The organism is Rahnella sp. ATs2, assembly GCF_051851855.1.
In the GTDB taxonomy this organism is placed as follows: Bacteria; Pseudomonadota; Gammaproteobacteria; order Enterobacterales; family Enterobacteriaceae; genus Rahnella; species Rahnella variigena.
Genome location: NZ_JBLYPL010000020.1, coordinates 1 through 57,671, shown reverse-complemented (window position 1 = coordinate 57,671; position 57,671 = coordinate 1). Strand labels below are relative to the sequence as shown.

General features: G+C 52.3%; 44 protein-coding genes (1 of these 44 running past the window's edge). 21 read left to right on the top strand and 23 right to left on the bottom strand.

All coding sequences use genetic code 11. From position 1 onward, the window contains the following. Window positions 1-299: the 3' portion of an RrF2 family transcriptional regulator gene (locus tag ACJY2G_RS19865; protein WP_113878276.1), read on the top strand. 187 nt of this gene lie to the left of the window's left edge; the window shows 299 of its 486 coding nt (coding positions 188-486); the start codon falls outside the window, past its left edge; it ends in the stop codon at window positions 297-299. An 88-nt stretch (window positions 300-387) separates the two neighbouring features. Here ACJY2G_RS19865 and oqxB read toward each other — a convergent pair whose 3' ends face one another. Then, complete coding sequence (gene oqxB, locus ACJY2G_RS19860) at window positions 388-3,540, bottom strand: multidrug efflux RND transporter permease subunit OqxB (protein ID WP_120163574.1); 3,153 nt, start codon at window positions 3,538-3,540, stop codon at window positions 388-390. A 16-nt stretch (window positions 3,541-3,556) separates the two neighbouring features. After that, window positions 3,557-4,693 carry an efflux RND transporter periplasmic adaptor subunit gene (locus ACJY2G_RS19855; protein ID WP_244220306.1) on the bottom strand — a complete coding sequence of 379 codons (1,137 nt, stop codon included), beginning with the start codon at window positions 4,691-4,693 and terminating at the stop codon, window positions 3,557-3,559. Window positions 4,694-5,137: 444 nt separating this feature from the next. On the opposite strand from ACJY2G_RS19855, the gene ACJY2G_RS19850 reads away from it, so the two are divergent. The 3 genes from ACJY2G_RS19850 to ACJY2G_RS19840 all read left to right on the top strand — a co-directional run bounded on the left by ACJY2G_RS19850 (window position 5,138) and on the right by ACJY2G_RS19840 (window position 7,339). Continuing rightward, window positions 5,138-5,494: a helix-turn-helix domain-containing protein gene (locus tag ACJY2G_RS19850; protein ID WP_112286681.1), complete on the top strand. Its 357-nt coding sequence runs from the start codon at window positions 5,138-5,140 to the stop codon at window positions 5,492-5,494. 376 nt (window positions 5,495-5,870) lie between these two features. Then, complete coding sequence (gene kduD, locus ACJY2G_RS19845) at window positions 5,871-6,632, top strand: 2-dehydro-3-deoxy-D-gluconate 5-dehydrogenase KduD (protein WP_120163575.1); 762 nt, start codon at window positions 5,871-5,873, stop codon at window positions 6,630-6,632. 68 nt (window positions 6,633-6,700) lie between these two features. After that, window positions 6,701-7,339 carry an RpiB/LacA/LacB family sugar-phosphate isomerase gene (locus ACJY2G_RS19840; protein WP_112286679.1) on the top strand — a complete coding sequence of 213 codons (639 nt, stop codon included), beginning with the start codon at window positions 6,701-6,703 and terminating at the stop codon, window positions 7,337-7,339. Between the two features lie 193 nt (window positions 7,340-7,532). On the opposite strand, the gene ACJY2G_RS19835 is transcribed toward ACJY2G_RS19840, so the two are convergent. Together ACJY2G_RS19835 and ACJY2G_RS19830 are read right to left on the bottom strand one after the other, a co-directional pair. Next, the gene (locus ACJY2G_RS19835; protein ID WP_426784803.1) at window positions 7,533-7,853 is read right to left on the bottom strand and encodes a cupin domain-containing protein; all 321 of its coding nucleotides are present in this window, start codon (window positions 7,851-7,853) and stop codon (window positions 7,533-7,535) included. A 3-nt stretch (window positions 7,854-7,856) separates the two neighbouring features. Continuing rightward, window positions 7,857-9,038: an oligogalacturonate lyase family protein gene (locus ACJY2G_RS19830; RefSeq protein WP_439292023.1), complete on the bottom strand. Its 1,182-nt coding sequence runs from the start codon at window positions 9,036-9,038 to the stop codon at window positions 7,857-7,859. A gap of 283 nt (window positions 9,039-9,321) precedes the next feature. On the opposite strand from ACJY2G_RS19830, the gene proP reads away from it, so the two are divergent. Then, entirely contained in the window at window positions 9,322-10,824 is a 1,503-nt protein-coding gene (gene proP / locus ACJY2G_RS19825) for a glycine betaine/L-proline transporter ProP (protein WP_112286704.1), read from the top strand. A gap of 122 nt (window positions 10,825-10,946) precedes the next feature. Further along, the gene (amyA, locus tag ACJY2G_RS19820) at window positions 10,947-12,428 is read left to right on the top strand and encodes an alpha-amylase (protein ID WP_439292022.1); all 1,482 of its coding nucleotides are present in this window, start codon (window positions 10,947-10,949) and stop codon (window positions 12,426-12,428) included. A 45-nt stretch (window positions 12,429-12,473) separates the two neighbouring features. Here amyA and ACJY2G_RS19815 read toward each other — a convergent pair whose 3' ends face one another. Genes ACJY2G_RS19815 through ACJY2G_RS19805 form a run of 3 tightly spaced genes read right to left on the bottom strand, consistent with a single transcriptional unit; the run spans window position 12,474 to window position 16,745 of the window. Then, window positions 12,474-13,796 carry a hypothetical protein gene (locus ACJY2G_RS19815; protein ID WP_439292021.1) on the bottom strand — a complete coding sequence of 441 codons (1,323 nt, stop codon included), beginning with the start codon at window positions 13,794-13,796 and terminating at the stop codon, window positions 12,474-12,476. After that, complete coding sequence (locus tag ACJY2G_RS19810) at window positions 13,793-15,055, bottom strand: hypothetical protein (RefSeq protein WP_439292020.1); 1,263 nt, start codon at window positions 15,053-15,055, stop codon at window positions 13,793-13,795. Before ACJY2G_RS19810 ends, ACJY2G_RS19815 begins: the two co-directional genes overlap by 4 nt. Window positions 15,056-15,059: 4 nt before the next feature. Further along, the gene (locus ACJY2G_RS19805) at window positions 15,060-16,745 is read right to left on the bottom strand and encodes an Hsp70 family protein (protein ID WP_430320678.1); all 1,686 of its coding nucleotides are present in this window, start codon (window positions 16,743-16,745) and stop codon (window positions 15,060-15,062) included. A gap of 383 nt (window positions 16,746-17,128) precedes the next feature. On the opposite strand from ACJY2G_RS19805, the gene ACJY2G_RS19800 reads away from it, so the two are divergent. Further along, a complete protein-coding gene (locus tag ACJY2G_RS19800; RefSeq protein ID WP_113878166.1) occupies window positions 17,129-17,734 on the top strand; it encodes a helix-turn-helix domain-containing protein in 606 nt (201 codons plus the stop codon). A gap of 91 nt (window positions 17,735-17,825) precedes the next feature. Here the strand turns inward: ACJY2G_RS19800 and fbaB are convergent, their stop codons facing one another. The 10 genes from fbaB to ACJY2G_RS19750 form a co-directional block, all read right to left on the bottom strand. After that, window positions 17,826-18,875, bottom strand: coding sequence for a class I fructose-bisphosphate aldolase (fbaB, locus tag ACJY2G_RS19795; protein WP_439292019.1), 1,050 nt, complete (start codon window positions 18,873-18,875; stop codon window positions 17,826-17,828). Between the two features lie 252 nt (window positions 18,876-19,127). Then, window positions 19,128-21,521, bottom strand: coding sequence for a virulence factor SrfC family protein (locus ACJY2G_RS19790; protein WP_439292018.1), 2,394 nt, complete (start codon window positions 21,519-21,521; stop codon window positions 19,128-19,130). After that, on the bottom strand, window positions 21,518-24,490 hold the full coding sequence (locus ACJY2G_RS19785) for a virulence factor SrfB (RefSeq protein ID WP_439292017.1): 2,973 nt from the start codon (window positions 24,488-24,490) through the stop codon (window positions 21,518-21,520). Before ACJY2G_RS19785 ends, ACJY2G_RS19790 begins: the two co-directional genes overlap by 4 nt. 4 nt (window positions 24,491-24,494) lie before the next feature. Then, the gene (locus tag ACJY2G_RS19780; protein WP_120163584.1) at window positions 24,495-25,877 is read right to left on the bottom strand and encodes an SrfA family protein; all 1,383 of its coding nucleotides are present in this window, start codon (window positions 25,875-25,877) and stop codon (window positions 24,495-24,497) included. Window positions 25,878-26,075: 198 nt separating this feature from the next. Further along, window positions 26,076-27,131, bottom strand: a complete 1,056-nt coding sequence (locus ACJY2G_RS19775; RefSeq protein ID WP_439292016.1) for a hypothetical protein — start codon at window positions 27,129-27,131, stop codon at window positions 26,076-26,078. Between the two features lie 345 nt (window positions 27,132-27,476). Further along, complete coding sequence (locus ACJY2G_RS19770; RefSeq protein WP_439292015.1) at window positions 27,477-28,532, bottom strand: hypothetical protein; 1,056 nt, start codon at window positions 28,530-28,532, stop codon at window positions 27,477-27,479. 221 nt (window positions 28,533-28,753) lie between these two features. Beyond that, the gene (locus ACJY2G_RS19765; RefSeq protein WP_439292014.1) at window positions 28,754-29,647 is read right to left on the bottom strand and encodes a dihydrodipicolinate synthase family protein; all 894 of its coding nucleotides are present in this window, start codon (window positions 29,645-29,647) and stop codon (window positions 28,754-28,756) included. Between the two features lie 50 nt (window positions 29,648-29,697). Continuing rightward, window positions 29,698-31,143 carry an MFS transporter gene (locus tag ACJY2G_RS19760; protein ID WP_439292013.1) on the bottom strand — a complete coding sequence of 482 codons (1,446 nt, stop codon included), beginning with the start codon at window positions 31,141-31,143 and terminating at the stop codon, window positions 29,698-29,700. A 266-nt stretch (window positions 31,144-31,409) separates the two neighbouring features. After that, entirely contained in the window at window positions 31,410-32,657 is a 1,248-nt protein-coding gene (locus ACJY2G_RS19755; RefSeq protein ID WP_439292012.1) for an LVIVD repeat-containing protein, read from the bottom strand. Window positions 32,658-32,666: 9 nt separating this feature from the next. Continuing rightward, entirely contained in the window at window positions 32,667-33,734 is a 1,068-nt protein-coding gene (locus ACJY2G_RS19750) for a sugar ABC transporter substrate-binding protein (protein WP_439292011.1), read from the bottom strand. Between the two features lie 221 nt (window positions 33,735-33,955). Here ACJY2G_RS19750 and ACJY2G_RS19745 point away from each other — a divergent pair, with 221 nt between their 5' ends. The 9 genes from ACJY2G_RS19745 (at window position 33,956) to ACJY2G_RS19705 (ending at window position 48,203) form a co-directional block, all read left to right on the top strand. Continuing rightward, window positions 33,956-35,038 carry an oxidoreductase gene (locus ACJY2G_RS19745; protein WP_439292010.1) on the top strand — a complete coding sequence of 361 codons (1,083 nt, stop codon included), beginning with the start codon at window positions 33,956-33,958 and terminating at the stop codon, window positions 35,036-35,038. 338 nt (window positions 35,039-35,376) lie between these two features. After that, window positions 35,377-36,372 (top strand): VirK/YbjX family protein, encoded by a 996-nt coding sequence (locus ACJY2G_RS19740; protein WP_439292009.1) that lies wholly within the window; start codon window positions 35,377-35,379, stop codon window positions 36,370-36,372. Window positions 36,373-36,785: 413 nt separating this feature from the next. Beyond that, complete coding sequence (locus ACJY2G_RS19735; protein WP_112286657.1) at window positions 36,786-38,351, top strand: MFS transporter; 1,566 nt, start codon at window positions 36,786-36,788, stop codon at window positions 38,349-38,351. 88 nt (window positions 38,352-38,439) lie between these two features. Then, the gene (locus ACJY2G_RS19730) at window positions 38,440-40,608 is read left to right on the top strand and encodes a right-handed parallel beta-helix repeat-containing protein (RefSeq protein ID WP_430320690.1); all 2,169 of its coding nucleotides are present in this window, start codon (window positions 38,440-38,442) and stop codon (window positions 40,606-40,608) included. Window positions 40,609-40,681: 73 nt separating this feature from the next. Beyond that, on the top strand, window positions 40,682-41,362 hold the full coding sequence (locus ACJY2G_RS19725) for an oligogalacturonate-specific porin KdgM family protein (protein WP_430320691.1): 681 nt from the start codon (window positions 40,682-40,684) through the stop codon (window positions 41,360-41,362). 966 nt (window positions 41,363-42,328) lie between these two features. Beyond that, window positions 42,329-43,996 carry a Na/Pi cotransporter family protein gene (locus ACJY2G_RS19720; protein ID WP_430320692.1) on the top strand — a complete coding sequence of 556 codons (1,668 nt, stop codon included), beginning with the start codon at window positions 42,329-42,331 and terminating at the stop codon, window positions 43,994-43,996. A 287-nt stretch (window positions 43,997-44,283) separates the two neighbouring features. Continuing rightward, on the top strand, window positions 44,284-45,102 hold the full coding sequence (gene otsB, locus ACJY2G_RS19715) for a trehalose-phosphatase (RefSeq protein WP_430320693.1): 819 nt from the start codon (window positions 44,284-44,286) through the stop codon (window positions 45,100-45,102). Next, on the top strand, window positions 45,099-46,493 hold the full coding sequence (gene otsA, locus ACJY2G_RS19710; protein WP_120163601.1) for an alpha,alpha-trehalose-phosphate synthase: 1,395 nt from the start codon (window positions 45,099-45,101) through the stop codon (window positions 46,491-46,493). The genes otsB and otsA overlap by 4 nt, the downstream gene beginning before the upstream one ends. A 54-nt stretch (window positions 46,494-46,547) precedes the next feature. Next, window positions 46,548-48,203 (top strand): alpha,alpha-trehalase, encoded by a 1,656-nt coding sequence (locus ACJY2G_RS19705; RefSeq protein WP_430320694.1) that lies wholly within the window; start codon window positions 46,548-46,550, stop codon window positions 48,201-48,203. A 163-nt stretch (window positions 48,204-48,366) separates the two neighbouring features. Here ACJY2G_RS19705 and ACJY2G_RS19700 read toward each other — a convergent pair whose 3' ends face one another. Continuing rightward, the gene (locus ACJY2G_RS19700) at window positions 48,367-48,819 is read right to left on the bottom strand and encodes a hypothetical protein (RefSeq protein ID WP_430320695.1); all 453 of its coding nucleotides are present in this window, start codon (window positions 48,817-48,819) and stop codon (window positions 48,367-48,369) included. 166 nt (window positions 48,820-48,985) lie between these two features. Continuing rightward, window positions 48,986-49,975: a nitrilase family protein gene (locus ACJY2G_RS19695; RefSeq protein ID WP_430320696.1), complete on the bottom strand. Its 990-nt coding sequence runs from the start codon at window positions 49,973-49,975 to the stop codon at window positions 48,986-48,988. Window positions 49,976-50,081: 106 nt separating this feature from the next. Here ACJY2G_RS19695 and ACJY2G_RS19690 point away from each other — a divergent pair, with 106 nt between their 5' ends. Next, window positions 50,082-50,948, top strand: coding sequence for a LysR family transcriptional regulator (locus ACJY2G_RS19690; protein WP_430320697.1), 867 nt, complete (start codon window positions 50,082-50,084; stop codon window positions 50,946-50,948). Window positions 50,949-50,975: 27 nt separating this feature from the next. Here ACJY2G_RS19690 and ACJY2G_RS19685 read toward each other — a convergent pair whose 3' ends face one another. Further along, entirely contained in the window at window positions 50,976-51,437 is a 462-nt protein-coding gene (locus tag ACJY2G_RS19685) for a GNAT family N-acetyltransferase (protein ID WP_113878191.1), read from the bottom strand. Between the two features lie 159 nt (window positions 51,438-51,596). On the opposite strand from ACJY2G_RS19685, the gene ACJY2G_RS19680 reads away from it, so the two are divergent. Next, on the top strand, window positions 51,597-51,977 hold the full coding sequence (locus ACJY2G_RS19680) for a YebG family protein (RefSeq protein ID WP_430320698.1): 381 nt from the start codon (window positions 51,597-51,599) through the stop codon (window positions 51,975-51,977). A 96-nt stretch (window positions 51,978-52,073) separates the two neighbouring features. Here ACJY2G_RS19680 and phoC read toward each other — a convergent pair whose 3' ends face one another. Continuing rightward, window positions 52,074-52,811 (bottom strand): acid phosphatase PhoC, encoded by a 738-nt coding sequence (phoC, locus tag ACJY2G_RS19675; RefSeq protein WP_112286645.1) that lies wholly within the window; start codon window positions 52,809-52,811, stop codon window positions 52,074-52,076. A 253-nt stretch (window positions 52,812-53,064) separates the two neighbouring features. Between phoC and ACJY2G_RS19670 the strand changes: the two genes are divergently transcribed. Both ACJY2G_RS19670 and ACJY2G_RS19665 read left to right on the top strand, forming a co-directional pair. Next, window positions 53,065-53,487 (top strand): GFA family protein, encoded by a 423-nt coding sequence (locus tag ACJY2G_RS19670; protein ID WP_430320699.1) that lies wholly within the window; start codon window positions 53,065-53,067, stop codon window positions 53,485-53,487. 29 nt (window positions 53,488-53,516) lie between these two features. Then, window positions 53,517-54,911 carry a M24 family metallopeptidase gene (locus ACJY2G_RS19665; protein ID WP_430320700.1) on the top strand — a complete coding sequence of 465 codons (1,395 nt, stop codon included), beginning with the start codon at window positions 53,517-53,519 and terminating at the stop codon, window positions 54,909-54,911. Window positions 54,912-54,984: 73 nt separating this feature from the next. Here the strand turns inward: ACJY2G_RS19665 and ACJY2G_RS19660 are convergent, their stop codons facing one another. Next, entirely contained in the window at window positions 54,985-55,569 is a 585-nt protein-coding gene (locus ACJY2G_RS19660; RefSeq protein WP_430320701.1) for a nuclear transport factor 2 family protein, read from the bottom strand. Window positions 55,570-55,676: 107 nt separating this feature from the next. On the opposite strand from ACJY2G_RS19660, the gene ACJY2G_RS19655 reads away from it, so the two are divergent. Continuing rightward, window positions 55,677-56,558: a LysR substrate-binding domain-containing protein gene (locus ACJY2G_RS19655; protein ID WP_430320702.1), complete on the top strand. Its 882-nt coding sequence runs from the start codon at window positions 55,677-55,679 to the stop codon at window positions 56,556-56,558. Between the two features lie 150 nt (window positions 56,559-56,708). Here ACJY2G_RS19655 and ACJY2G_RS19650 read toward each other — a convergent pair whose 3' ends face one another. Next, window positions 56,709-57,512, bottom strand: a complete 804-nt coding sequence (locus ACJY2G_RS19650; protein ID WP_132964204.1) for a DUF4239 domain-containing protein — start codon at window positions 57,510-57,512, stop codon at window positions 56,709-56,711. Window positions 57,513-57,671 lie beyond the last annotated feature (159 nt).

Sequence of the window (57,671 nt, the reverse complement as noted above, 5' to 3'; positions counted from 1 at the left end):
GCTCGATCACACTGGGTCGTCCCGCGGAAGAAATCACACTTCGTGATATTTATTGCGCGGTGATAGAAGACAAGCGCCTGTGGGCCGCCCGTCCTGACGTTCCTGCCCGTTGTGTTGTCAGCGCTAATGCTTGTACGTATTTCAAAAATATCGTTAACGAAGCAGAAGAAGCTTCCTTCCAGGTTCTGGCTCGCCACACGGTCGCAGATGCTCTGGCGGAATTCGAGCGTGGTGGCAAATACAAATGCACCAAGGACTTAGCTGCTGAATACTCAGAAGGTTCGGTCTGCTCTAAATAGCGTTCAACGTTTCCTTCCGGGAAACCTTAAAAAAGCACATAAAAAAAGCCGGGATATTTTCCCGGCTTTTTGCATTCTGATTTTCAGATCAGGCAGTTTGTGTTTCCACGACGACTTTCTTACGCGTCACCAGCTTACGCAGCGCCACATAGAATACCGGCGTCAGGAACAACCCGAACAGCGTTACGCCCAGCATACCGGAGAACACAGTAATCCCCGTCACTCCGCGTACTTCCGCGCCGGCGCCGTGTCCCAGGATCAGCGGTATGGTCCCTGCGATAAACGCAATTGATGTCATCACGATAGGTCGCAGACGAAGACGACATGCTTCCAGAGCCGATTCAATAATCCCTTTACCCTGCATTTCCAGCTCGCGGGCAAATTCGACGATAAGAATCGCGTTTTTACAGGCAAGTCCCATCAGCACCACCAGCCCGACCTGCACGAACACGTTGTTATCGCCACCGGTCAGCCAGACGCCGAACAGCGCAGACAGCATGGTCATCGGAACAATCAGAATGACCGCCAGCGGCAGCGTCCAGCTTTCATACAAGGCCGCCAGCACCAGGAACGCCAGCAATACCGACATCGGAAATACGATCAGCGCCGCGTTACCTTGTGTCGATTGCTGATAACTCAGGTCAGTCCATTCGATATTCATCCCGTTCGGCAGCAGATTTTTAGACATTGCAGTCAGCTCCGTCATCGCCTGCGCAGAAGACAGCACGCGCGGATCAGCATCGCCAATCAGGTCTGCCGCCGGGTAACCGTTATAGCGGATCACCGGATCAGGCCCGTAAGTGGTGGTGATATTCAGCATGCTGCCAATCGGCACCATTTCGCCTTTATCGTTACGTGTACGCAGATTAGCGATATCTTCCACGCTGTCACGGAACTGGCCATCGGCCTGCGCCATGACTTTCCAGGTACGACCAAAACGGTTGAAGTCATTGATATACGACGACCCGAGATAAACCTGCAACGTACTGAACAGGTCATCAAGGGACACGCCCTGAGCTTTGGCCTTATCGCGGTCGATATGCGCATCCAGCTGAGGCACGTTAGCCTGATAAGAGGAAATAGGATAACCCATGCCAGGCGTCTGCATAATGGCACCGGACATGGTATTGATCGCCGTCTGCAACGCACCGTAGCCCAGCCCTGCACGATCCTGCACATACAGGGAGTAACCCGAACCCTGACCCAATCCGAGAATTGGCGGTGGCATAATCGAGAAGGCAAATCCTTCCTGAATCTGCGAGATTTTGGCATTAATTTCCGCGTTAATCTCTGCCGCCGTGCGGGTACGTTCGCTCAGGGGTTTAAGCGCGAAGAACACTGTGCCGGTATTTGGCGTATTGGTGAACTGCAACGCATTCAGTCCCGGGAAAGCGACCGCATCAATCACCCCGTCGGTACTCAGTCCCATGGCGCTGATTTTGCGGATCACCGCGTCTGTACGGGACAGCGACGCCCCTTCAGGCATCTTCACACCGGCGATCAGATACAGTTTATCCTGCGTCGGAATAAAGCCGCCCGGCACCGCTTTGAACATAAATGCCGCGCCGCACAACAGCAGAACATAAACACCAAATACTGCACCACGACGCCCGAGCGTTTTCGACACCGCACTCTGATAACGATGAGAACTGGCATTAAAGAAACGGTTGAACGGACGGAAAATCCAGCCGAACAGACGGTCGATCAAACGAGACGGCAAGTCTTTCGGCGCGCCATGTGGTTTTAGCAACAGTGCAGCCAGCGCGGGGGAGAGCGTCAGCGAGTTAATGGCGGAAATCACGGTAGAAATCGCGATAGTCACTGCAAACTGCTTGTAGAACTGACCGGTTACGCCGGACAGAAACGCCATCGGCACAAACACCGCACACAGCACCAGCGCAATCGCAATGATCGGCCCGGAAACTTCCCGCATTGCCTGATGCGCGGCCTCTCTCGGGGCGAGTCCTTCCTCGATATTTCGCTCGACGTTTTCCACCACCACAATGGCGTCATCAACGACTATCCCTATCGCCAGCACCAGCCCGAACAGGCTTAACGTATTGAGCGAGAATCCCAGTAAATACAGAATACTGAATGTCCCGATGACTGAAATCGGCACTGCCAGTAACGGAATGATCGACGCACGCCAGGTTTGCAGGAACAGGATAACCACCAGCACTACCAGCACCACGGCTTCAAGCAGCGTATGGACTACGGCACTGATCGAATCACGCACAAACACCGTCGGGTCGTACGGCGCACGCCAGGTCATGCCTTCCGGGAAGCGGGCCGACAGTTCAGTCATCTTGGCACGCACGGCATCCGACAAATCAATGGCGTTAGCCCCCGGCGACTGGAAGATACCAATACCCACGGCATCTTTATTATTCAGCTGGGAACGAAGCGCATAACTGCCGGAACCCATTTCGATGCGCGCGACATCCCGCAGACGAACAATTTCACCATTATCACCACTTTTCAGGATGATTTTGCCGAACTCGTCTTCGTCTTTAAGCCGTCCCTGCGCATTGATGGACAGCAGATAATCGCTGTCTTTTGGCATCGGCTCTGCGCCAAGCTGACCGGCAGAAACCTGCACGTTCTGCTCCTGCATGGCTTTCACCACATCAGAAGCCGTCAGACCACGGGCAGCAACTTTGTTCGGATCCAGCCAGACGCGCATGGCATATTCACCCGCACCAAAAATCTGGATCTGGCCGACACCCGGCAAACGCGCCAGCTCATCTTTCACTTTCAGCGTGGCGTAGTTGCTCAGATACAGGGAATCATATTTGCCGGAAGGGGACACCAGATGCACCACCAGAGTTAACGTTGGCGATTGCTTCTGAGTGGTCACCCCCTGACGGCGGACATCTTCCGGCAGACGCGCTTCCGCCTGCGCTACACGGTTTTGCACCTGAACCTGCGCTTGATCCGGATCGGTACCCGGACGGAAAGTGACGGTCGTGACCAGCACGCCATCCGAACCGGCGACAGATTTCATGTACACCATGTTTTCCACGCCGTTAATGGCTTCTTCCAGCGGCGTCGCCACGGTTTCAGCAATCACCTTCGGGTTGGCACCCGGATATTCGGCGCGTACCTGCACGCTTGGCGGAACGACGTTAGGATATTCACTGACCGGCAGCAGAGGGATCGCAATAGCCCCGGTGACCAAAATCAAAATCGACAAAACAGCCGCAAAAATAGGCCGGTCGATGAAAAAACGGGAAAAGTCCATGAGTCAGGATTCTCTTTTATTGAACGGCAGCAGGAGAAGGCGCGGCAACATTGGCGGCCATGCTGACGGTTTTGGCATTCACCGGCATTCCCGGCATAAAGACTTTTTGCACACCATCAATGATGACGCGATCACCGGCTTCCAGACCTTTTTGCACAATCCGCAATCCGCCGGACATCCTGCCGACTTCCACATCGCGACGCTGGGCTTTACCGTCTTTATCGACCACATACACAAACTTGCGGTCCTGATCGGTCAGCACGGCTTTATCATCCACCAGCATGGCGCTGAACTGCGCGCTGCCCGGCATCTGAACGCGGGCAAATAATCCCGGCGTAAAAGTACGGTCGCGGTTATCGAGCAGGGCGCGCATACGGATGGTGCCGGTGCCGGAATTGAGCTGGTTATCGGTGAAATCCACCACGCCCTGGTGCGGATAACCGTTTTCGCCGACTAAGCCCACGTGAACCGGCAGACGATTTTGCGGGTTGTCATTGAATTTTCCGTCGCGGGCCAGCGCCTGATAACGCAGGAAAGTGCCTTCATCTACGTCGAAATAGACATAAACGGTATCGAGCGAAACCAGCGTGGTCAGCACACTGGCGCTGTCACCGGCGGTCACCAGATTTCCTGAAGTGATCATCGCGCGGCTGGCGCGGCCATCAATGGGTGAAGTTACGCGGGTGAAATCAAGATTAAGCTGCGCCATATCAAGCTGTGCCTGAGCGGCCAGCACATCTGACTGCGCCTGAGATGCTGCGGAACGGCGCTGCTCGGCGATTTCTTTTGATACCGCCTGGGTGCCCATCAGCGCTTCGGTACGTGCCGATTCACTTCTCGCCAGACCGGCCTGATTACGCGCACGGACCAGTTCTGCCTGAGCCTGTTCCTGTGCAGCGCGGTAAGTGCGGTCATCAATGGTGAATAACACCTGACCTTTTTTCACTTCCTGACCTTCCTGATAATTCACCTTATCGATGTAACCGGACACCCGAGGGCGCAGTTGCACACTTTGTACCGCTTCCACGCGTCCGTTAAACGCATCCCACTGGCTTATAGATTTAATCAAAACATCTGCGGCACTGACCTGCGGGGCAGGTGGAGCCGAATTTTGTGCCACGCTGTTATCACACCCGGCAAGCAGGGCAACCATCAGCGCGATCCCTGAAAGGCGCAACGTCAAATGCGAGCCATCGAAGCGGCCGCGTGCAACAACCTGTGATTTTTGCAGGTTAATCATTATTTTAATTTCCAGTGAGTAAGTGCTGCCAGGCAATACACGGCCTGTCCGCCGGGTAACGTCCTTTGCCTGATCTGACTTTTTTGGGACTTGTGCCGTTCATCAGCACAATAATGTATCAAATACTGATACAATTGATTCGAGGGGATTGTAGGGATGCGCCTACTAAAGTGCAAGAATTACTGTTACACTTTCTGTGCTATTTTACAGAATGTTTACTTCGGGGTGGGTGACTATCCGGTAATGACAAATTAAATGCAATAGTAAAACTTGCATTTAAGCGAAAACTAGGTCAGTTTATAAAAAGACGAGTCGCCCTCGGGGCGCACAAACCAAAAAAAAAGCAGGAGATTGCCCATGAGAACCGAGGATTTCATTCACGACCTGATCGACTGGATCGATCACAATCTGGAAGAGCGACTGGATATTAAAACCGTTGCCAAACGTGCAGGCTATTCGCGCTGGTATCTTCAGAGAATGTTCAAAGAGCACACCGGTTTACCGATGGGCGAATTCATTCGTGAGAAAAAACTGAAGAAATCTGCCGATATGCTGGCCAGCAGCGGTGAGCCGATTGTCAGCGTGGCGATTTCGCTGGGTTTTGACTCCCAACAATCTTTTACACGTAGCTTCAAACGTCAGTTCGGTCAGACGCCTGGTGACTGGCGCCGCGGTCTGAATATGTCTGCGGAATGTCAGGGCTGCCTGCACTGATTCTTCTCTCCACTTACTCCCGGTAAGTGTGTACCGCTGGCCCGGCTTCCTGCCGGGCAGTGAACTCTGTTTTCTCGCGTGTCTCATCATCTCTCACAGTTATTCTCACGATGCTTTACGTCGAACTTATCTCTTCTTTTCCCCTCCCTTTATGAAGACCATTTCAGGCATCCGCACAGCGGCATTTCTCAGGACGTGATCAACCCAACAAAAAACGACATCAAAGTTCATCTAAATTGAAATGATGTTTCATTTTGTTGAATTGAGAGAATTTTCTCGTTAAACTCCTTTCATGACTCAGGAGCCGGGCACAGCCCGACAACCAAAAATCCTACGGAAAAGCGCATTCGCCTCCGTTTTATGAAAAGGAAACATCATGATTCTGGATAATTTTTCTCTGAAGGGAAAAGTCGCGGTCGTCACCGGTTGTGATACCGGTTTGGGGCAAGGCATGGCCATTGGTCTTGCTGAAGCAGGGTGTGACATTGTCGGCATCAATATTGTCGAACCTGCTGAAACCATCGAACGTGTCGGCGCGACAGGGCGTCGTTTCCTGAGCCTGACGGCCGACCTTAGCGATACTAAAGTGATCCCGGCGCTGCTCGAACGTGCGGTGTCGGAAATGGGCCATATCGACATTCTGGTCAATAACGCCGGTATTATCCGCCGTGAAGACGCCATTGAGTTCAGCGAAAAGAACTGGGATGACGTCATGAACCTGAACATCAAATCTGTCTTCTTCATGTCACAGGCGGTGGCGAAACAATTCATCGCGCAGGGCACCGGCGGCAAAATCATTAACATTGCGTCGATGCTTTCTTATCAGGGCGGCATCCGCGTTCCTTCCTACACCGCATCGAAAAGTGCCGTGATGGGCGTCACCCGTCTGCTGGCGAACGAATGGGCGAAACACAATATCAATGTGAACGCCATTGCACCGGGCTACATGGCCACCAACAACACTCAGCAACTTCGTGCCGATGAAGCACGCAGCGAAGAAATCCTGGGGCGTATTCCTGCAGGTCGCTGGGGTTTGCCATCTGATCTGATGGGACCGGTTGTTTTCCTGTCTTCTCCGGCATCCGACTATATTAATGGCTACACGATTGCCGTTGACGGCGGCTGGCTGGCTCGTTAATTACGCCAATTATTGCTCAATAATCACCGACAGCGGCGGGTCACACCGCTGCCCAAAGAGGAAATCTCATGAAAATTGCATTGATGATGGAAAACAGTCAGGCCGCTAAAAACGCGATTATCCTGAAAGAACTGAACGCAGTGGCATCTGAGAAAGAATATCCGGTGTACAACGTGGGCATGTCTGATGAGCAGGATCACCACCTGACTTACATCCATCTGGGTATCATGGCCAGCATTTTACTCAACTCCAAAGCGGTTGATTTTGTCGTGGCGGGCTGCGGCACCGGACAGGGCGCGCTGATGTCACTGAACATTCATCCGGGCGTTAACTGCGGTTACTGTATTGATCCTGCAGATGCTTTCCTGTTCGCGCAAATCAACAACGGCAACGCACTGTCACTGCCATTCGCCAAAGGTTTCGGCTGGGGCGCAGAACTCAACGTGCGTTTCATCTTCGAGAAAGCCTTTACCGGCGAGAAAGGCCAGGGTTATCCGGCTGATCGTAAAGAACCTCAGGTACGCAACGCCGGTATTCTGAACCAGGTGAAAGCCGCGGTAGTGAAAGAAAACTATCTCGATACGCTGCGTGCCATCGATCCGGAACTGGTGAAAACCGCCGTGACCGGTGAACGTTTCCAGAAATGTTTCTTCGAGAACTGTCAGAACAAAGAGATCGAAACCTTCGTGCGTGAAATCCTCGCGTAAGATTTCGTTTTCTTGATGACAAAAAAACCGGTGCCCATGTGGCACCGGTTTTTTATGCAGCTCTATTCGTTTAACCCTAAATATTTTGAGTTGTATCAAGGCGGCAACTGAGCGAATCCCCGGGAGCTTACTAAAGTAAGTGACCGGGGTGAGTCAAGGCAGCCAACGCAGAGACGGCTCAAAAGATGACGGGTTACAGAAAATCCATTCTTTGGGGCGTGAAGGTATCTAACAACACCCCTTTCTCCAGACACACGCAGCCGTGCATGATGTACGGTTTTTTGTATAACGTGTCGCCCGCGGTCACTTCGTGAGTTTCCTCGCCGATAGTGAATTTGAAGCGACCGGAAAGCACGTACGTCAGTTGCTCATGCACATGGTTATGCATCGGCCCGACTGCGCCTTCCTCAAAATACACTTCGACGGCCATCATGCTGCCGTTATGTGCCAGAACGCGACGGCTTACACCGTCACCTAAATCCTGTAAGGGGATCTCTTTTTTAAATACAAACATCGGTTAGTCCTTTCTTAACGAGCTGAGCAGGGCATCCGGAATTTCTGCCAGATACAGCGCCGGCAGGCCTTCGTAATCGGTGGTAAAAAGCACGTGACGGTCGTCCGGCGAGAAAGAAGGGTGCGGATGCGTCACCTGACGGTCGCCATCCAGCACACGCCATGAACTGTTATGGGCAGCAAGCGGGGCATGCTGACGGGTACGGGCGTCGAAAATATACAGCCATGGATCGTTTTCAATCGTATGGCTGGCGGTATCTTTCACATCAACCGGCGTGCCGGAACCGTCACCGACCAGCAGCGTTCCGTTCTCATTACTCATCAGATGCGAACACGCAGGCATGGTCATCAGGCAAATATCTTCGCCGGTTTGCGGATCAAAACGGCGGATATGGCGGTCGTGCTGGCCTTTAAGATAAGACACATACATCAGCGCGGAGCCGTCCGGCACCCAGAATTCGTGCGTACAGCTTTCACCCGGTGCATGTTCCTTCACCTTGCGCACATTGCTGCCATCCTCATCCACCAGCCACATGCGGGCATCCACCAGATCGTGCGGGCCTTCATGACAGAACGCGACGGTATGGTCGTCAAAAGGACGATAAATCGGATGCCCGAGCCATTCATTCTTTTCGTGTATCACGCGGGACTTGCCGTTGATGAGATCGACACGCAACAGGCGGCAGCGGGGATGACTGTGATAAAACTCCTGGAAGATTTTCCAGTCAGATAACGGCGTCCAGTCTTTACGACTGATTTCAATGCCCACCAGACTGGTGCATTCGCTGTTCGCCACCCAGGTGCCGTATCCAACCCAATCTTCCGGCACGGTATAAACGGTTTTCTCGCTGAAATCGTCCAGTTTTACGCACTGCAAACTGCGCTCATTTTTCACGTAATACAGACACTGATCGTCTGGCGACAGGAAGCCACCGAAGGTATTGTCACCTTGCCCTTCCGTCAGCTGAACCGCCTTTTGCGTCTGCAGATCCAGCAGATAATAGTTGCGGTTACCTTCAAACTCACCAGCAAACAGCAGCTTGCCGCCGTCACGGGTAAAGCATTTCTGATAGAAATAGTTGCGATGGCAAAGAACATCGGGCGGGGTCAGACGCGTCACGCGCGCGCCGGTCTGTGCGTCCTGAACCGTGTGAAAATTGAATTGAATCTGAGAACCTTTCGCCATGATTCACCTCATAAGTGGCAATAAAATCAGCCGTGTGTGGGCTTTTGTTTATTAATTGAAATGCAATTTCATTAAATTGAAAACACATTACCACTTACCGTTGCACACTGGCGGCGGTCGCTGCCGAAAATGCAACATTGATCACATTTTTCCCTTCTGTAAAAAACATTCTATAATGTCATGGTTTCGTAAATAACAATTGATACCCAAAATAGATTAAGGGTGCTGAACACATACCTCACGCTTTACACAGTGAAGTTATTTTAGAAAAGGGATGTACATGATTAGATTAAGAAAGAAACGCGTTAAACCGATGCAAATCAACGACATTACTATCATTGATGATTCCAAGCTCAAGAAGGCGATCACCGCAGCTGCGTTAGGTAACGCAATGGAGTGGTTCGACTTCGGTGTATACGGCTTTGTCGCTTTTGCACTGGGTCAGGTCTTCTTCCCGGGCGCCGATCCGGGCATTCAGATGATTGCCGCTCTGGCTACCTTCTCCGTTCCGTTCCTCGTCAGGCCTCTGGGCGGCCTGTTCTTTGGTGCGTTGGGCGATAAGTTTGGCCGTCAAAAAGTATTATCCGTCACCATCATTATCATGTCGGTCAGTACCTTCTGTATCGGCCTGATCCCCGGTTACGCCACCATCGGTATCTGGGCTCCGATTTTGCTGTTACTGGCTAAACTGGCACAGGGCTTCTCGGTCGGGGGTGAATACACCGGTGCAGCGATTTTCGTTGCCGAATATTCCCCTGACAGAAAACGTGGCTTCCTCGGCAGCTGGCTGGACTTCGGCTCTATCGCCGGTTTTATCCTCGGCGCGGGCGTGGTGGTATTGATTTCCAGCATTGTCGGTGAAACCAACTTCCTCGAATGGGGCTGGCGTATTCCGTTCTTCATCGCCGCACCGCTGGGCCTGATCGGTATCTACCTGCGTCATGCGCTGGAAGAGACCCCGACGTTCCAGCAGCACGTTGATAAAATCGACAGCGATTCCCGTAAGGACATTGCAGAGCCGCCGAAAGTCTCTTTCCGTGAAATTCTGACCAAGCAGTGGAAACCGCTGATCGTCTGCGTCGGGATGGTGATTGCGACTAACGTCACTTACTACATGTTGCTGACGTACATGCCGAGCTACCTGTCTCACAGCCTGCATTACTCAGAAGATCACGGCGTGCTGATTATCATTGCCATCATGGTCGGTATGCTGTTTGTACAGCCGTTCATGGGCTTGCTGAGTGACCGATTTGGCCGTAAACCGTTCGTTCTGATCGGCAGCGTGGGTCTGTTCATTCTGGCTATCCCGTGCTTCATTCTGATTAACAGCGGTGTTGTCGGGCTGATTTTTGCCGGACTTCTGATCCTCGCGGTATTGCTGAACTGCTTCATCGGCGTCATGGCATCGACACTGCCGGCCATGTTCCCGACACACATCCGTTACAGCGCGCTGGCGATTGCTTTCAACATCTCCGTGCTGATTGCCGGTCTGACACCGACCATCGCCGCCTGGCTGGTCGAAGCCACCGGTAACCTGTATATGCCTGCTTACTACCTGATGGTGGTGGCAATCATCGGCCTGGTGACCGGTATCTTCATGAAAGAAACGGCTAACCGTCCGCTGAAAGGCGCAACGCCGGCCGCATCGGACCGTGCAGAAGCGAAAGAAATCCTTCAGGAACATCACGACAATATCGAACAGAAAATCGAAGATATTGACGCTCAGATTGTTGAACTTGAAGCTAAAAGAAAGAACCTGATTGCGCAGCATCCTGATATTGACTGATCATACTCCCGCGTAATCTCAAAGCCGGTCACCTCACTGACCGGCTTTTTTTTGCTCCGCGCCGCATTTTTTCCATTCCTGCTCCATACTTCATTTCCCGGTCATCTGAATGGAAAGCCTGTATGCAGAATCCTACGTTGTTTCAGTTCTTTCACTGGTATTACCCGAACGGTGGACAACTCTGGCCGGAAGTGGCCGAAAAGGCCGCATGGCTGGCCGAAACCGGTATCACCGCCGCGTGGCTCCCGCCTGCTTATAAAGGGGATTCCGGCGGTTACTCGGTTGGTTATGACACCTACGATTTGTTCGATTTGGGTGAGTTTGACCAGAAGGGAAGCCGCGCAACAAAATACGGCGACAAAGAGGGTTTACTCGCCGCCATCAACGCACTGAAGTCTAACGGAATGGGCGTGATCCTTGATGTGGTGCTCAATCATAAAATGGGTGCGGATGAGAAAGAACGCGTGCAGGTAAACCGCGTCAATATCGATAATCGTGAAGAAATCAGTGACGACATCATTGAGGCCGATGCCTGGACGCGCTTTATATTCGCTGCCCGCAACGGCCAGTATTCGAAATTCATCTGGGATTTTCACTGCTTCAGCGGCGTCGATCATATCGAAAATCCTGACGAGAATGGCATCTTCAAAATCATCAACGATTACACCGGTGGCGGCTGGAACGATCAGGTGGATGACGAATTCGGTAACTACGATTATCTGATGGGCGCCAATGTCGATTTTCGCAACAACGCGGTCAGCGAAGAGCTTAAATACTGGGCACGCTGGCTTCTTGAACAGACCGGCTGCACCGGATTCCGTCTGGATGCGGTTAAGCACATACCGGCATGGTTTTATAAAGACTGGATCGATCATGTCCAGAATGAGGCTGAAGAACCGATTTATATCGTGGCTGAATACTGGTCGCACGATGTGCCGACGCTGCAAAATTATATTGAGCAGGTCGAAGGCAAAACCATGCTTTTCGATGCGCCGTTGCAGCTGAATTTTCATCACGCTTCAAAGCAAGGCGCAGATTACAACCTGAGCCAGATTTTCGACAATACGCTGGTAGCAGCCGATCCGGCACATGCCGTCACGCTGGTGGCAAACCACGATACTCAGCCGTTGCAGTCACTGGAAGCGCCTATTGAACCCTGGTTCAAACCGCTGGCCTATGCGCTGATCTTGCTGCGTGAACAGGGCGTGCCGATCGTCTTTTATCCGGACTTGTGCGGTGCGAATTACGAAGATGAAGGCGATGACGGCAACAGCTACACCATCGACATGCCGGTGATCCCTGGACTCGAAACGCTGATCAAGGCGCGGCAAACCCACGCATGGGGCGTTCAGACCGATTATTTTGATCACCCGAACTGTCTGGCCTTCAGCCGCAGCGGTACCGCCGAGCATCCGGGCTGTGTCGTCGTGATGTCAAACAGTGAAGCCGGGGAAAAAGCCATCGAAATGGGTGATAATTTCGGCCATAAAAAATGGCATGACCTGCTGGGTAACCGCGAAGATATCATCGAAACTGACGAAAAAGGATCGGCAGTATTCTTCTGCGCCGGGGGCAGTGTCAGTGTCTGGGTGCTGACAGAATAAGTGTCCGGGCGGGCTTGCTTATCAAAAGCAGCCCGCCCGCAATAACTAACGGAAGCCGAAAGCGATCAGCAGAGAATACATTGCCAGCAGCAAAATGAAGGCCACAACACCCACCACTCCTGAGGCTTTTTTCATACACTCCCAGGGGAAAATCACTAAAATAATCATCGAGTTTAATGGAACGCCATACCACTTCCAGTGTTTTGGCGCCATCATCCATAGCACGCAAAAACTGCTGGCACTGAGTACCGCGTAATTGGTGACGGCCATAGCCAGGTTTCCCGTTTCAGGCTTAAACATCGTGAAAAAGCCCAACATTATCTTCACGATAATACCGACCGACAGCAGCGAGAACGCGCACACCGTGCCACACAATATTCGCGGCCACTTACGGAGTTTTTGTTCAAGAAAACTGTAGCCGTGAATATACAAGCCAATGATGGCAATGAGTATGATACGTGACCGCCAGGGATCCGGATGTTCGCGTGTCGCCAGCATGATGAGCAACAGCCAGAAGCCCGTCAGAAATACCGTTCCCCAGCGCAAAACCACTCGGGTTTCAGACAACGTTTTCAGTAAAACTGAATTTAAACGCGGCAACAGTGCAGGATAATAAGTCCTGATGTCTCTGAGCTTGTCGTGCAGCGATGTCATAAAATCTGGCACCAGTCTGGCCCACCACGGCAACGTAGCGCCTTCAACGGTCAGAAGTCTCAGGCGCAAACGGTTAAGCGCTGAATTCTGATACTCCCGTTCCATGTGCGACCAGTAATAGTTTGCACCGGTCATTTCAACCTGATGCTGAAGTGCCGCCAGCCGGTATGGGGAAATACCTTCCGGCTGATAATGATCAATATCCCAACCCATGACCTCTGAAACACGAATAAGCAGGGCCGAATTCAGTCCCTCGCGCTCACTCAGTTGCGCAGCCAGTTCCTGACTGAATACTTCCCGCAGACGCAGATTTTGTAAAAGCCCGCCGGATAGCGCGGATTTCAGCAGGCTCAGGCCTTCGGTTTCATCGTCCATCATGACATCAATGATTTCTGTCACCGGCTTTAACGCCTCTAATTCCTGCTCCAGCGCATCATCAATATCTGGCGTGAGTTCTTTTAAAGGCTCAATGTGAACCGGCGTCGGTAAGGTGAAAGAAGGGGATTCATCGACAATCTCCGTGACAACGTCACTCTGCAAAGAGCGCGCCGCATAACCCTTCGCCTGCTCGAACGCCTCCCTCAGCCGCTGATAGCCTTCCGGATCTTGATCTGGCCGCGTGGTTTTCAATTTCCGGGCGTAAGCGCGTTTGATGATGCTCAGATCATCAGTAGGTTCGATGTCTAAGACTGACCAGAGGTGTGGGTTGTTCATGCCACCGCCCAGGTCACTAGCCACGAATAGAGGAATAACATCACGGCACAAATGACAATGCGCCATACCACCCCCGTTTTTTTTGCCTGCTGCCAGGGGAATATGACAAATGCGGTCAGGCTATTGCTGATAAGGTTGTACCAGCGCCAGTATCGCGGACAAATTGCCCATATGAGGAAAAGTACGAAAGCGGTAAGCATGCCAAAAAGTGCAGGACCACGGCCCGGGTCGTCGTACATAAAATGCAGTTGCCCATAAAGGCCGCTGAAAATTTTAGCAAACACGGCCAAAATGAGAAGCGAAAGCAGAGTTTCGTATATCGCCACAACGTGCTGAGAATGTCTGAATTTGCGCTGTAGCTCGCTTTTACACCACGTACAGACAAGGAGAACGCAAATAATAATCGACATATCGCGCAGCGGATGTTCGTCGTGGCGAATTCCAATAGCGATCGCCATTCCCCAGAACACGATAAAAAATGCTGTACTCCAGTCCAGTTCTAAACGCAGCCCGGATAATGTTTTAAATAGCTGAGGATTTACTCGCTCCAGCAAGACAGGATGGTACGCGCTGATTTCCTCTACAGTCTGGCGTAGCTTGCCGACATAACCGGGAATTAACCTTGCCATAAAAGGCAGCTTTTTGCCCTCAACGCTCAAAAGCTCAAATCGTTCATGTTCCTGCATGGACTTCTCGGGTTTATTGACGAGGGAGTCCCAGTATTGCGAAGCCTCTGTGTTCTCCGCCTGTGCGTAAATCGCCCATAACTGGTCCGCTGAAATCCCTTCAGGTCTGAAATTCTCGATTTCCCATCCCATCATGGCAGCCACATTGATTAACATTGAACGGGTAACGCCTTTACGTTTACCCAATTCTTCTGCCAAAAAATGGCTGAACATTTCGCGGGCGTGAATATTTTCCAGCGGACCGTCAAACAAACAGGTGTATAGCCTTTCAAAACCGGCGGTGGCATCGGCTAGCAGCAAAGTCACAATTTCATCGACCTGATTGAGGACCTGCTGTTGTGAAACCGGCTCATTGTATTCAGCCTTCACCACGTCGATGAAAGCACGGTCTTGGGGAGGATTTAAATCCGCGGAATGGGAAATATCCTTCGCCTGCTCGAACGCCTCCCTCAGCCGCTGATAGCCTACCGGATCTTGATCTGGCCGCGTGGTTTTCAATTTCCGGGCGTAAGCGCGTTTGATAATACTCAGATCATCAGTAGGTTCGATGTCTAAGACTGACCAGATGCCCATCCGTTTACTCCCATTCCCTGCGCAGATACGCGATCAGTTCCTCGATTTCCTTGCGCGCTGCAGCGATCTGGCGGGCATCCTGCGTATCAAGAATTCGTTCAAACTGGTACAGGTGATCGGCAATATATTGTCGCTGTTCACCAAGGCTCTGCTCATAATACGCATTCGCTTCGGCCACCAGTTGCCGGTTAACCAGTTGTTCACGCGGATGCTGTTTGATGGCATCGAGTTTTCGCAAGCTTTCAGTAATTTGCTCGGGTGTCAGGCTGCCCGGCGCTTTTTCTATGACCAGTTTTTCGCTCAGGCCCGTTCTGTTGATCTTGCACTCCACCTCCAGAATACCATCCAGAGTGTAAGTGAAACGGACGTCAGCGCTGGCCTCACCGGCAGGGAGAGGAGGAACATCAACTCTGAGCATGCCGAGCAGTACGTTATCGGAAACAAGCCGGGACTCTCCCTGATAAACGCAGATATCCAGATGTTTCTGTTGGTCAAACACCGTCATGATGGTTTCGACCCGGCTCACTGGCACAAAACTGTTGCGCTCGATCAGCGGCAGGAAATGGCCATCTTCATAACCTTCGCCCTTGCGACGCGAAGTAGCGATACCGAGTGTAAATGGCATCACGTCAGTGAGAACAATATCGTCGAGTGCCTGATCCTGAAGCACCAGTCCGGCCTGAATACCGGCCCCGATTGCAATGGCTTCATCGGGTTGCAACTCAATGCGTGGGAAGCGCCCGAACAGACGAGCTACCGCCTGACGTACCAGCGGCATCCTCGTGGCACCACCAACCAGCACGATGTGATCCATTTCATCGGCCGAGAATCTGGCATCACGCAGTGCCTGCATCACCGGCTTTTTCATCCGCTCCAGCGTGCTTTCGCAGCACTGCAACAGAATGTCGGTAGTGAGGTTCCAGCTAAGAGTTTCAGCCTGCCACTGGTATTGCAGCGTGGTGCTCTCTTCAGTCGTCAGCTGGCACTTGGCTTTTTCAGCCAGTGTCAGTAATTGTCCGAACAATGCGGTATTTTCTTTATCCAGACGGGGATATTGGCTCAACATCCAGCTGGCAAGACTGCGCGTGAAATCATCACCGCCAAGGAAGACATCGCCGCTGCTGGCGCGGACTTCGATCACGCCTTCAAACATATCGATGATCGAGACATCAAAAGTGCCGCCGCCCAGGTCAAACACCAGAAATTTATGTTCCTGCTGATTTGCCAGTCCGTAAGCCAGCGATGCGGCGGTCGGCTCGTTGAGCAAACGTTCAACATGCAGCCCTGCGAGTTCACCCGCAGCCCTGACCGCGTTACGCTGTACATCGTTGAAGTAAGCAGGGACGGTGATGATGGCGCGGTCACACTTGCAGCCACAGTGCTGTTCCACGTCTGCTTTCAGGCTACGCAGAAGCAGGGCGGACAGTTCTTCAGCACGAAAATGCTGGTTACCCAGTCGGAATGAATGATCCGTTCCCATGAAACGTTTAAAACTGGCGAGGGTAAGTTCCGGATGAGTAAATAAGCGTGCATGTGCGGGGGCCCCGACCAGCATATGCCCGTCATCGTCTATCCCGACCACCGAAGGGGTCAGGTTTTTTCCATAGACATTGGGAACCAGCAGAGACTGACCGTCCTGCCATATCGAAACAGCACAGTTTGAAGTACCTAAATCTATCCCTATCAACATCCGTATGCCCCCTGAGACAGTCGGAGAAACAACCGTGAGAATTTTGATCGGCTGAATGCAGAAAATATAGTGAACATTCTAGCGTTACTGCTTTGATGTTCCGATAAAATTTTTGAATTTTGTTTAATCAGATTAAGCGGCAGGCGAAGCGAGTCATTAACCACCCCTCATGGGATTATCTTTATCCGAGGTTATTACAGAAAAGGAGTATCCGTAAGATACAATTCACTCATTGAACAGGGAAATTTTAAAATCAACAGTTTTTATGGTGTAAAAGTAGACTCGAAAAATGTTGAGCACTACCCGTAACTGAGTAATATCAGCCGCAAGCCTGCAAGAGGATAACAGGCGCTATTTATTATCTTAATAAGCTGAAGCCCGTCATGTTAAATATTATTTTTGATGATCCGAATGCAGCATATCGTTATGGTATGGAGAATTTCCTTACGCAGATATTTTCTCTGGAAAAGAAAATCCCTGTACAGATATCTGATCTGACTGAAGAAAACATTCCTGCTGCGAACATTATCGTTAAAAGATTCAGCGCTGGCGAAAGTACTATTTGCCAGCCACTATTTCAGCAACGCACTCCGCACAGTTTGATTATTGCCGTGTACGACTGCCGGACAGTGCCGTTCGTCACAGACCTGCCGTTGTGTATTACTAACATTATTTTTATTAACCGTAAGAGCTCTCTTGAACACATCAGAAAACGGGTGATCAGCGGCTGGGCGAACCACACGACGGGTATTCCTGACCAGTTGCCACGTGATTGTGCCAACTGCAAGCAACCAGAGTTGTCTGCAAAAGAGGCCAGAGTTGCAACGCTGATCCACGCGGGTAATGATGTGGGGCATATTGCCAAAAAATTGCAGATAGCAGAGAAGTCCGTCAGCGTGCATAAAAGAAAAATCATGGCTAAATTCAATCTGCTATCGGATTCGGAATTACTCAGTTGTCTGAAATTAATTAAAAACAAAATATTCTGAGATGATGCCTGAAAAAGCCGGAAGAAACCTTCCGGCCAACATACATATATTACTACACTTATACTTCTAAACTTACATTGCTAAAATAGCATCAGGCAATAGTGACTTTCTTATCCAGATAAACATCCTGTACAGCGTTTATCAGAGAAACGCCTTCTTTCATAGATTTCTTAAAGGCCTTGCGCCCCAGAATCAGGCCCATGCCACCCGCACGTTTATTGATAACTGCCGTACGGACCGATTCCTGGATATCATTTTCACCGGCCGCACCGCCGGAATTAATTAAACCTGCACGCCCCATATAACAGTTAGCCAGCTGATAACGTACCAGATCGATGGGGTGATCGGTGGTCAGTTTGGAATACACGCGCTCATCGGTATAACCGAATTTCACCGCTGTATAGCCGCCGTTATTTTCCGCCATTTTCTGTTTCACGATATCCGCGCCAATGGTCGCAGCCAGATGGTTGGCTTGTCCGGTCAAATCGGCGCTGGAATGATAATCCTTGCCGTCTTTCACAAACGCCGGATTACGCAGATACGCCCACAAAACAGTGACCATTCCCAGTTCATGCGCACGCTCGAAAGCGGCTGAAATTTCTTCAATCTGGCGGCGAGATTGTTCCGAGCCAAAATAAATCGTCGCACCGACTGCCTGCGCACCAAGATTAAATGCCTGTTCCACGCTGGCATACAGCGTCTGGTCGTATTGCGTCGGATAGCTCAGGGTTTCGTTATGATTCAGCTTGACCAGGAATGGAATTTTGTGGGCATAGCGGCGTGAAACTGACGCTAAGACACCGTATGTGGATGCCACACAGTTACAGCCGGCTTCAATTGCCAGTTCGACAATATTTTTAGGATCGAAGTAGAGGGGATTCGCGGCAAAAGAAGCGCCTGCGGAGTGCTCGACGCCCTGATCCACCGGCAAAATGGACAGATAACCCGTTTTGGCTAAGCGTCCGGTGTTATACAAGTTTTGCATTGCGGTAAGCACGCGGGGAGAGCGGTTATTGTCGATCATTACACGGTCAACAAAATCGCTCCCGGGAAGATAAAGCTGATCGGCGGTGATGGTGGAACATTGATGCTGCAGCAGTGAATCAGCTTCTTTGCCGAGTAACATAGCGATATCAGTCATATGGACTCCTTTTCGGCTCTTTGCGAACGCTCAGAGCAGTGAATGAAATTTCCTGACCCCATACTTATAGTCGCCTTACCGGCATTTTGTGTAACTCAGATTGCGCTTTTGCGGCAGTCGATCACTCTGCGCTTACTCCCTCGTCATAGAATTTTGTGCTTTCAGTTGGTTTGCAGAAGAACGCCTGGCAGCCCACTTAAGGTGAGAATTAATACCAAAACCCGGAACACCACGCTGGTGTCCCGGGTTTTTTCAGCTTGCGACTCTCAACACCTTCAACAACCGCGCCAGACTGTCGCGTTGCGTTGCCGGGATTTCACCGCCCGCTGCGTAACCTGCATTACGCATGATGCTTTCCTGCAAACCCACCAGCCAGTCGTAGATATAAAACGCGGTGGAATTGGTCGGGGTAGCCGATAGTTTAGTCAGGCGCTGGGATGACTTCCAGCTGGCGACGCTTTTCTTCGGTTTGGCGAAAATCTTGTGGCCTTTGTTAATACGGCTTTCCGGACGCTCAGCTTCCGGTTGTTTTTCAAAACCCAGCCACGCCACAAAATCACCCAGCACGGTCAGCGCACGGGAAACCTGCCGGTCGGCATGATGATCATGTTCACGCGCGCCTGCCGGTAATGTGCTGCCCAGAGACCGCACCAGCGCTTCGCCCATATTAAGTCGGAAACTGGCGGTGATCAGCTCTTCCATCAGCAATTCAACCGTCGGTTTCGCCACGCCAAGCAAGGCGATCAAGGGTTCGTTTTCCGGCAGGCTGCGCAGATGGTTGATCCAGTAACGCTGTACCTGACGGGCAAAGGCGGTGCCGTCATCCGGTTTAGCCTGCCAGACTGGCGCGTCCTGTTGTTCAGCGAACAGATCAATATCAATGCCAATACCAAAACTCTCTGCACCGTTTTGATCCTGAGCGCCGGAATCCACTGGCTGGCCGGTATGTTCCAGATAAATACGGTGCAGCTCGTCGCGGCCAGGCAACAGCTTTTCCAGTAGTTCGCCATGAACACCGGTGCGGGTTTGCAGCGCTTTAATCACTGTTTGTACCGTGCGCTGTTTCTGCAACGGGTCAGCCGCTTCGCCTTCCTGATACCAGCGACCCAGCAGGTTATCCGCCAGTTCACGATGCAGTTCATCGCGCAATTCACTCAGACGGTTGAGACGCACATCAGGACGAATTTCAGCCACCAGATAATCCGCCATGCGTTGCAGACCCCGCTCGTCCATCGCCAGCAACGCGCCCCAGGCATCGCCCGGATTGCCGACATGACGCTGGACGGCCTCGTCGAAATGCACAGACTGCGTCATCCGCCGGTCGAACGGGGTCAGCACCCACACCAGCCCCGGTTTGCGGCGACTGCGCACCTGTGTGTTTTCGCCGTGCATCTCTTTCACCCAGTGCTCAAGCGTCCGGCCCACAGCGACCACATCATCGCGTTTATCCGCAGCGGTGCAAACCATCAGCATATTCATCTCATGGCGGTCGGTGTAACGTTCCGGCAGATAAGCGACTTTGGCACGAAACAGCGGGCTGATATCATCACCGCCATCATCGTCCATTTCATCGTCCTCAGCGCTGCCGTAGCCCGGTAAATCCAGCAAATCAAACTGTTCGAATAAGGCCTCGTGTGGCGGCGAAAGCAGGGGGATTTGCACTTCTGCGGCCAGCAAGGTCAGCTCTTCAAGTGACAACGTCACCGGTGCTGTGCTCGTACCTTCAACTTCGGGGCAGACGGAAATCTCAATGTCAAAGGCCGGAGACTGACTGAAAATCCCATCAGCCGGTTGCATCGCGTCATCAACCAGCACGCTGAGCGGAGCCAGCAGACTTTTTGCGCCACCCAGATGTTGCAGCGTATGCGCGTAATGACGGTAAGCCGTGGTCAGCGCGGGCACGTTGTCCCACAGTATGGAAAACAAACGCGCACGGTCATCGACATTCAGATACGGCGCGAGATTTACCGCGACCGGCCAGAAGTGCGCATTGAGGTGGCGAAAACGACGGGCATCCAGCCGAATCATAGAATCCCATAATCCCATAATCTGCTCGCTGCTGAAGCCTTCAACCGGCTCCGGCTGGCGATGCATCATCAGCTTATTCAGATGCTCGGTGATCTGCTGCGTATCCGGCACGTGATAATGACTGTCCGGCTGGAAGGCGCGGATAACAATGCGGGCCAGATCTGGCTCATTGAGTAACAACACGCGTACCGGGAAAGCCCGGTCGCGCACATCAGACTGACGGGTGAAGCGGGTGGCAAGGCGTGCAGTGCGGCTGCCTGGATTAATTTGCGTCAGATAATCCAGCGTGACGCCGCCCAGACGGATTTCCAGCCGGCCATAATTCCCCGCTGCCAGCGAGCAGATCAGATAGGATTTTCCCGCCTGAGAATGACCGTAAAAGCCCAGCGCGGGCGGCAGTTCGCAGGCCAGTGCCAGACGCTGCGCTTTATCGCGGCAGCGTTTTAGCTGCAAATTCAGCCGGTCAGCTTCAAGATCTAAACGCGGTGCCTGAGCGCGGGTGTGTTCCACCCAGTTCAGCGCGTCACCGATGGTGTCAGACGCGGCGGCAAACTGACGTTGCAGCACATTTGTAGTCACTGCCTGTGCCGGGATTGTTGCTGTTGTGCGGGTTGTCATGAGACGAATACGCTCCCACTGTCGATCCAGTAATGGCTTTCGCCCAGTGTATTTAGCCGCAGACGCAGGTGATGAACGGGCACTTTGGTGCCGTTATCCAGCACTGCGCTGGCAATATCAAAAAATTCAGGCGTCGGGTGGTCTTCGCCTTTTTTCACCGCCAGTTTCACCCGCAGCACACTGTCACCGGCCACTTTACGCGCCAGTTCAGGTTCGGCAATTGAAAGGGTATACAGCGGTGACGCAGGCCAGCGGTCATTTTCCAGCTGACGGAAGCCCAGACAAATGGCACCACGAATACGGAAACTGGCCGCGCTGTCGAGTTTGTAATCATGGGCATCGAGGTCAATATCGCTGTAACAGACGTTCTCGTCGGTCAGCGCCTGATTGCCATCGAGCATGCCCAGATAACGTACCGTCGAATAAGGCTGGAAATCACCGGCTTTGAAATAGAAGCCCGGCAGACGCAGATCCAGCGCCAGCAGACACAGCATTGCGCCCACGGCGGCGGTAGATTTCGGGTTGTCGATACGACCGAGTTTGTTAAACGGATACCAGCCGCTGGTGTGATAACCGTCAAGCGATAACATGCGGTTGATTGGCAGCGGTTGCAGGTGACGGAACAATGCCTGAATCCCCGGGAAGCGCGAAGGGCGGCCGGTCAGCAGCAGGACATCGCAATCATGCAACGACACCACTTCACACAGTGAACGCAGATTCTGAGTAATACTCATCCGGTTTGATAAAAATTCACCGTGCAGCTTGCTGAGCTTGAGCACCAGCGGTGTCTGCAAAATATCAAAGACCGCGGAACCGGCAGGCAGCACGCGCTGGATTTCAGTATGAAGATAATCAAGCACTTTTTGCGTCGGTAGCTGTTCCAGCAACTCACCAAACGGTGCGTCAATTTCCGCGTGAGTGTCCAGCGGGTCAAAACGTTCATACACTTCCAGCACCGCATGGGCCAGCGGAATGAAAATTTGCAACGTGCTTTGCTGGCGCAGCGTTGCGTGCCCGTCCATGCGACCTTCGCTGCCGAACAGACGCGTCATCAGCCCATCAGGATTCGCCAGACCGGCCTTTTTCAGTGCCGCATGAAGCGCTGGCAAAATGTAGAGCTGAATGACGTCGAGCAGAATATCGTCGCCCGCCACTTTGAAGCCTTCGCGGAACAGCAGACGCGGGGTAATTTTGACGTTATTCCCCATACCGTCATCCAGCCAGTATTGGGTAATCGCCAGATCGGTAGTGCCGCCACCGATATCAATGGAGGCGATGCGCAGGGTTTTGCCAACCGGTTCGTCATCCGCCAGTTCGCGGTCAGGACGCGCCATGCTGGCAAAAAATTCACCGGTATGTCCGCCGAAGTTCACCTGCGTTTCGTTATACAGATACACCATCTGGCCGCAGGTGGCTTCGTCCCATTCCATCTGCACATCCGGCACCGGCATCAGGCTTTTCGCCTTGTCAGCCGGATGTTTAAAACCGTCATCAGACGGATGCCAGCCCATCGATTTCCACACCAGACCAATCGCTTCCTGCATACGGCGGCGGAAGATTTCGCGCTCCGGTTTAGGCATCGCCGAAGGCAGAGTAAGAATGATATTGCGTAACTGACGCGGGGCGGAAGATCGCAGCATTTTGGTTCGCTGAGCCGGGCTGTTTATTTGCATCAGCGCCTGCGCCAGCAGTTCGGACAACATCAGCGTCATCACAGAACTGCGACTGTAGTGCGCCGAAAACACCGGAAGACGATCTTCAACGGGCAAATCAGACAGCGGCTGGCCTTCATCGTTAATCAGAAACGTCAGCGGCATGGCCGCCGCGACCGGTTCAGTGATCGCGCCGTGCCCGCCCTGACTGAAACGCCAGCCAGGCGTATAACTGTCTTCATCCCACAGATAGCGGCGCGGGCTGGAAATCCCGGTTGATCCTTCGGTGCCTTCGCGCAGTAAAGCCAGACGACTGGCTTCGCGACCGGCACGCAAAATCGACGGCCAGATAAACGCATCCTCCCGGCCACTTTCGGCAGAAAAGTTAGGTTTGCCGAAGCGCGCCTGAGCAAATTCCACGCGGCTTTCGAACAGTTCGTTATAGAGAAAATGCGGCTGAGAAAGGTCGCGCAGTTGCAGTTCGCTGGTCTGCTTCAGACCGTCAGTTTCGCCGACGTGATCTTCAACCAGAATGCCGCAGGTATGCGAGTTACCAACATCCAGAATCAGGTCCACGTTGATGGACGGTTCCTGCAAGGTGGCACCGCTGATTTTAAGCTCAGGAATACCCAGCTGACTGCCGAGCATTTCCAGTAAATTCAGGTAGTGCGCCTGATATTCAAACTCGCGCAGGGCAACTTTGATGTTGCGTGCCTCACGCTGTTCGCGAATGGCGGATTGTTCGGTAAACACTTCACGCAGCCAGCCGTCAACCCAGGTCTGGTCAAGGAATTCCGGCAGTTCGTCGTTATGCCAGGCCAGCGCAAAACTGATGCCGTTTTTCACATCATCAGGCGTCGGGGCGAGCTGAGTTTGTTCATCATCGCCTTCCACCACACGGGTATCAAAAGCAATCACCACGCGGTGCGTGCTGCCGTCCGCTTCCGGCGTATCCAGCTGACGGATTTGCACCCGCGCCCAGTTATCCGGGCCTGCCATAAAGGTGCGCGGAGGATTAAAGCGCAGGAAAGGCAGCGGTAGCCAGATTTGATCGAGCAATTTAAGCGACTGTTCCAGCGGAAAACTGAACTCCGGACGCACGACTTCCGGCGCGCCGCCGTCGGTTGCCGGTAAAAAGTGTCGGCCATTTTGCGGATTATAATCCAGACGCAACAGCGGGCCGTTAGCACTTTTACGCACAAATTTGGCAGGCAGTTCGAGGTCCCAAACCGGCTTAAGCGCGAAGTCGAGGAACTGGATGCCGCTGTCCCGGATCAGAGTAATTTTTTGTTTAAAATCAGTAATGGTTGCCAGCATGGTCTTATTTACCTTCGCGCTTAATCGTCATTGGGTAAACCGTGTCGCCGTTATAACGGCCCTGACACACGGCAGCGCCAGTCGCGCCCTGGGTACAACTGATTTCCGGCATCTGATATCGGGAGCCGTCACTGCATTTCGCTCTGTAACGGGTATTGATCACCAGATTCCCTGACTGCATCAGCCCGGCATTAACCGGCGCGCGACAGGTAACCCCGGCACCATAGGTAATTTTCACCGTGCCCTGACCCTGTTTGAACTGATAACGCAGCACCGGCGGCTTGCCGGTAACCGGATCTTTGATTTCAACGATGCCATTCCAGTTACCGTTGAGGAATTTCGTCGAACCGATTTTTACCGCATCCGGCGGAAGTACCAGCGCATTTTTGCTGACTGGCGCTGGGGCAGGTTCTGCTACCACCGGCGTTTTCTCGACTTCCGCGACCGGCTCTGGCGCAGGCACCACTACAGCAGCAGGCACGGCTTCCGGGGCTTTCATTTCTGATGCTTTTACTTCCGGGGCTATCACTTCGGATGTTTTCACTTCCGGTGCCTTCGCGGGTTCAGCAACTGGTGGCGGGGCGATCACCGCAGGTTCGGCTGCCGGAGCAGGTTTCCGGGTTTCGGTTTGAGCTGTCTCTGCTTTCGGCGCAGGGGTGCGCGAATACAACCAGCCCGCTGCCGAACCGGCCACAACCAGCGCCGCCACCGGCAGTGCCCAGATCAGCGGCGATATTTTACGGCGCGGTGCAGCCACCGGTTCAGGCGTGACGGCCTCCTGTTCTGCGGCGCGCGCCTCAATGGTTTTTATCACACGCACAGGCGCTTCAGGTGCGATAACCGGTTCAGGCGTTTTGACTTTTTCAGCAGCCAGAGAAAGTGAAGGCAACGGTTCGTCAGCTTTGAGCGTGTCGCGCAAGGCGGCAAAAGGTTCGGCACTGGCGGTGCTGTCGAGGCTGACAAAGCCCCAGAACGTCAGAACAGGCTGGCCGCCGACCAGATAAACGTGGTTCTGATCCGGAAACCGAAAGGCTTTTTCCAGCAGCGCACCAAAAAACTGACTGGCTGATTTTTCAGAGGATTTAGCGGCTTTACTGATTTGCGATACCACATCGAGGCAGTTTTCGAGCTGCCGTAAGGCCGAGGCACGCGCCGCGTCAGTTGCAGCTGCCCAGGAAACCACTTTGCCTTCGCGAGGGGAATACCAGTCGAGACGGTCACCGGCCTCATTAAGTTGAGGAATAGCCAGACAATCCGCGATTGCAGGTTGTTTACGCAGGCGTAAGGTTTCCCGTAATTGCAGGGCTGATGCGTATACCGGCTGCCCGTTTTCGCCCAGCGCAAGGATGTCGTTGAGACTGCCACTGCGTAAAAATGATTTTGCCACGCCTGAATAGCCTTTAGTGGTTTTGCACCGCGCCAGCGCGCAGGCAGAAAAGGTTCATGATGCTGCCACCTTAAGCGATTTAAGCGAAATCAAACGGGGGAATAAGGGTCAAAAAGGGTGGCTGTTTGTTGCGTGACATAAAAGCGGCGGCATCCTCCGCGGGAGGGTGTCGCCGTAAAAATAGCGGGGAATGGCAAATTATCTCAGGAGATCGCGGGAGGCATGTAAAGCCGCCACATATTCCTGCAATTCCGCACCACGGTTTTTGAGCCGCATCTGGCTCTCAATGCTGGCGATAACATTAAGATGAGGTGAACGGATATTGATGATTTCGTGCACGGAATGATAGCCGCCCCCGACAAAAAGGGCGATAGCGGACAGGGTTATCTGATCGAGCTGAGACTGACTCAGTTTATCGTCCAGAACATCTGCCGCCGTAAATAAACAGGCGGTGCTGCCGGAGATAGAAGCAAGCAAAGGATTATCACGATCAAACATGCGTTCCACAAATGCCGGACTGCCGTCTGCAAGTTTATGACTGATACGGGTACGAAAAAGCGGTCTGTTTTTCGTCAGTCCGTTAATGGTTAATATTTTTTGCAGTTTCGGATCAAGCTGACTGAAGACGTCTTTGTCAAGAATACCGATATCTTCACAATAGGTATTCGACATCACGCCGCTGCGTCCCCTCACGGTGAACAGACTGTCAGGCCTGTTTCTTTGCACTATTTTTACTACCGGCGGAACATTATCTTTAAACAGAAATGCATATTTCCCCGCATCATTAATGGCATGATTGATGATAAATTCACCCATAGCCTTAACTAGCAGTATTTTTTTGGCGAAAATTTCTGCTGAATATTCTGATGACAAAAGGATAGAAGTAATATCCTTATTAAATACCCTTGCAAACTGGCCAGTAGCATCTACATTTTCTACAACTTCCTTTGCAAAAAAGTTAAATGCTTCAGAGCCGTTATTTTTTAACCAGATCTTCGCAAACTTAGCGCAAAGAATATAAATCGTCTCACCAAAAACAGAGGCATTCCTGAGAATAACGGCAGCAGCCCAGGATTCCTGAACCGTTTTCTCTATATTGTTGAAATTGCGATCGTGTACCAACTTTCCCTGAAACTCATAAGTATGGCTTAACTTTTTTTTCGTGCTGGTGAGTTGAGCAAGTTGTTTGTTTTTCAATCTGTATATAAATAAATCATCTTTGGACTGGGATCCATTTCTTGCCTGTGGCAGCATAAATTTCCTTATTAATTAAAAGAATCACTTCTGCAAAAATCATACTTCATTTTTTGGCAGTGGAGTCTAACACAAGGAAATAACCAAACGGATTTAATCGTTAGTTTAGGTTTATTAATAAACTTAATGAATAATAGAAATGGGAAATATCTATTAATAAGATAAATGGTTCTGCTTTGCCGACAGGCGCTGGAATTAAAAGTCAAGATGCTGCCATCCTGAGCAATTTCAGCGCAATCAAAGGGATGGTAATCCACAAAAAGGGTGACTGTCGATGCCATGACGTAAAAGCGGCAGCATCCTCACAGAGCAGGACGCTGCCGGCAAAAAAAGCGGGTGAATAAATTATCTGAGCCGGTCACAAGCATCATGTAAAGCCGCGATATATTCCTGCAATTCTGCGCTACAATTTTTTAGCCGCATCTGGCTTTCAATGCTGGCGATAACATTAAGGTGTGGTGAACGGATATTAATGACTTCGTGCATAGCGTGATAGCCGCCCCCGACAATCAGGGCGATAGCGGAAAGGGTTAACTGATCAAGCTGAGACTGGCTCAGTTTATCGTCAAGAATTTCTGCTGCAATAAATATGTCTGCGGTACTGCCGGAGATAGAGGCGAGCAAAGGGTTATCGCGGTCAAACTGACGTTCCACAAATGCGCGACTGCCATCAGCCAGTTTGTGACTGATCCGGGTACGAAAAAGCGGCCGGATTTTCGTCAGTCCGTTAATGGTTAATATTTTTTGCAGTTTTGGGTCAAGCTGATCGAAGGTGGCTTTATCAAGAATACCGATGTCTTCACGATAAGTTTTCGATAGCACGCCGCTGCGCCCCCTGACAGTGAACAGACTGTCCGGCCTGTTCCTTTGTTTTATTTTTTCCACCGGTGAGGCATTATTTTTAAACAGAAACGCATATTTATCCGCATCATGAATCGCATGATCGATGATAAACGTCCCCATCGATTTAAGTAACTGTATTTTTCTGACGAACATTTCTGCTGAATATTCTGCGGACAACAGAACAGAGGTGATATCCTGTCTGGATATCCTTGCAAACTGACCATCGATATCAACATCTTCTTCAACTTTCTTTTTAAAAAAAGCAAACTCTTCAGAGTTATTATTTTCTGACCATATGCTCTTTAACTTACCGCAGAGTTTATAAATCGTTTCGCCGAAGACATTGGCATTCCTCAGAATAACAGCAGCAGCCCAGGACTCCTGAACGGTTTTCTCTATGTTATTGAAATTACGATCGTGCGCCAACTTATTTTGAAACTCGTACGTATGGCTGGTATTTTTTATTGTCCGGGTGAGTTTCGCGAGTTGTTTGTTTTTAAGTCTTTGAAGAAAGAGGTCATCTTTGGACTGATGCCTATTTTTTACCTGTGTCAGCATAAATATCCTTATTTTTAAATAATCACATCGACGAAAGTTGAGACTTCATTTTTAGGCAACCCAGTCTAACACAGGGTGAAAGGCAAAAAGAGGAACTTTCTATGTGACAGAGCTTAATAAACATGATGAATAATAGTAATGCCATCTATTTATAAAATAAATCACTCTCACCTGCTGCGCAGATGAAATAAATATCGGCGGGAATATTTCCGCCGATAATATCAGGCTCGCAAATTAAGCGCTTCAATAACACGTTCCAGTCGCTGGCGTTGATCACCGGTAACAGACTGAAGCGGTAACGGCAGACATGGGGCAGAAACCAGGCCGAGAATTTCCGCTGCGGCAGCGACAACGCGCAGGCTTCCGTGCTGGCGGAACATTTCCCATAACGGTTCAAGTTGTGCCGATAAAGCCTGAGCAGTCTGAGTATCCCCGTTTTGTGCTGCACGTGTGATGGCCACCGGAATTTCCGGGAACAATCCGGCAATAACCGAATACCAGACATCGCCGCCCTGTGTCAGAACCGTGGCAGCAGCCAGATCACCCGCCGCGCCGAGCGTCACATGCGCCGGAACCAACGGACGAAGCGCCGCCAGACGTTTTTGCGTGGCAACAGGGTCAGCAGATAACCCGGGGATTTTGATACTGGCAACATGCGGCAGTTGCGCGATACGCCCGTAAAGTTCATCGGTGAAATCAAAATGCGTTGTGGCCGGATTATCGTAAACGCACAAAGGCACCGAAAGATGACGGGTCACCGTTTCATACAACATGAAGACTTCATCACTGGTGAGTTTCTGATACGACACAGGTGCCAGTAATACAGCACTCACACCCGCCCGCTGGGCATCTTCCGCAAGGTGCAGCACGTCAGAGGTACGCACTGAACCGATACTGACCATGACGGGAATACCCTCAGCGTGTTCTACCGCCAGCCGGGCAACGCGGTCACGCTCACTGTGTTTCAGATAAGCATAACTGCCCGTCGAGCCCAGTGCGCCGATGGAATCCACACCCGCACTCACCAGACGCGACATTAGCCTGACAAAAGATTTCTCATCAATGCCTTTATCCGTCAGCGGGGTGAGAGGAAAAGCACTTAATCCTGTGAACATCGGGAACTCCCAAAGGGGTTAATTAACAAGACTCAGCATAGAGCAGCGATTTACTTTTTGCCCGATACCGATGAACCGGCATCCGGTTTCAGGCGCAACATATCCAGCCAGCCAATCAGGGTCAGCACCGCGATAACAATAAAGGCCACTTTGAAACTCATGCCGGGAACAGACTCCCAGTGCAACATATCCACCAGTTGTTCACCCAGGCGCGTACCGAGCGCACCGACCGTGATCCCAAGCCCGACCGACAGTTGCAGCACCGTGCTGAACAGCGTATTAGCATCGGCCATTTGTTTTGCAGGCACATCAGAAAAGGCCAGCGTACTGATGCCGGTAAACTGCATTGAACGGCTAAGGCCGCCGAGAAACAGCAATAACATCACCAGCCAGTCCGGCGTGCCCGGCGTCAGAAACGCGCAGAACAGCAATGAGAAAACGCTCAGCAGGCCATTCACCACCAGCACAGGACGGAAGCCGAAACGGCGGATCAGCGGCGTGGTCGCCGGTTTCATCGCCAGATTACCGGCAAACACCGCCAGCACCAGTAAACCGGCATGGAACGGATCCATACCAAATCCGACCTGTAACATCAGCGGCAGCAGGAACGGCACCGCGCTGATGGTCACGCGAAACAACGAACCTCCGCCCATACTGATACGAAATGTCGGGATCACCATCGCCCCCAGATGCACCATCGGCGCGGGGTCGCGGTAAAGATGACAGACAGCCAGCACCGAAAGCACCACACCCGCGACCAGTAACAGCCCGGCGGTAGTCCACAAAATATGATCCTGACTGATCAGCTCCAGACCGGTGACCAGCGAAAGCATCGCCATCCCGGTGAGCAGGAACCCCGGTTTGTCGAAATGTTTGGGTTCATCGGAAGGTGCCTGAGGAAACAGACGCCACGCCAGCATCATCGCAATAATTCCGAGCGGCACATTGATATAGAAAATCCAGTGCCATGAGGCGTAATGGGTAATGAACCCACCGAGCGGCGGCCCGAGGATCGGCGCCACCAGCGCAGGCCAGGTCAGCGTGGCGATAGCTTTGATTAACTGTGGTTTTGGCGTAGTTTTCAGCACCGTGAGACGCCCGACCGGCACCATCAGCGCACCGCCAATACCCTGAATAATACGCAGAATGATAAATTCACTGACGCTGGTCGCCATGGCACAAAACAGCGAAGCCAGCGTAAATACGGCGAGGGCAAAGGTGAATACGTTGCGGGCACCAAAACGTTCCGCTGCCCAGCCACTGGCGGGGATAAGTACCGCCAGCGTCAGCATATACGCACTCATCCCGGCATTGAGATCGACCGCTGATACGCCGAAAGAAATCGCCATTTGCGGCAGCGCGGTGGCAATCACCGTCCCGTCGATAAACTCCATAAAGAAAGCAGCAGCAACCAATAAAGCAATAACGGAGATCCCGTTACTGGCAGCGGTTTCTCCCTGCGGATGTTCTGACGCATCCGATTTAGTGTGGCTCATTGTCTTCTGTCCCGGAAAAACAGCATCGCTGCAGAACGCAGCAAAAGATAGATGATAAGTATTAAACCTATCACACACCTTTGGCTGGGTTATAGATCGCATGAGGATCAAAAAGAGCGATTTCCTGTCATCGCAGCACAGTGAAGAACCCGCCCTGCAACTTAGGGCTGGTACTCAGTCCGGGAAAAAAGCTGGCGGCAAAAGCAAAAACGCCCGCACCTGAAGCCAAATAGATTCAATCCACTAAGCCAGGCGCGGGCAGGGCGTCAGCCAAGATATTCGATGACTGATAAACCACCGTTGTAGTCGGTGCTGTAGATAATGCCTTGAGCATCGACAAACACGTCGCAGGATTGAATCACCTGCGGCCTGCCCGGACGTTTATCCATCATGCTTGCTGGTGCCGCGGGCACCAGCGCACCGGTTTCTTTTGGCTGATACGGATTGCTGATGTCGTACGCACGCACTCCGGCATTCTGATAGGTGGCGAAAATCAGCGTCGAACTGACAAAGCTACCGGGCCTGTTTTCATGCAGATTATGCGGCCCGAAATGCGCGCCCTTGCTGACGTAATCCCGTTCCTCCGGTTGCGGGAAAGTCGAAATACTCACCGGATTCGACGGCTCGCGCACATCAAATACCCAGATCAGCTTCTCGCCATCTTCCTGATTATCCAGCACCGCTTCATCGAGCACGACCAGCAGATCCCGGTCCGGCAACGGCAGCGCGGTATGCGTGCCGCCGCCAAATGGCGGGCTCCAGTTACGGTGTGAAATGAGCTGCGGCGCGCTGCGGTCTTTGATATCCAGCAGTGTCAGGCCGCCATCGCGCCAGCTGGCATAGGCGGTATCACCGCTGATGATCGCGTGATGCAACGCGTAGCGTTTACCTTCCGGCCAGTCCGGCGTTTCACCGCCAGCGGTGTGCATTCCGGGCAACCACCAGCGACCGGCAACCTGAGGATTGCGCGGGTCGGCCAGATCAATGGTCAGGAAAATGTAATCGCTGTAGCCGTCAATCAGCGCGGACACATACGCCCAGCGCCCGCCGACGTACCAGATACGATGCACACCGATCCCTTCCAGCCCGAGAAAGCCGATCTCTTTTGGCTGATCGGGCAGCGAAATATCAAAGATACGCACACCGGCACTCCAGCCACGCTGTTGCGTGCCTTGCACTGTCTCGCTGACGGAGCGGGTGTAATAGACTTTTTCATCGGCAAAACGCACGTCGGCGAACAAATCCCGCGCGTTGATCACCAGCAGTAAATCGTCGTGCGCCTGTAAATGCACGTTCCAGGTACCCGGAGGCGCAGCGACAAAACCGGCAGGGCGCGGATTTTTAGGGTCGCGGACATCCACAATGGAAAAGCCCTGCGACACCATATGACCGATATAGGCATAACCACGGTGAACCATGACCTGCACGCCGTCAGGTTTTCCGCCCTGATCGCTGTGGCCGATCAGCCGCATATTGCGGCTGTATTCCGGCGTGGGGAGAGAATGTGTAGTCATCTTCAGGCCTTATTTTTTGTGCTGTGCTTCAAGCGTGGCGAACCACGGCGCAATAAAATCATCGGATTTACCCCAGCCCGGGATCACGTTCGCCAGCGACGCGACATTTACCGCGTCAGGATTGCTGACCAGCAGCGCCTGCGGAATGGCTGCGGCTTTGAATTCATAGCTGGCAGGCGTTTTCTCACCGGCAATTTTATTAGCAACCAGACGCAGGTTGATCGCCCCAATCAGTTTCGGATCGACCGCCACGCTGACTTTCCACGGGCTGTTGGCTTCGCGCATCAAACCAATATCCTGATTGGAAATATCAATGCTGTAGAGTTTGATTTCGGTACGGCCATTCTCCTGCAAGGCTTTGTACGCGCCCTGACTGAACGCATCCCAGGTTCCCCAGATAGCATCGATTTTGCCTTTCGGGTATTTCGCCAGCAGCGCGCCGACTTTGTTTGCGGTATCCCCCTGAACGTCAGAAGACACCGCGCCGACGGATTCCAGCTCATGAATGCCCGGATTGGCGGCTAAGATTTTTTTATACGCGTCCTGACGACGTTCCATTGGCGGGAAACCGGCGACCCAAAGTTTGACGATATTGGCTTTGCCGTTGAAATCCTTGATCAGCTGACCGACGGAAAGATCGGTGAGCGACGCATCGTCCTGCTGGGTGACGGTCACACCGGGAATGTCGCCGTTGACCGCCGTATCAAACACTGAAACGGCAATGCCGCTGGCGGTGATGCGTTTGAGCAGTTCGGTTGAATAGGGATCGCGCCCTTGCGACAAAATAATGCCATCGTATTTCTGGCTGATCGCCTGATTCACAAAGTCCTGGAATTTGGCGTCATCGCCGTTACTGAGAAATGTATTCACCTGAAAGCCCAGCTTGCGGCCTTCCTGAATTGCGCCGGAGACAAACTGCGTAGTGTTGTCGTCTGAGCCCAGATTGCGGATCACCGCAATGCGTACCGGCCCTTTATGATCGCTGATGGCTTTCGGTACAGGCGCCGTGCCGGCGGCAAAAGAAGGGAAAATGGAGAGCAAACTTAACGCCAGTAACGACGAGGAAAACAGTTTCATGGTTATTACCCTGTGTGGTTAATCATCATTTTAACGGGAGGACAATTCATGACAGGCCTTGTACAGGCTCTTATATTGAGTTAATGAATTGATTGCCCGAGTTTTGATGACCCGCGAATGAATGGCAACGAACGAAAAGGCATAAGTTAATGCCAAAGATTATTAGCCATCCGGATGTCCGGGCGTAGGATGATAACAGCTTCTAAATTAAGGATTTCCCCATGAGTGAGACAGATATCCGCGTGGTCACCGGCCCCGCCAGTTATTTTTCGTTCCCCGGAGCTATCGAACGGCTGAGCGACTTCTACACACCGGCGCAACTGGATAACGCGCTGTGGATTTACGGCGAGCGTGCCTTAGTGGCTGCACAGGATTTCCTGCCGGAAGCCTTTACCGCTTCGCAGGCCAGGCGGGTTCTGTTTAAAGCGCATTGCAGCGAAACCGAAGTGCGGCGTATTGCGGATATTGGCGGGAATGACCGTCAGGTAGTGATCGGCATTGGCGGCGGTGCAGTGCTGGATACTGCGAAAGTCGTGGCGCGACGTCTCGGATTGCCGGTTGTCGCTATCCCGACCATTGCCGCGACCTGTGCCGCCTGGACGCCGCTTTCTGTTTGGTACAACGATGAGGGGCAGGCGCTGCGTTATGAAATCTTTAACGACGCTAACCATCTGGTTTTGGTCGAGCCACGCATTATTCTGCGTGCGCCCAAGGAATATCTGCTGGCCGGTATCGGCGATACGCTGGCGAAATGGTACGAAGCCGTGGTGCTCAGCCCGCAGCCGGAAAAACTGCCCTTAACCGTTCAGCTCGGCCTGAATACTGCGCTGACCATTCGGGATGTGTTGCTCAATGAAAGCGAAGCGGCGTTGCAGGCGCAGGATGATAATCAGCTGACGCAGTCGTTCCTTAACGTTCTGGACGCGATTATCGCGGGCGGGGGATTAGTCGGCGGGCTTGGCGACCGTTATACGCGTATCGCGGCGGCGCATTCGGTCCACAACGGCCTGACCGCATTGCCGCAAACCGATGCGTTTCTGCACGGCACGAAAGTGGCGTATGGCATTCTGGTGCAAAGCGCGTTGCTCAATCAGCCGCAAGTAGTTCAGCAGTTAACCGCACTGTACAAAGTGCTGGATTTGCCGGTCAGTCTGGCGCAATTGCAGGTGGATATTCACGATGAACGGCAGATGTCGCGCCTGATTGAACGCACATTACAGGCCGGAGAATCCATTCATCTGTTGCCCGGACACCCTGACGCCGAACAACTGCGACTGGCATTTGAATTTGTAGAGAATAAATAGTCATGCGCTAATTTATTCTATTCATGTTTTTGTATTCATAAATAACCCGGCATTGACCGGGTTTTCTGCCAGTTGCTCAATTAATCGTTAATCCCGGTGTTAGACATGATGCGCGAGTGGGGGATGTTCACAGCAATGATCCGCTATAAGACCGCGCTGAACTTAACAAAAAAATTTTTGTGAAGGAATAAAGGAGACAACGTAAGTATTGTGTAAAGTAAACGACAGCTAAACGCGCTTCATTTTCCCACCTGCATTGCGTTCTCTTTAATTCTACGTTGTAAAGATGTTTAAAAATCGGGTGATACCGTGATTATTTCAGGCAGCGGAAACCGATCATGGAACACTCACCCCTTAACGAAACCGAATCCCTCAACGGCACATTTTCCTCCGGACAAATCGGCGTTGAAGAAACAATCAAGAAAAGCAGCGGATTCAGCTTGTTTATGGATCTGCTGAGCGGCGCGTGCGTGCCTGATAATCTGTGGCGTGACCGGATGTTCCGTGTGAAATACTCCGTGCGGACCTTGCTGCACCCGCTCGATACCCTGAAAGTGCTGAACAAAATGGCCAGTGAACCCGTCTGGCAGGAAGCATTCAGTATTCAGACCAAACTGCCGAGCAAAATTCACAAACCTTATCTGCATCTTGGCCTGCCTTCTGCCGGTCGTGCTGATGCGCTGGTGGATCACTACGAGTTCGTCAAAAACCTCGAAAGCGTGCAGATGCGTAACACTTTCCTCAGCGAAAAGGGGAATACGGTTACGCAGTTCACCGGTAAAGATGGGGAAGCTTTTCGCGTGGTACTGGGTTCCATCGGTAAATCCGAGCGCGAAGGCGAAGCCAATATGTTCCTGTATATGGAAGACACCTTGCTGGCGGCGCTGACCTTCAGCATTGTGCAGCGCTCGGAAGGGCCGACGATGATCGTCGGGGGATTCCAGGGCGCACACCGCTCGACGCCACATGAAGTCATTAAACAGGCGACGAAATCCTGTTACGGGCTTTTCCCTAAACGCCTGCTGCTGGAAAGCCTGCAACGCGTCGCGGCGGAGACTGGCGTTCAGCGCATTCTGGCCGTGAGCGATACTGGCCACGTTTTCCGCAGCCTGCGCTACCGTCACCGCAAGAAAAACGTGTTTGTCGCCAGTTATAACGAATTCTGGGATTCCATCAGCGCGACGCCGTATTCCTCGGCACTGTATGACGTCCCGCTGGAATTGCCGCGCAAACCGATGGAAGAGATTGCCAGTAAGAAACGTTCCGAATACCGCAAACGTTACACGCTGCTCGATGAACTGCATGAAAGCACTGCGTCGCTGCTGAAAAGCTGACAGCAACGTCCTCAGAATTATGACTCGCTGTAGCAGGCAACAGGGCCAAGGAATGGCCTTTCTGCCTGGTCTTGCACGACATAGCCCCGATAACGCCCGCCATATGCATGACCTTCACGGAAAATTCCCTTTAAAAATTCTTATCTGCACTTTGCTTAAGCCACGGTTTCATAAGTCATAGTTATCTAATCATTCGAATTAAAACCAATTCATTCCCAATAGTCGCGCAAATTGTGTGTTAATTATGAATGATATTGTTACACGTATCTCAAAACTGACCGCTCATTCGTACACTCCTGTGTCAAATGTGAACTAATTCACATCTATTCATTCGCCTCGCCTATATAAAACGCCATATCCATAAAATCGAAACAGCGGTTCAATTTTATAATCACTCTCCGGGCGGGACGACTATGAACGCAGAAAAACCAATTCTTTTCAGACACCAGCTGGCCTATGGCGGCGGGAACTTACTGGGCAGCGGGGCGCTGGCAATCGCCGGTATCTGGTTGCTGTACTTCTACACCACGTTTTGCGGCCTGACGTTGTTGCAGGCTTCAGCAATCTTCTCTGTCGCCAGTATCATTGATGCTATCAGTAATCCGCTGATGGGTTATCTTTCTGATAACTTTGGCAAAACGCGCCTTGGCAAACGCTTCGGGCGTCGTCGTTTCTTCATTCTGCTCGGTGTACCGCTGATGATGTTCTACCCGTTGTTATGGGTCGAAGGCTTCGGTTTCTGGTATTACCTTTCCACCTATGTGCTGTTCGAACTGATTTACACTTCGGTGATGGTGCCTTACGAAACACTGGCCACCGAAATGACCACTGATTTCTCAGCCCGCTCTAAACTGACCGGCTACAAAGCGATTTTCGGCAAAGTGGCGAACTTCCTGGCGGCCTTTATTCCGGGTCAGTTCATCCTGATTTACGGCAAAGATTCCGCTGAGCCGTTCTTCTTCACCGCACTGACTTACGGCGTCATTCTGTTTATCGCCATCGGCCTCTTATATTTATCTTCCTGGGAGCGTCCGGTGGAAGAAACCACGCCGGTGGATGAGAAGAAAATGACGCTGGGCAAAACCATGTTGACGCTGGTGCGGGACATGAAATCCACGTTTCACCTGCGCGTATTCCGCAAGCATCTGGGCATGTATTTGTGCGGCTTCGGCGCGGAATGGCTGTTCGCCTCGGTGTTCACGTATTTCATCATCTTTGTGCTGCAATATGATCCGACGATGGTGGCCGGGCTGAGCAGTCTGAACTCGATTTTGCAGTTGTTCTCCACCGCCATATTCATCGGGATTTGCGTGAAGCACGGCTTCAGCAAACCTTACATTCTGGCGCTCGGCATCGTTGTATTCTCGGTCGTATGCTACAGCCTGCTGCACTTACTGCATCTGCCGCAACAGTACGCGACCGTGGCGATGCTGACGATCACCGTGGTGTTTGGGATCGGCACCGGTGGTGTGTATTACATTCCGTGGACCGTTTACACCTTCCTGGCTGATATTGATGAAGCCTTTACCGGCCGCCGCCGTGAAGGGATTTACGCCGGTGCGATGACCTTCTCCGGCAAGCTGATGCGCTCGGTGATCGTCTTCGTGATGGGCGCGATTTTAAGCTTCTACGGCTTCCAGTCTAAATCACATACGCAGCCTGAAAGCGCGGTAACGGCGATTGCGCTGGTGTTCTGCATCGGCGTGATAGCACTGGCACTGATGGCGATGGTATTCAGCCACCAGATGAAACTTAACCGCAAAACACACTTAGTGGTTCTGGGTGAAGTGGCGCGAATCAAAGCCGGCGGCGCGATCACCGACGTTCAGCCGGAAGTTCGCGCAGTGATGGAAGAACTGATCGGCTACCCGTATGAAGAATGCTGGGGCAACAGCAAAGTCTGCCGCAAAATCTTCGACACTCCCGCCGTTGAACTCGACGCGGCCAAACCGATGGTCAGCGCCACGCAAAAACCGTAAACCCTGATTTAACTCTGCATTTCTTACTTCACCGACTGGCCGGGGAAACCGGCCAGCGACCCCTCACGTTTTTAGGATAAGAACGATTATGCGGGCATCAAAATTTGTTATTGCCGCGCTGTCCCTCGGGATGTGCGCACAAAGCCTCGCCGCTGCATTGCCTGACGCCAGCAAACTGGTCTGGCACAGCATCACGTTTGGTCAGTCTACTGACGTCAATTTTGCCACCAACGTTTTGCCACAAAAAATCGGCATGAACGAAACCCGGCTTGCTGACGGTAAGCCAGTGCCGGCTGCCGGCACGTTGCTCAGCACGCCGTTTACGCTGGAAAGTCGCGGCGGCAAGGTCGGTAACAGTCATGACGGCTTAACCTACTTCTATACGAAATTACCGGCTGACGTGAATTTCCGTCTTGAGGCCGATTTTACCCTCAACCAGTTCGGGCCGGAAAACGGCGCAAAACCGGCAGGGCAGGAAGGGGCAGGATTACTGGTGCGCGATATTCTGGGTACGCCTCGTGAACCCGTGACCAAACCCGGCATTGAAGAATTACCGGCTGCATCAAATATGGTGATGAACAGCGTAATGGCTACCGGCGATAAACCGCCGGTTCTGGCGCTGATTGCCCGTCAGGGCGTGCAGCAACCGTGGGGAAATACCGGGATCAGCATCGTGCGTGAGAGTTATCACCCGCTGACCACCCCTGCGCATTTCTCATTACGCCTGACCCGCACGGATAACAGTTTTGATGTCGCTTACGCGCCACAGGGCAGAGACCAGTGGATCAGCCAGTCCGTTGCAGGCGCTGACCGTGTGACGCAGCTCGATAAAACCGGTTATTACGTCGGTTTTTTTGCTTCCCGCAATGCCAGCATCACAGTGAATCACGCGAAACTGACCCTTGATGAAGCGCATACCCAAGCCTCCGCGCCGTATGTGACGCCGTCACTTAACGCGCGTATCGAAGTCATGTCATCGCCACTGATCACCCGGCGTGACAGCGTGATTCAGTTGCGTACCAACGGTGACGGTCAGTTGCAGATTAATCAGGATGGCAAACCTTTACTGCGCCAGACCACCGTTCGAGGCGGCGAAGTGGTGACCGCGCCATTCCACGCACAGCAGCCTGTCACGCCATTACAGATAATTTTTACGCCGGATGACTGCACACCGGTCACGCTGGAATTCCCGCTCAAAATGGCACTGGTCAGCAACCCTGATGAATTGCACGTGTCCCCGCAGGGCGAGGCCGGTAACGACGGTTCCTCGCAACATCCGCTGGATTTCGCCAGTGCTGTTAATCTGTTAGCGCCAGGCGGCACCTTGTGGCTGGCAGAGGGGGAATATCCGGCGGGCGTGATACCGGCAACGGCCAGCGGCACGGAACAGAATCGCAAAACGCTGCGAGCGCAGGGCAACAACGTGGTGTTTAACGGGCTGAAGCTCGATGCGAGCTTCTGGAATATACGGGACATTACCGTCACGCAGAAAAGCTTCCACATTGCCGGCAGCTACAATCATATTGACCGCGTGAAAGCCCATCATGCAGATGATACCGGCATCTGGGTCGCCTCGCCGGACGGCATTGGCCGCGCGCTGTGGGCAAGCCATAACCTGATCAGTAATTCAGAATCCTGGGGGAATCAGGATCCGGGACGCAAAAATGCTGACGGCTTCGCGGTTAAAATGCGCGTCGGAGACGGTAACCGGCTGGTGAATTGCTATTCGCATGACAACGTGGACGACGGCTTTGACCTGTTCAACAAAATTGAGGACGGCCCGAACGGCAGCGTGACGATTGAAAACAGTCTGTCGGTTCACAACGGCAGCAACGGTTTTAAACTGGGCGGTGAAGGATTGCCTGTCGCACACATCATCCGTAACAGCGTGGCGGTCGAAAACGGCATGGACGGTTTCACCGATAATTTCAACCCCGGTGCGCTGGTGGTTGAAAACAACCGCGCGCTGGACAACAAACGCTTCAACTTCCTGTTCCGCCCGTCGCCTTACACCACGGCGGACAAGCAGGGCATCTTCAAAGACAATTTTTCCCTGCGCACCTTGCCCGGTAAATATGACGATGCCGTGACCGGCAATGTGGACGACAGCAATTATTTTTATACCGGCCACAAAACGGTGAATAAACAGAATAAAGAAATTCAGCCCGGAGATTTTATTTCTTTGCGGCTACCGGCTCCGATAACTCGTCTTTCTGACGGCGGATTTAATTACGCTGACTTTCTGAAGAAAAAGTGAATGCAGCGCAGTTAAAAAGCAATACCCATTTTAAATAAATAATATTACTCAATATCTCTGGGATTTATAAATAATGAAAAAGTGCAGACTGATACTCTGCGGCTTACTGCTGGCCAGCGCCAGCAGTCATGCCGTGACGATTGATCTTCGCCATGAATGGCTGGATGACAGTAAACAGCATAAAGACCGCGCGATGGTATCGCACCGTTTCGCTAACGGGTTTGGTTTCTCGCTGGAAGCAAAATGGAAGTCCGGCGGTAACAACCCGAACAAACCCTTTAATAATCTGGTGGATAACGGCACTGAAAGCACCATAAGCTATCAGTATAAGATCACCCCTAAGGTGTTTATCCAGCCTGGCTTCACGCTGGAGTCCAGTTCTGACAGCAGCATCTATAAACCTTTTTTAACCGCAGGATATACGTTCGACAGCGGGATCTATTTCAATGCCCGTTATCGTTATGAATATACCCGTTATACCAAAGAAAATACCGAAGACCGTAAAACTAATCGTGGTGAAATCTGGTTAGGTTATCGGATTGCTGACTGGCGATTTGAATATAATTATATATATAAAAACAGCGACCAAATTCTTTACGACAATGATAAATGGGATTATGAGCAGGATCTGAAAGTCGCTTACAATATTAATAAGCAATGGACGCCTTATGCGCAAATCGGTAATGTGTCTGTGCGGAAAACCACTGACGAAAGACAAACGCGTTTCAGGTTAGGGATACAATATAACTTCTGATGTTATCACATTCGGGTGAGAGATCTGTCAGCCGGTCAGCGAATGCTGTCCGGCTATTTCTTCACTGAAATATAAACGAAACATATCAATAAATGTTTTCGGGTTGACAATAATATAGCGCATGGGTAAATTGCACGAGCCGCAAGTAGCGGCCTTTATTAACTTTACATAAGAGACTAATGGACACTGTAACCAGTAGCTTGCCGGATGACGCTGATATAGCGTGCCGGAACAGTAAACATAAAATCGATTGTGAACATTTCACCGTTTGGGTGCGCCTCGCCAGAGCCTGATGCTCTCGTGTAATCCCGCCTCAACCTGAATGTCACGGTCCCGAGGTGTATTATGAATTTCAAATCTACCCTTTTTTCTGATGTCAAAACAATGACATCCACTTTGCGTGTCCGCCCGTCTCGTGACAGGATGTTGGCTGCCCGCAAGAAAGATGCATCATCTATTTTTTCCTCTAAAATCAACAGACTTAATCACCGCGTTACCACGTGGCGGGTCAGTCCTGTCACCGGTCAGCTGGAACAACGCTGTATCGTTTCTGACAGCGAAGATCCACATAGTCGGATTTCCTTTCACTGATTCAACGTCAGCATTTCGCTGCGCTGAACATCGTCTTGACACATTTCTGACGGCTTTGGTCGTTTTATTGTTTCTTTAATAAAATTCCAGCGTCAGTTATGCATCAATAAAAGACACATAATCGATTTCACTCTGTTTATTAACTTTTTAATTAAAGGAAAATAAACGGCGGGGAATTCTGCGCGAAAATAATTAAATACCGATCACTGAAATAAGGTGAAGGGTTTCTGCTGTCTGAAAATAACAGACTGCGGTTTCATCTGCGCGTTATCCGGTGACAGGAGCATCACCATGGCTGTACCGGCTTTTATCGTGACCTTGCTTTTCGTAACGGTTTTCACACCACAAAAAAAACCCTGAAAAAGGGGAATGACAATGATTATGACAACTCAATCCGGAACCACACTGCTTGTCCATCTGGCAGGCGCCATCGCGCTGCTGCTGTGGGGTTCTCATATGATTTCAACCGCGCTGCAACGCGGATTTGGTACGCCGCTGCGTCACTGGATGGGGCGGCATCTCACTAACCGCTGGATGGCACTGCTTGCTGGCGTCGGGATTACCGGCCTGTTGCAAAGCAGCACGGCAGTGAGCCTGATGGCGACTTCATTTACCGCCGCCGGAACACTGAGTCTGGCACCGGCGCTGGCGGTTATGCTCGGCGCGAATGTCGGGTCGACGCTGGTGGTTCAGCTGATGAGTTTCAACACCGAAATTGCCGTTCCCTTGCTGATTCTGAGCGGATTTGTGGTGTTTAAACTTCGTGACCATTCGGGTTTTGAAAGTGCGGGCTGCGCGCTGATAGGCCTCGGCCAGATGTTGCTGGCGCTCGGGATGCTCAGCGCCACGCTGGGACATATCGAAACCACGCCGGTATTTCATGCGGTGATGCAGGGGCTGGAAGGCGACACGCTGATTGCGCTGATGGTTGCCATTATTCTCACGCTGGTTTGTCACTCCAGCGTGGCGGTGATTTTGCTGATTGCCTCGCTTGCTGCCACTGGCGTGATGACACCTGTTACCGCGATGGTGCTGGTTCTGGGTGCAAATATCGGCGGGGCGCTGCCGCCGTTACTGAACGCGGGTTCGGCCGTGGCTCGTCGTCTGCCAGCTGGTAATTTGCTGGTGCGCGGTGCGGGATGCGTGGTGGCTCTGGCGCTGATGCCGCTGCTCGGCAAACTGGCCGCCGCTTTCGAACTGACCACACCGCAGTTGGTGGTGATGTTTCATACCGCGTTCAGCGCCGTGCTGGCCATTATCTTTATCGGGCTGACCGGTCCGCTGGCGCGCGCACTGGAGCGGTTTTTCCCGGAAGAACCGCGCCCGGCGGATCCGGGTATGCCGATGTATCTCGATGAGGCCGGGCTGGATATTGCCTACATCGGGCTGTCCAATTCCGTGCGCGAATCACTGCGGGTTGCGGACATGCTGAACGTTATGCTCGATCGCCTGCGTGCGCTGTTTGCCGCTCCCGATCCGCTGAAAGCAGGCAAAATCCGGCAGGCCGATCAGTCACTCGACGGACTGAGTGCGGCGATCCGCGCCTATCTGGCGGATATCGGGCAGGAAGGGCTGAGCGATTCAGATGCCGACCGGGCGCAGGAAATCCTGATGTTTGTCATTAATATCGAGCACGCGGGCGACATTCTGTCCAGCAGCCTGACGCAGCTGGCAACGCGTCGCGGACGCCGTGGCGAGCAGTTCAGCGCATTCGAGCTGCACAATATCGGCCTGCTGCACGCGGAAATCCTGGTGAGTCTGCGTCTGGCCATCACCGCATTTCTTGGCGAGGATCTGGCGGCAGCGCATCAGCTGGTGGCGCGTAAAGAGGTGGTACGTCAGATAGAGGCGACTGCCAGCCGCGAGCACTTCAGAAAGCTGCGTGACGACAAAAATGCCTGGGCGGAATCGGGTGATATTTTCCAGCGCGTGCTGCGTGATTACCGGCGTGTGCATCATCACATTGCCGCCGTCGCCTATCCGGTGATTGACCGTCTGAGCGATGACGAAATCGTAACTGATGAAAGCCGGGCAAACGCATGAGTGACATTGTCACGTTTATCGGGATTTTCTGAGAATACCCTGCACCGGCGGGCTTGTGGATAAATCTGATTATCCCGGCGGTGCGGTGATAAGAGACTATATTTGTTAATTCGAAATTGTTCATCGCGAAATAGATTGTGATGAAATAGTTCAGAGTGAAATAGTTCAGCACTTAATAGTTAATCGTGAACAAGGTATCAGATACAACTATTACAAAATAAGAAAACGCCCGAGGGTTTTCAGCGCAATGACGCGTTGTGTCGTAACTTATCAGCAGGAGAATGACCTTGACCTCAGAAATTCAGGAAAATACCACCGAAACACCGCTACTTCCGCACCCGGACAGTCAACAATACGCCTTCTTTTTCGATGTCGATGGCACGCTCGCCGAAATCCGCGATGAGCCCGATGCCGTGTCCATTCCGCCCGAAGTCCGCCAGCATTTACAGGCGTTGTTTACCGCTTCCTCCGGCGCACTGGCGCTGATTTCAGGCCGTCCGGTTGAACAACTGGACCAGCTGGTTGCACCATTAATTCTGCCAGCCGCCGGTGTTCACGGTGCAGAAATGCGTGACGGCGAAGGGCAGTTTCACCGCGTGACGTTACCGGCGCAGATGGCGAAAGACATTGAACAGACGCTCGCTGCCGGTATGGAAAAGCTGCCAGGCACCTTACTGGAAGTGAAAGGGATGGCCTTCGCACTGCATTACCGTCAGGCCATGCTTCATCAGCAGCACGTGCTCGAACTGGCAGAATCTGTGGTAGCAAAACACCCGGAGCTGGTTCTTCAGCCGGGGAAATGCGTAATTGAAATTAAGCCCCGCGGCAAAGACAAAGGCGCGGCGATTTATGATTTTATGCGACAACCGCCGTTTGCCGGACGCCTGCCGGTATTTGTCGGTGACGATCTGACCGATGAGAAAGGGTTTGAAGTCGTCAACGCGCTGAACGGAATTTCCGTAAAGGTTGGCGAAGGTTCAAGTCTGGCGAAATACCGTGTTAAACACGTTCGCGATGTTTATCAATGGCTGGAAACGTTACAACGTCATGCCACATCAACTTCATCTTTATCTTCATCTGAACATACAAAGGAGTCACACTCATGAGCCGCCTGGTTGTTGTATCTAACCGTATCGCTATTCCTGACGGGTCGAAGTCCGCAGGCGGGCTGGCCGTTGGGATCCTTGACGCACTGAAAAACACCTCCGGCCTGTGGTTTGGCTGGAATGGCGAAATCAGCGAAATTTCCGGCGAAGATGACGAAGATGAGCTGAGTCTGGTTGAAGATGACGGCATCACGTACGCTTCTGTTCCGCTGGATCAGAACGATTACGACCTGTATTACTGCCAGTTTTCCAATGCCGTCCTCTGGCCCGCGCTTCATTACCGCATTGACTTAGTCGATTTCCAGCGTGAAGCCTGGGACGGCTACTGCCGCGTTAACGACCTGCTGGCGAGAAGATTGCAGCCGCTGATTAAAGAAGACGACATTCTGTGGATCCACGACTACCACCTGCTGCCGTTTGCTGCCGCATTACGCAAGCTGGGCGTGAAAAATCGCATCGGTTTCTTCCTGCATATTCCGTTCCCGACGCCGGAAATTTTCAATGCGGTGCCGACGCATGATGAGCTGATCAAAATGATGAGCGAATACGACCTGCTCGGTTTCCAGACCGAAAGCGATCGTCAGGCGTTTCTCGATAATCTGAGCCAGCTTACCGCGCTGGAACAAACCGGTTCCGGCACACACCAGGCTTTCGGCAATACTTTTGCCACCGGCGTGTATCCGATCAGTATTGCGCCAGAAAGTATTAAAGAGATGGCGGAAGGGCCGCTGCCGCCGAAAATGGCCGCCATTGAACGCGAACTGCGTGAAGCGCAGAATATTATTTCCTGCGAGCGCCTCGATTACACCAAAGGGCTGCCGGAGCGTTTTCTGGCCTTTGAAGCGTTGCTGGAAAAATTCCCGCAGCATCGCGGCAAGGTGCGTTATACCCAGATTGCCCCGACGTCACGTGGCGATGTGCAGGCCTATCAGGAACTGCGTCATCAGCTTGAAACCGAAGTCGGACGCATCAACGGTAAATACGGCAGCATGAATCAGACGCCGCTGTTCTATCTCAACCAGCATTTCCAGCGCAGTCTGCTGATGAAATTGTTCCGTCTGACCGACGTCGGGCTGGTGACGCCGCTGCGTGACGGCATGAATCTGGTGGCGAAAGAGTATGTCGCGGCGCAGGATCCGGCTGACCCCGGCGTACTGGTACTTTCGCAATTCGCCGGCGCGGCGAATGAACTCACCTCGGCGCTGATTGTCAATCCTTATGACCGTGATGACGTGGCGGCGGCGCTGGATAAAGCCCTGACCATGCCGCTGGCCGAACGTCAGGCGCGGTATAACGACATGATGGCTGTGCTGACTAAAAATGATATCGCAAACTGGGGTGACACCTATTTGCGGGATCTGAACAATCTGACATTGCACGGCGGCAAATAAAACGCTGTTGCAATCGTTCTCAAAACCCAAGTCCTCTAACCAAAAGGCTCGCTTATGCTAAATGAGAAACATCAGACGAAGGAGATCGCAGCACTGGAAGGCGAAGAGTTTCGTCTGAGCGAACTCGAGCCAATTGAGCTGATCCTTGACCGGATGATGGACGCCGAGCCGGAACCGGAGATGATCGAAGGCCTGCCGCCTTCCGATGCGTTGACGCCTGCCGACCGTTATATGGAACTGTTCACCAGCGTCCAGTCCTCATCGCTTTTTGCCGACAGCAAAACGTTTCCTGACTGTCCGCCAAAAATGGATCCGCTGGATATCCTGCTGCGCTACCGCCGGATAAAAAACCATCCGGGCTTTAATCTGAAACGCTTTGTTGAGGCGCATTTCTGGCTGCCGGAACCGCACGGTGACGAATACGTGTCTGATCCGGGTGATTCGCTGAAAGAGCACATCGATAAACTCTGGCCGGTGCTGACGCGCCAGCCGGAAGACCATGTGTCCTGGTCGTCACTGCTGCCCCTGCCACAGGCTTACGTGGTGCCAGGCGGGCGTTTTGGCGAAACCTACTACTGGGATTCGTATTTCACCATGCTGGGGCTGGCGGAAAGCGGGCGCAACGATTTGCTGCGCACCATGGCCGATAACTTTGCGTGGCTGATCGAGATTTACGGGCATATCCCTAACGGCAACCGCACCTATTATCTCAGCCGTTCGCAGCCGCCGGTCTTTGCGCTGATGGTCGAACTGTTTGAAGAGGATGGTGTGCGCGGTGCGCGTCGTTATCTTGATCATCTCAAAATGGAATATGAATTCTGGATGGATGGCGCGGATTCGCTGGCACCCAATCAGGCTTATCGCCACGTGGTTTGTTTGCCGGATGGCACCTTGCTCAACCGATACTGGGATGACAGGGACACGCCGCGTGATGAATCCTGGCGCGAAGATGTGGAAACCGCGAAACTCTCCAGTCGTCCGGCTAACGAAGTTTACCGCGATCTGCGTGCCGGTGCGGAATCAGGCTGGGATTATTCCTCGCGCTGGCTGCGTGATGGTCACCGGCTGGCCAGTATCCGCACCACGCAGTTTATTCCAATCGACCTGAACGCTTTTTTATTCAAACTGGAAAGCGCCATCGCCAATATTTCCGGCCACAATAGCGACCGGGCGACCGAAGCGGAGTTCCGCCAGAAAGCTGAAACCCGCCGCGAAGCCATCAACCGCTATTTGTGGGATGAGACAGAAGGGTGCTTCCGCGATTACGACTGGCACCGTCAGCAGCTGGCACTGTTCTCAGCCGCCAGCGTGGTGCCGTTGTACGTCGGTCTGGCCACGCATCATCAGGCCGTTAGTATTGCTGACGCCGTGCAGACGCGCCTGCTGACCTCCGGCGGACTGATGACCACGGAATACGAAACCGGCGAACAGTGGGATAAACCTAACGGCTGGGCGCCGCTGCAATGGATGGCAATTCAGGGCTTCAAACTGTATGGCAATGACGCACTCGGCGACCAGATTGCCCGCAGCTGGCTGAAAACGGTAAATCAGTTTTACCAGCAGCATCATAAGCTTATCGAGAAATATCACATTTCCGGCAATGCGTCGCGCGAAGGTGGCGGCGGGGAATACCCGCTTCAGGACGGCTTCGGCTGGACCAACGGCGTCGTCCGCCGCCTGATTGGTTTGTACGGCGAAAACTACGACTGATCCGCAACCACATCACCACTCTGACCCTGCTTCACCAGCCAGTTTTCGAAGGTCTGGTGGAGCAGGGTTTTCTGTACATCAGCGGTTTAATGGTTGGCGAAACGCTGGTCACCAGCATGGTGATGTTTTATCTGGTGGGCTCAGTGCTGGCCTGAAATATCTGTTAAAGGCTGGGATATTTACCGTCATCATCCACCAGATCCACGGCGGTCAGATACCAGCGGTGCTGCTGATACATCAGACGGTACTCATACGTCGGCGTGTAATATTGCTGCGGGAACGTCGTCGTCACTACCGCCGCGCCACCTTGGGTTTTCACCGACACGATTTTCTCTTTAGCCGGATCGTGCAACGGTTCAGAGCTGTAAGCGACAGGTTCGCCGACAAAATCGGGCAGGGTGTATTTCTTCAGCATCTCGAGGTAGGTTTTCTCTGCCATCGCTATGTTATCAGCGGGCGTATGATCCGCTTTCGCTGCCACGGTCTGGTTATTCCAGCGCAGATAATCTGTCTGGAAGGCAACCACTATATCTGCCGGAGACGCCATCTCAGCCGCCTGCGCGGCACCAACTTTCAAACCCGGCAAGCACAAAAGCAGGCCAGTCAGTAAAGTCATGAAAATACGGGAACCGAAAGGAAGGATGCGCAAAATAAAGTCTCGCTGAGCAAAAGGATCAATGAAAGCATCATGATAGAGCAAAGCCTTGCTGCGGGAAATACAGCAAGGTGCAATTGAGCCGGCAATCTTATGATCCGGTTTCCCTGTACGCCGAACACCGATTTTAGCGTGTTTTCATTCCTGGCAATTCTTCGGAAAAACGCGCCGTAATGGCATCACGCTCATAGCCCTGACGCTCCGTCAGAATGCGGTAGAGATCGGGACGGCGGCCTGCTATCCAGCGCCTGCCAGTACTCATCGGAATAAGCGAAAGATCCAGTTCTGCACTTACCATCGCGTCTGCCGCCGCCCAGGTTTCTTCGACGATGCGGCCGTATGGGTCGATAATCATCGCGTTCCCTGTGCGGACTTCATCATCGTCTGCACCCACGCCATTGCTGAACAAAATAAACATGCCGTTATCGTGCGCCCGCGACGGCAGCCAGCGCATCAGCCACTCACGGCCACTGGCACCTTTAAAGGCTGCGGTAATTTCCTCCGGTCGTGTGGCGCGCTGCTGCCATAATTCCAGCGCAATGGGCTTCATGCCGTGCGGGCTGCGGGAATTTGTGCCACCGGTCTGATGCGGTGCCAGTAAAATATCTGCCCCCAGCAGTGCCGTTGCACGGACGTTTTCCACCAGATTGTTATCCCAGCAGATAAGGATACCGACCTTCACGCCCCAGGGCGTATCAAACACGGTATAGGTATCGCCGCAACTGATGGAAGGATGTTCAAAGGCGTGCATTTTGCGGTGCGTATGCACTGAACCGTCCGGCATACAGGCGGCATAGGCGTTATACAGACGACCGTCATCTCCGCGTTCAATAAAACCGGCACCAATCAGCATCTGATGTTTAACGGCCAGTTTACGGATAAGGCGCACAGACGAACCAGTTTCGACGGATTCGGCCAGCGCCGCCACACCGTCGTTATCCAGTTTCGGCACATGCCAGTAGCCGGTGATACACATTTCCGGGAACGCCAGAATTTGTACGCCGTTAATCGCCGCCTGCTGGATAAAACCCTCCATCATCATCAGATTATATTTTTTGTTTCCGGCCTGATGCTGAAACTGAACTACCGCCGTTTTAATTGATGCCGACATTGTCATTCTCCGTAAGCGTTAATGTTTAGGGTTCACGCTGGTATTAAAGCAATGCGACTGATAACTTTATAATGAAGTATTTTCTGTTTCTGATAACCAAATGGAATGCAAAATGAATACGCGTTTGCTTAAAGCTTTCGTCACGCTCGCGCATGCAGGGAATTATGCGGAGGCGGCTGATACTCTTTCCATCTCGCAACCGGCACTGACCAAGCAGATCAGTTTGCTGGAATCCCGGCTTAATGTGACGCTGTTTGATCGCGGACGCCATGGCACCACGCTCACGCCGGGAGGGCGACGGCTTTTACCCGAAGCGGAGAAAGTGCTGCGCCAAATGACGGCCTTTATGCAGCACGCCGGTCAGGTGGAAAAGGGCGGAGAGGGGCTACTGGCTGCGGGATTTGGCCTGTCGAGTTTTACCTTTGCGCCGCAATGCATCGCCAGATTCAGGGCAGCATATCCCGGTGTGGATATCACGCTGGAAGATCTGCCTTCTGCCGTGCAATACGACATGCTGCAAAGCGGGGAATTACAGACTGGATTTGTGCGCGTGCCACCGGCTGCACCGTTGAGTTATCACGCCTTGTTTGAAGATCAACTGGTGTGTGTGGTGCCCGCTGACGATGGAACGACGGTGGCTGGGTGGCTGAAACAGAAACCGCTGCTGCGTTTATATCCCGATCGCGGGCGCGGGTTGAACGCGCAAACCGACCGCTTTCTGGATGAAAACCAGCTGTACACAGCTTCCGTGCAGCAGTCCGAAGATATCCAGACGATTGTCGCGCTGGTCGCCGCCGGTGTCGGTGTCGCGCTGCTGCCCAAAAGTGTCATGCATATTGCGCCGCCAGGACTGAAGACGCTGCCGCTGAGTGGCAAAGCCACCCGCTGGCAGGTAGGGATCGCATGGGATCCGCGCAGGGAGGATTTAATCCGCGATAATTTTGTGCGGATGGTGACTGAAATGACGGATGCTGGCTAAAACCCTCGAATCCTTCACTAGCCTTAATCAGTCTTTCTTCAGATAAAGCCCCGGACGGGTGATCACCCAGGTGTAATTGGGCTCGTTCACCGGCGTATAGCCAAACTTCTCATACAGCCAGGGGGCTGTTGAGGTAAACAATGCCATCCTGCGCAGCCGGGCGGTGACCGGATGCGACTGAACACATTCAATCAGCCATGCTCCCAGATTTTTCCCCTGATATTCCTCCAGCACATACACATCGCACAGATAGGCAAAGGTGGCGTAATCAGTGATAAAGCGGGCGTAACCAATCTGTTTTTCACCGTCGAACAAGCTAAAATTGAGGCTGTTTTCCGCGCCATCGCGCACCGTTTGCTCGTCAATTCCCGGCGCCCAGCTCGAGCGGGTCAGATAGGCGTGGACTGCAGGAATATCCAGCTGGCTGATGTCGGTGGTTATCCGGTAGGCGTCTTTGCTCCAGTTGCAGACTTCTTTCACGTTTGTCACGGAATCCTCACAAGTACGTTATAAAACGGGTTATTTTCTACCTTAGCGGTTATCTGGAAGAAATTCACGCCTGCGCCGCACTATAAAAAACAGGCTGGATGATGTATCCTGCATTGATTATTGGTATGCTGTATATAATTACAGTATAAGGAGCGAATCATGGCTGTTGAAACAAAGTTTGTTGTCGTCAGAAAAGGTGAAGAAAAAATGACATTTGCCAATAAGAAAGAAGCGGACGCTTACGACAAAATGCTCGATATGGCAGATGCTTTTACTGACTGGTTGTTGCAGAGCGAACTTGAGATCGATGAATCGCTGGCAGAAAACATTGCCCTTCGCCTGGCTGAGCAAAAAGATACCGTTCAGCACATCCTGCGCACCAGCAAGCTGCCGGAAGAAGAAACTGCAAAAGAACCTGTCGCGCAGACTGAAGAACCGGCAGTGACTGAAGCTGAAACAGAAGAAGCAGCGGAAGAAACGACTGAAGAAACCGCAGCAGCGCCAGCCCCTAAAAAGACGCGTGCTGTTAAAGCGGCCTGAATCGCTTTTTGCTCTCCGTAAAAAAACCGGCTTATCAGGCCGGTTTTTTTGTTTTTTATAAGCGATATTTGAAAATAAAAATTTTCTGAAAGACGCTTATTTGTGTTGTTTCGCGAACTCTTCTTTAGCTTTCTTCAGTTGTTGCTGGAAAGCGTCGTTGGTGTGCAGCGTTGCTACAACCGCAGAACCGACGATACGCGCTGCATCAACATCACTCTGCCAGTGGTATCCGCAAATCACACGGCTCTGGCCTAAATCATAACCGCGCTGCAGGATCTGATCCTGACGTTGCGGGTTGATTTCAGTCAGCACTAACGCCGTTGCCCAGCCAATTGACGTATGACCTGAAGGATAAGAGCCGTTCTTCGAAAGCTTATCCTGTTCGGTGGTGTTACACGTCGGGACGCCGTAGAAGGCAAACGGACGGATACGCATGTACTTCTCTTTCGCGCCACGCGTCGCCAGATCCCCGGCATCTTCAATCATATTGGTCAGCAGTTTGTGCAGTTCCGGCGTGTCTTTGGCGGTAATCGGTGATCCAAACGCACCGGAGAAGGCATTCGCCACACCGCCTCCACTCAGGTTTGCATCTTCAGCAGCCTGCTTGCCGCGCTCGGTTGAACGCAGCAGACGGCCTTGCTCATACATCGCCTGGTCATTGAGGAACGCAATGCTGCCCACAGCCGGTGGCGGTGGCAGTAAAGTCAGGCTGTTGATGGCCTGGTCATTTTTTAAATAGTAGAGATCCGGTTTGGTGGTGGCATCGTTGCCGGTCAGGGCAAACGCATTAAATGAAACAAGTCCCGCGAGGCAAAAAGTGGTGAGTCTTTTCATGTTAGCTTCCTTACGTGCAGCTATTTTATTTTCATTACGGAATCATTTCCGTAACATTTCCTAACATTGGGTAGTAAAACAAAATAGGTGACAGAAAGTTGGTATGAGATCTCAAAACGAGAAATTCATACCGGGCATGAATGTTTTACGGCTAAAAAATGGGCTTTTTAAGGTAAAGCTGTAATGCGCGGCGAAATTTGGTACAACATTTTCTCCGCCTATCCGTCTGTTCATCCGACACAGGGAGATTGCTATGCCAGATAAATTGTCCGCTCAATGCCATTGTGGTGCCGTCACGTTTAAGGTCGCACTGACCGACGGTTTTAACGGCGTGCTGCGCTGCAACTGTTCATTTTGCCGTATGCGCGGCGCGGTCGTCGCCACTGCCGGTGAAATTGAAATCACGCAAGGCAAGGATAAGCTGACGGAATATCGCTTTAACAGCGGTGAGGCCGCGCATTTCTTCTGTTCGGTCTGCGGTATTTATACCTTCCATCAGCGTCGCTCCAATCCCGAATTTTATGGCGTCAATGTCGCCTGCATCGAAGGCGTATCGCCCTTCGATTTCTCTCCGATCCCGGTCAGTGATGGCATCAACCATCCGAAAGACGGCGGGAAGGGCGGCGTGGCGGGCTACGTTATTTATGAACCCAACATTTCTGAATCTGACTCCTGATAATGATTTCTGACGCATAAGGAAACGCAATGAATTCTGATACTGCCTACACACTGGCCACTGTCCCGGCACCGGTCACTTACCCTCAGGTGCCCACGCCGGTGTTGTCGGATGAAACCATGAAAGCCCGGCTGAACAGCGTTCTGAGCGCCATGCAGCAACAAGGCTTATCTTCGCTGGTGATTTACGCCGATAAAGAACACGGCGGCAATTTCGAATACCTTTCTGGTTTTATCCCGCGTTTTGAAGAAGCTTTGCTGGTGGTAAGCAGTGACGGCGAACTGACCTACATAATGGGTAACGAGAATCTCAAACTGGTGCCGCATGCCCGCAACGGAGGAGCCTGTCTGCACGCGCCGGTGTTTTCCCTGCCCAATCAGCCGATGAAACATCATCAGCCGCTGCAAAATCTGCTGGCAATGGCGGGCGTGACAGCGTCACAAACCACCGGCGTCGCGGGCTGGAAATTGTTCCGTATCGATCCGCAAACCGATCCATACAGCTTTGATGTACCGGCGTTTATTCTGGATGCGGTGCGCAGTGCTGCCGGTGGAAAAGAGAATGTGGTGAATGCCACCGGCCTGTTTATCGCGCCGGAAAATGGCGCACGGTGCATTAATAATGCCAATGAAGTTGCATTTTATGAGTACGGCGCAAATCTGGCGTCATCCAGCCTGATGGCCGCACTGGACGCGATTGCTCCCGGTAAATCTGAGAAGGAAATCGGTCAGTTGCTGGCAGGCGACGGTCAGCAAAACAATGTCATCATAATCGCCGCGACCGGCGACCGGTTTGCTCATGCGAATCTTTATCCCTCGGACAAAATCATCCGTCACGGTGATAAATTTTCACTGACCGTCGGCTATAAAGGGGGATTATCGAGTCGTGCCGCGTACGTCGTTGCCAGTGAGGAAGAGTTGCCGCAGGACGTCGCTGACTGGCTGCCGCGTCTGGCGATCCCTTATTATCATACGGTGGTCACCTGGCTGGAGAATCTGCATATCGGTATGCGCGGTGGCGATGTATACCGCCTGGTGGAAAAAACGCTTGAGCAGAAAACCTGGAACTGGCATCTCAATCCGGGGCATCTGGTGGCCGATGAGGAATGGCTGTGCTCACCGGTTTATCCGGATTCTAACGTGCCGCTGGCGAGCGGAATGCTGTTCCAGATAGATATTATTCCCTCGCTGCCGGGTTACGGAGGCAGCAGCATTGAAGATACCGTTGCGCTGGTGGATGAAGCGTTGCGCCGCGAACTGGAAAGTCAGTATCCGCAGGTCTGGCAACGGATGGTGGCGCGCAAAAAATATCTGGCGGACGTACTGAACATTCAGGTTTCTGACGATGTGATTTTGCTGTCGAACACCGTGGGTTATCTGCGCCCGTTCCTGCTTGATAAAACACGTGCGCTGGTGAAAGCATAGAAGGTATAAAAGAAAAGGGAGGCAATTTGCCTCCCCTCAAAATGATGTCATCCGGCAAAGACCGGCACGGCGATCAGACCGCCAGCCACTTTTTAGCGTCAACTTTCATTTTCGCTTCAAGTTCACTGCCACGGGTCGCAAATACGCGGCCGAGCGGGAAACCACTTTGCTCCAGCAGGTAAGCCAGCGCGGCATATTCGCGCGGATATTTGGCGGCAATGCTTGAGTCAATGTCAACCGGTCCCAGCGGGAAGGTGAACGTGCCCATATCGTAGACGCTCTGACGATGGAACAACTTCCAAACGCCATCTCGTTTTTCTGCCAGATCATAGAAACGGTTGTGGCATTCGCAGCCGATATTCAGTTTTACGTTTTCTGCGATGATCATCGCATTGGTTTCAAGAATTGCTTTGTCACCACGGTCGTTAAAGGTCACGACGGGTGAGCCAATCATATGTTTCGTGCGTAAATCCGAAGCGCCCATGCGCATGGAACCATCGACAAAACCGCTCGCCAGTCCTTCATACCAGGTGATTTCAATCGTGCCGTCCGCATGGAACAGATTACGCAATTGTTCCCATTCGCCCAGGTCGCGGTGCATCCAGCCATTCATCAGGTCGTTCAAAGCCTGACGATCTTGCAGTTGTTGAGTTTGCATTGTTGGGTTCCCTTTACGTTGATGTGTTCAGTTTGGACAGGGATCGGGTTAAACTCAAATATATAGATTTGACTGAACAATCATTTTTAATGATGAATGAGGCGACAATGGATCTCCGGCACTTACGTTATTTTGTGGCCGTTGCAGAAGAAGGGCATTTTGGCCGTGCCGCAGAGCGACTCAACATCGTGCAGCCCGCACTGAGTATGCAGATTAAAGCACTGGAAACCGAGCTGGGCGGTCCGCTGTTTATCCGCACCAGCCGTCGTGTCGAGCTCACCGAAGCGGGAATACTTCTCCTGACCGAAGCCAGGCTGACGCTGGAACAGGTGGAACATACACGACTCGCGGTAGAACGGGCGATGCGTGGTGAGACAGGGCGGGTGCGGGTAGGCTTTGCCGGTAACGCCATTTTCAGCGGCAAAATGATTGCTGATTTGCGCAGGTTCCGTAAAACCCATCCGAACGCGGAAGTTATTATTCAGGAAATCTCCCCCCTGCAGCAGGTGGAAGCGATCCTCGCGGGAAGAATCGATATCGGTTACACCCCGGATAACAGCACGACTTCTGATCCGCAAATCAGGGTGCAGGAGGCGGGAAACTGGGAAATGATGATAGCGCTGTGCGACGATCATCCCTTAGTCTCGCATCCGCAACTGACCGTTGAAATGCTCGCCGGAGAGCCGCTGGTACTGTACGACGCGCACGATACCCACGAAAATCTGACTGTTTTGCTGGCGCAAAAACTGGGAGAAGGATTTAACGTGGCGCACCGTTCAAACAGCACGCTGAGCGTGCTGGCGATCGCCGCCGCCGGGTTAGGGCTGGCGCTGATCCCCGCGCCCCTGCAACAGGTGAATATTCCCGGACTCGTTTACCGCAGCCTTAAAGCGCAAGAACTCACGGCGAATCTGGTCATGATCAGCCGGATGCAGGAGCCGGGAAATGCAGTGACCGCTTATCTGGCGATGGCAAACATGAAAAGCTGAAACACATTCACTATGGTGAATGTGAATACATGTTTTAACAAGAAGTGGGCGATGTGTTGTCGAGCTTTTTGCGCACACGACCGCTACAGCGAAAGGAAAGAAAGCCATCAGGAACTGTCCGAACGGGTTAATCAGGAAAAAATCTGATTTTCAGCGGCTTAAATGCTGCAAAGCTTCCTGCATGGGTTGGCTGGAAATCATGATCGGACCGGTAAAAGGTGAATCCAGATCGACAATCACGTAAATAGCGGAAGCGATGGACAGCGCGCCAAGGGTGATGGTGACAATCGCCAGCGCATTACGCGGGGCAATCAGACCAAAGCTTAGAAAGATGATCATCAGCCAGAACGTTAGCATGGCAAAAAAGGGCTGTGACATAGAGCTGTGCGAGACTTCAATCAGCTTCCAGCGAGCCTGGATCAGCCGGTCAAACTGACTGAGTGCCACTTCCATGACTCTTTTCTGCAACGGGTCCTGCGCCGGTAACTCGCGCACTTGACGCTGAGTTGAATTTAGCATTTCGCCAAGACGATAATCCTCTAACCGGTCCTGTATATTTTCAGGCCGTGCTGTTTTCTGCACAGCAGTGTCAGCTGGTTTTGCGTCGGCGGGCCAGGTACTGGCAATGGCAGCCGCCGTGTAAAGCCGAAGGTTTAAACGTGCGCTGTCAGTCTCCGGGCCATAATCGCGTAGCGTGACATCGAGCTGAATGAGATCGGCGGCGTAATTGCGAAAATCATTGGTCAGTGTATCGAAGTTGCTTTTCGCGGACGCCGTCATCAGACTGAGAACCAGCGCGGCGAACGTCAGCAGCATACCAATGACCAGCTGCATCAGTTGCACGGTTTCATGCGCCTTATGTTCTTCAGGCAATAATGGCCTGACAATCATTCCGACCATTGTGGCGGCCAGCAGCAGGGTAAACACCATCAAAGCAAATCCGATTTCCGTCATGCTCATGGCTCCAGATAACAGCGCGGACTAAACGGATACGACAATCCGGAAAACGCATCGGAGTCGGATTGGGTAAGTATAGTCAGGACTTTATCTACCGGGATTTCGGGAAATCTCCGCATCTCCAAAGTGACATTATCAAATGGGACTTACACACTC

Coding starts and splice junctions, on each gene's coding strand:
- ACJY2G_RS19700 (WP_430320695.1), bottom strand. CDS start 48,819: ATGACTTTACTGACTGGCCTGCTTTTGTGCTTGCCGGGTTTGAAAGTT.
- kduD (WP_120163575.1), top strand. CDS start 5,871: ATGATTCTGGATAATTTTTCTCTGAAGGGAAAAGTCGCGGTCGTCACC.
- ACJY2G_RS19660 (WP_430320701.1), bottom strand. CDS start 55,569: ATGCAAACTCAACAACTGCAAGATCGTCAGGCTTTGAACGACCTGATG.
- ACJY2G_RS19775 (WP_439292016.1), bottom strand. CDS start 27,131: ATGCTGCCACAGGCAAGAAATGGATCCCAGTCCAAAGATGATTTATTT.
- ACJY2G_RS19805 (WP_430320678.1), bottom strand. CDS start 16,745: ATGTTGATAGGGATAGATTTAGGTACTTCAAACTGTGCTGTTTCGATA.
- ACJY2G_RS19830 (WP_439292023.1), bottom strand. CDS start 9,038: ATGGCGAAAGGTTCTCAGATTCAATTCAATTTTCACACGGTTCAGGAC.
- oqxB (WP_120163574.1), bottom strand. CDS start 3,540: ATGGACTTTTCCCGTTTTTTCATCGACCGGCCTATTTTTGCGGCTGTT.
- amyA (WP_439292022.1), top strand. CDS start 10,947: ATGCAGAATCCTACGTTGTTTCAGTTCTTTCACTGGTATTACCCGAAC.
- otsA (WP_120163601.1), top strand. CDS start 45,099: ATGAGCCGCCTGGTTGTTGTATCTAACCGTATCGCTATTCCTGACGGG.
- phoC (WP_112286645.1), bottom strand. CDS start 52,811: ATGAAAAGACTCACCACTTTTTGCCTCGCGGGACTTGTTTCATTTAAT.
- ACJY2G_RS19680 (WP_430320698.1), top strand. CDS start 51,597: ATGGCTGTTGAAACAAAGTTTGTTGTCGTCAGAAAAGGTGAAGAAAAA.
- ACJY2G_RS19650 (WP_132964204.1), bottom strand. CDS start 57,512: ATGACGGAAATCGGATTTGCTTTGATGGTGTTTACCCTGCTGCTGGCC.
- ACJY2G_RS19800 (WP_113878166.1), top strand. CDS start 17,129: ATGTTAAATATTATTTTTGATGATCCGAATGCAGCATATCGTTATGGT.
- ACJY2G_RS19850 (WP_112286681.1), top strand. CDS start 5,138: ATGAGAACCGAGGATTTCATTCACGACCTGATCGACTGGATCGATCAC.
- ACJY2G_RS19855 (WP_244220306.1), bottom strand. CDS start 4,693: ATGGTTGCCCTGCTTGCCGGGTGTGATAACAGCGTGGCACAAAATTCG.
- ACJY2G_RS19720 (WP_430320692.1), top strand. CDS start 42,329: ATGATTATGACAACTCAATCCGGAACCACACTGCTTGTCCATCTGGCA.
- ACJY2G_RS19695 (WP_430320696.1), bottom strand. CDS start 49,975: ATGACAATGTCGGCATCAATTAAAACGGCGGTAGTTCAGTTTCAGCAT.
- ACJY2G_RS19670 (WP_430320699.1), top strand. CDS start 53,065: ATGCCAGATAAATTGTCCGCTCAATGCCATTGTGGTGCCGTCACGTTT.
- ACJY2G_RS19690 (WP_430320697.1), top strand. CDS start 50,082: ATGAATACGCGTTTGCTTAAAGCTTTCGTCACGCTCGCGCATGCAGGG.
- ACJY2G_RS19765 (WP_439292014.1), bottom strand. CDS start 29,647: ATGTTCACAGGATTAAGTGCTTTTCCTCTCACCCCGCTGACGGATAAA.
- ACJY2G_RS19840 (WP_112286679.1), top strand. CDS start 6,701: ATGAAAATTGCATTGATGATGGAAAACAGTCAGGCCGCTAAAAACGCG.
- ACJY2G_RS19665 (WP_430320700.1), top strand. CDS start 53,517: ATGAATTCTGATACTGCCTACACACTGGCCACTGTCCCGGCACCGGTC.
- ACJY2G_RS19760 (WP_439292013.1), bottom strand. CDS start 31,143: ATGAGCCACACTAAATCGGATGCGTCAGAACATCCGCAGGGAGAAACC.
- ACJY2G_RS19810 (WP_439292020.1), bottom strand. CDS start 15,055: ATGGGCATCTGGTCAGTCTTAGACATCGAACCTACTGATGATCTGAGT.
- ACJY2G_RS19730 (WP_430320690.1), top strand. CDS start 38,440: ATGCGGGCATCAAAATTTGTTATTGCCGCGCTGTCCCTCGGGATGTGC.
- fbaB (WP_439292019.1), bottom strand. CDS start 18,875: ATGACTGATATCGCTATGTTACTCGGCAAAGAAGCTGATTCACTGCTG.
- ACJY2G_RS19815 (WP_439292021.1), bottom strand. CDS start 13,796: ATGAACAACCCACACCTCTGGTCAGTCTTAGACATCGAACCTACTGAT.
- ACJY2G_RS19745 (WP_439292010.1), top strand. CDS start 33,956: ATGAGTGAGACAGATATCCGCGTGGTCACCGGCCCCGCCAGTTATTTT.
- ACJY2G_RS19770 (WP_439292015.1), bottom strand. CDS start 28,532: ATGCTGACACAGGTAAAAAATAGGCATCAGTCCAAAGATGACCTCTTT.
- ACJY2G_RS19725 (WP_430320691.1), top strand. CDS start 40,682: ATGAAAAAGTGCAGACTGATACTCTGCGGCTTACTGCTGGCCAGCGCC.
- ACJY2G_RS19705 (WP_430320694.1), top strand. CDS start 46,548: ATGCTAAATGAGAAACATCAGACGAAGGAGATCGCAGCACTGGAAGGC.
- ACJY2G_RS19755 (WP_439292012.1), bottom strand. CDS start 32,657: ATGACTACACATTCTCTCCCCACGCCGGAATACAGCCGCAATATGCGG.
- ACJY2G_RS19785 (WP_439292017.1), bottom strand. CDS start 24,490: ATGCTGGCAACCATTACTGATTTTAAACAAAAAATTACTCTGATCCGG.
- ACJY2G_RS19735 (WP_112286657.1), top strand. CDS start 36,786: ATGAACGCAGAAAAACCAATTCTTTTCAGACACCAGCTGGCCTATGGC.
- ACJY2G_RS19655 (WP_430320702.1), top strand. CDS start 55,677: ATGGATCTCCGGCACTTACGTTATTTTGTGGCCGTTGCAGAAGAAGGG.
- ACJY2G_RS19790 (WP_439292018.1), bottom strand. CDS start 21,521: ATGACAACCCGCACAACAGCAACAATCCCGGCACAGGCAGTGACTACA.
- ACJY2G_RS19750 (WP_439292011.1), bottom strand. CDS start 33,734: ATGAAACTGTTTTCCTCGTCGTTACTGGCGTTAAGTTTGCTCTCCATT.
- ACJY2G_RS19835 (WP_426784803.1), bottom strand. CDS start 7,853: ATGTTTGTATTTAAAAAAGAGATCCCCTTACAGGATTTAGGTGACGGT.
- ACJY2G_RS19740 (WP_439292009.1), top strand. CDS start 35,377: ATGGAACACTCACCCCTTAACGAAACCGAATCCCTCAACGGCACATTT.